The sequence below is a fragment of the Kribbella capetownensis genome (assembly GCF_004331485.1).
Classification (GTDB): domain Bacteria; phylum Actinomycetota; class Actinomycetes; order Propionibacteriales; family Kribbellaceae; genus Kribbella; species Kribbella capetownensis.
Window position 1 is genome coordinate 1462932 of record NZ_SJKD01000001.1, and the last position, 54917, is coordinate 1517848.

The window sequence follows — 54917 nt, forward strand, 5'->3', positions numbered from 1 at the left end:
CCCGCGCCAACGACCCGTCTAGATCCGGAGACCGGCACCGGTCGACAAACCGGCCTTAGGGAGCCACCACAGCGGCTCCCTGAGGCTCTTCCGCGGCCAGGAAACTAACTGGCGTGGGCTTGCTCGACCTGGATCGGCGGCACACCCGACCGGCGCCAGGTCCAGGCCAGAGTCGCGAACACGCCCTCGACGTACCCAGGACGCCCCGGCCACTCCCACCGGCCGACCAGCCGCTCGACGGCTTGGGTCTCTTCATCGATCAGCTCCTCGATCGCGAACACGCTCTTGCGGGTGATCGGGGACCGGGCCAGCTCACTATGCCGGCCATCGATCGGAGCGTCGTACCTGTAGCTGCCATTCGCGATCCAACGACAGGCCCACTGCACACCGGCCAAGTAGCCGTCCTCGAGCCCTTCGACCTTCAGAGCGTCGGCTCGCCGCTCGGCCGCCAGCCACACCCGCGCAAAGTCTGCGACCTGCACACCGCGCAGATGCTCGCGGCGGATGCCGTCGAAGTCGCTGCCCCTGAGCTCCATACCACAGCACGATCCCATGCCCCGGCGACAGTTTCCAGGTGATCAGGGCGTCGTGGGAAGCAACCCGAACCGCTTGAAGGACTCCTCAGTGTCTCGGGCCCGCAGATACATGGCGAGGTGCTCGTGCTGGAACCAGTACCGTCCTTGCGGGCCGGGCTCACAGGGAAGCCGACCCGATCTAGCGAGCCGGTGGACTGTGCGCGTCGGCAGGGTGAGCAGCTCTGCGGCCCTCACGACATTCACCTGACCCGATCGGCCTGCCTGCACGTCCGACCGCGGTGGGTGGGATTCGGCGTACCGCTCGACCTCTCGGCGAAAGACTGGAAACGTGGAGTTGGGGCAGGGGCCAAGTACGCCGGCCGCGACCAGTTCGCGGACGTCGCCGATCGTCCGGCTCAGGATGCGGGCAGCCTCGCTGAGAGCGATCGGTTCGTCGCGGTCGCGCAGGGCTTCGAGCGAAGGTCGGTGGTAGCGGCGGTAGCCGGTGCCACGTTCGATGAGTCCGCGGTGCGCCATTCGTGAACGGTGCTCTCGCTCACCCCGAGAACCAGCGCGGCCCGTTCTGCTGACCGTGGGGGCGAACGCCGCGACAAGTCCCGCCAGCAGACACAGAGCGGTTCCGATGAGGAGGGGTTTGAAGCGACCCACCCGGTCGGACAGCGGCGAAGACGAGTTGGCCCAGCCCGGGGGGATCAGGAGCAGCGTGCGGGGGTCGTCGCTGTTGCGCACGGCGTAGCTGCGGACGAGCTGGTTCAGGGCCGACTTCGAGGCGCGGTAGATCTCGAAGCCACCACGGGTGTTGTTCGCGATGCTTCCTTCGCCGGACGACATGAGCCCGATCGTGCCGTCCGGCTTCACCAGCGCTTTCAGCGCCTCGATGACGCGGAGGGGGCTGAGGGCGTTGGTGATCATGAGGGGGGTGAACTCGTCGGTGTCGACGTCCGCTGGCGTCTCGTCGGGGCCGTTCGTCACGTCGGCACGACGATGGTTCGTCACGAAGATGCACTCGTGTCAACTCTGCGCGTGGCTGGAGCCGTAGCGGTGCCGGAAGAGCAGGTACGCCACGCTTCCGGCGAGCAGCGGGAGCCAGTACGCGACGATGCGGTAGAACAAGGTCGCCGCCAGGGCGTCGCCGCTGGGCACTCCCGCGATGGTGAGCGTCCCGACCAGGCCGGCCTCGACGAATCCGAGCCCGCCGGGAGTGAACGGCAGCAGCGCCAGGAGCTCTCCCGCGACGTACGCGAGGACGACGAGCGACGGTCGCGGGTCGGCTCCGACGGCGTGAAGTGCGGCAAGCAGGGCGAGGTAGTCGAAGACGGTGTTGCCCACGGCCGCCGACAGTGTCGTCTTCCAATGCCGGCCGGCCGTCGAGCGGACGAAGTCGCGATCGACGAGCAACCGCTGCGGAATGTCGGTAACGTGCTTGTGTCGCCTGATGGTCGCGTTGATGAGCCACTGAATCGCGCGGCCTGCCAGTTCGACTGGCGTGTCGCCGACGAAGGCGGCCGTACCCGCTGCCAGGAGTGCCACGAGTACGGCGGCGCCGAGGTAGGCGGCATCCTCCAGGCTGTGGTTGATCGTCGCGCCGCCGAGGATCGCTGGTAGCGCGAGCACGGGCAGGGAGAATGTCGTTGCCATCTGCAGGATGGAGGCTGCGCCGAGCGCGGTGACGATCTGGCCTGTGTCGGCGACGCCGGCCTTGCGCAGCACCGAGGCCGTGACCGCCGTGGAGGTAGCGCCACCGCCGGGCAGGACGTGGGCCGCGGCGAACCCACTGAGCTGCGCAGCAGCGACGGTGAGCCACGCGCGGGTGCCCAGTACGATGCGATCGACCTCCCACAGACACAGGTAGCTTGCGATCTCGCAGGCGAAGGCCAGGATCGCGAAGGGCCAATCCAGATGGGAGAGCGATCGCCACGACCCGAAGACCGAAAGCAGGCTTGGGAGCAGCAGGTACAGCGACACGCCGCCGAGCACGAGGAGGACGGCCGGGCGTGCCCGCCGCCACCACCCGCCCGTGCCTCGTGTCGGCGGCTCCGCCGCCGCGGATCCGTCATGGTCTGCGGGCACGCTCAGCCTTGCGCGACATCCGGTAGTCGGCACGTTTCACGGCGCGGAGTCGTCATGTCGGCATGATCCCATGGCCGACCTGGCTAGCGACGGGTGGCGGAGGTCAGGCATGTGAATTATGGACTTGGTTGTCACGTTCAGTCATCTGTGCAGCCGGGGCGGTCAGTCGGTTGGCCGAGCGCCACTGCTCGCGACGACTTCTTCCGGTGCGGGCACGGTCATGAGCACCAACCTCGCTGTCGCCACGTTGTACGCGGCGTGGGAGATTCCGGTCGCCATCGCGAATCTCGAGGTTGGTGAATCTCAGCTCGGTCACGAGCTGACGTCTAGTGCGGACTGCATGCGGGCTGTGCTCTATGCCCACCACACTGCCTCCGGTCCGACCCGCCCGGCGAGTAGATCCAGAGAGTCCCTCGGGCCGTACGCGAGCTCGCCTACCGAATGTCGGGCGCGCAGCTCGACTCGGTCGAACAACCACGCCGCGGCATCGGCGAGCAACATCGCCTCCCGACGCAACCGATCCTGCTCTGCCGGGCCACATCCGAGGAAGTACTGATCAGCTCTGGTTCGAACCGAACCTCGAGCACGATCGCAATTGCACAGGTGAGTAGTCGGGCCAACTGTCCGCATTTGTTGCCTACTGCAACGCTTCTGTCAACGCAAACGGGAGTCAGAACAGGTTGCGTCCCGCGGAGTGGGGTCGTCGGGTCGTCACGTGGTACTCGGTCAGCTGTGGCGCCAGGCCGCGCCATGCTACGCGCGCTGAGTCGTAGAGCACCAGGCCAGCGGGTTGTGCAGCTTTGGCATCGCATGGATTGCGCGGACCCGGCGTCGTCGACGAGCGAAGCTCCTTGGAGCAGGGAGCCCTGCGGCGTAGCGTAGTTTGGGTCGTGATGGGAGGGGGTTCAGCCGTGTCTACCAACGCCCCATCGTCGAAGCGAATTGCACGGTTCATCGAGCCGTTCCGTATGGCCTCGGGTTCGCAGGTGACGCTCGCTGAGGAATTCGATCCCGCGTTCAAGGCGGGGGTCGAGAAGAAGAAGGACTGCGCCGAGCTGTTGACCGAGGGGATCGAGCTGCTTGCGGGCTCCTACCAGGCCCCGGCTTGCGGCTCAGGCCACCGTCGGCGTCGTCGTCGTTCTTCAGGCGCTGGACGCGGCAGGCAAGGACGGGGCGATCCGCCACGTGATGAGCGGCGTGAATCCCCAGGGCGTGAGAGTCGAGAGCTTCAAGGTTCCCTCGGCGGCCGACCTGAACCACGACTTCCGGCACCGGTACTGGGAGCGCCTGCCGTCCAGGGGCGAGATCGGTATCTTCAACCGCTCCCATTACGAGGAGGTGCTTGTCGTCCGCTTGCACCGGGAGAACCTCGTCCGCCAGAAGCTGCCGCTCGAGACGCGCGGACCACGTCTGGAAGCACAGGTACGAAGCGATCAACAACTGGGAGCGGTATTTCGTCGAGAACGGCTTCAGGATCGTGAAGCTGTTCCTCAACCTCTCGAAGGAGGAGCAGCGCGTCCGTTCCCTGAGGCGCATCGACCTGCCAGAGCACAACTGGAAGTTCTCGGCGCACGATGTGCAGGAGCCCCGGTCCCGGGACGACTACCAGGAGGTGTTTCGCAGATGCTGAGCCACACGAGCACCGAGTGGGCTCCCTGGCATGTGATCCCGGCGGACCGCCAATGGTTTGCCCGAATCGCCGCCGCGGCGGTCATTGCCAACGCACTGATCGAGCTCGACCCGCAGTACCCGACACTCGACGACGATGCGCTCCGAGACCTGCAGGCGACGAAGATCGAGCTCGAATCAGAGGCACCCAAGGGGCGGTCCCGGATCCGTTCGCATGGGCTCTCGCCGAGCAGGAGGCGTGAGCGATGACCGGCAGGTTCGTCGCGGCCATCGACCACGGCACCACCAGCACGCGCTGCTTGCTGTTCGGCGAGGATGGCGCCGCGGTGGCAACCGCGCAGCGCGCACAGACCATGTACTACCCCGGACCTGGCCTGGTCGAGCTCGACATGGCCGAGGTCTGGCAGCGAACCCAGGAGTGCATCCATGAGGCGCTCGCCGCGGCGGATGCCAAGCCGGCCGATGTCGCCGGGATCGGAATCACGAACGAGCGCGAGTCCGTCGTGCTGTGGGATCGTCGTACCGGACGCCCGGCAGCGAACTCGATCACCTGGCAGGACACTCGGACGGCGGCCGCCGCCGACACGCTGGCGGCCGACGGAGGCATCAATCGGTTCCAGCGGGGCACCGGCCTGCCGATCTCGACCTATTCCTCGGCTCTCAAGCTCCGCTGGCTGCTCGATCAGGACCCCGCCAGGCGGGAGGCGGCCGACCGGGGCGACCTGTTGTTCGGCACGCCCGACACCTGGCTGCTGTGGAACCTCACCGGCGGTCCTGATGGCGGCGTGCACGTGACCGAGCCGAGCAACGCCAGTCGAACGCTTCTGATGAACCTGCACACGGTCGAGTGGGATCAGGAACTGCTGGACGTCATGGAGATCCCGCGTGCGCTACTCCCGGAGATCCGTTCCTCGAGCGAGGTCTACGGCACCGCGAGGGGTGATCTGGCCGGCGTCCCCGTTGCCGGCGTACTCGGCGACCAGCAGGCCTCGTTGCTGGGTCACACGTGTTTCGACCACGGTGACATGAAGAGCACCTACGGCACCGGAGCGTTCCTGCTCGTCAACCTCGGGACGGAGCCGGTGATGTCCGAGCATGGCTTGATCACGACGGTCGCCTGGAAGCTGGGCGACGCCGACGCGGTCTACGCGCTCGAGGGGTCGGTCTCGATGGCCGGCGCCCTGGTCCAATGGCTGGGCGAGAACCTCGGAATCATCGTGGACGCTTCCGAGGTCGAGACGCTCGCGCGCTCGGTCGAGGACGCGGGCGGTGTGGTGTTCGTCCCCGCGTTCTCCGGCCTGTTCGCGCCGTACTGGCACGACGATGCGCGCGGGGTGATCGTCGGCCTGACACGGTTCGCCACCAAGGGACACATCGCACGGGCGGCGCTGGAGGCCACGGCGTATCAGACCTACGACCTGGTTGAAGCGATGCTTGCCGACACCGGTCTGGCGGAGCTCGGCGAGCTCCGAGTTGATGGGGGCATGACCAAGAACGACCTGCTGATGCAGTTTCAGGCCGACCTCCTCGGCGCCCATGTGGTCGCCCCGGCCGCGGCTGAGATCACCGCGACCGGCGCTGCCTACGCCGCGGGGCTTGCGACCGGGTTCTGGTCGGGGCTCGACGATCTGCGCGCGAACTACACCATCACGCACGGCTGGGAACCGCACATGAGCGCAAACGAACGGGCGCGCCGTGTCGCCGGCTGGCGCATCGGTGTGGAACGCACGCTGGGCCTGGCCGGGAAAACGGGCTGACGAAGTAACAGGCCGACGAACTGACAGCGAGCGCCTGACATGGCGCCGTCGATCACCCGGACGATGAGCTCGGGGCGGAAGTGCAGCGACTGACCCTGGGTTGGGCCGGAGTCGTCGAGCAGTGCGCGCAGCTGGCTGCACGCGGACGCCGCCATGTCCCGCATCGGCCGCGACCACGACCGGCGGCTCCGCTCCAATTGGCGAGCACGCCAACTTCATCTCGCGACCAGCGGTTGTGCTGACGGTGAAAGCAACCTGCTGTGAAGTGGAGCGGTCCAAGGAACCGCTGCACACGCCAGGAAGCCTTCGTGTCCCGTCAACGCAACTGCGCACCCTCGACACCGAGACCGGCGCAGGTGTCTGCGGTGGCGAGGCGGATGATCCTGTCTAGACGTCGACGTATGAGCCGATGATGACGGTGCGGTCGCCGGGGAGGCCGAAGTGTTCGGCGGCGTCGGCGGTGATGTAGGAGGTGGCGATGAAGAGGCTCTTACGCCACGGAGCCATGGTCGGGGCTTTGCCTCGCCGGAGGTCGATCTTGGACAGGAAGTAGGAGGCCTGATCGAGCTGCAGCCGTCCCTCGGTCTCGTCCGGGTCGAGCAGCGCCACCGTGCTCGGCACGTTGGGAGTTTCCATGTAGCCGAACTGGGCGGTGACGTGGATGATGCCGTCGTCGCGGTACCCGAGGTCGTCCACGACGAGCCGCCGGTCGGGGCCGATGCGCGGCACGGGCTCGGTCTCGATCGCGAGGATGACGACCTGCTCGTGCCGGACGTGGTTGTTCTCGACATTGGCGCGCAGCGCCAGGGGGGTGGTCTGGCCGCCACGATTCAGGAAGACCGCCGTACCAGGGACTCGCCGCGCGGCGAGTTTCCGTTCGCGCAGTTGGTCCACGAAGTCATCGAGTGGGCCTTCGCGCCGCTCGCGTTCGGCGGTGACGATCGCGCGGCCGCGTTGCCAGGTCGTCATGACGGTGAACGCGGTGATAGCGATCAGGAGTGGAAGCCAGGCGCCGTGGACGAGCTTGGTCAGGTTCGCCGCGACGAACAGCAGATCCACTGACAGCAGGATTGTCGCGCCGATGCCGATCAACCAAGGGCTCAGGTGCCATCGGCGCCGAGCGACGTAGAAGAACAGAAGGGTTGTGATGGTGATGGTTCCTGTCACCGCCATGCCGTAGGCATAGGCGAGTGCCGCGGAGCTGCGGAAGGCGAAGATCAGGATCAGCACCGACACCATCAGGATCCAGTTGATCCAGGGCACGTAGATCTGGCCGGCCGTCGACTCCGATGTGTGCGCGATCCGGAGTCGGGGGAGGTAGCCCAGCTGGGCTGCTTGGGATGCTACCGAGTATGCGCCGGTGATGACGGCTTGAGAGGCGATTACGGTTGCGGCGGTGGCCAGTAGGACGAGCGGCAGCTGTCCCCAGCCGGGAGCGAGCATGAAGAAGGGATTGCTGATGTTGGCCGGATCCTCGAGGATCGACGCGCCCTGACCAAGGTAGTTGAGAACCAGGGCTGGGAACACGAGCACGAGCCAAGCACGGGTGATCGACCGGCGGCCGAAATGCCCCATGTCGGCGTACAGAGCTTCGGCCCCGGTCACCGTGAGCACGATCGCTGCCAGGGAAAAGAACGCGATGCTGAAGTGGCCGATAAGGAAGCCCAGCGCGTACGTGGGGGACAGCGCCTTGAGGATACTCGGGTGTTCGGCGATTCCACTGATGCCGTTCGCGCCGATGACCACGAACCAGACGAGCATGATCGGTCCGAACACACGTCCCACGACCGCCGTTCCCCGACGCTGCACGGCGAACAGCAACACGATGATCACCGCGGTGATCGGTACGACGAACTGGTCGAGCGAGGGCTCGACGACCTTGAGGCCCTCGACGGCTGACAGGACGGAGATCGCCGGGGTGATGATGCTGTCGCCGAAGAACAGAGATGCGCCGAAGATTCCCAGTGCCGCCAGCACGACCGCAGTGCGCCCACCCTGTGTGCCCAGCCGGCGCAGGAGCGTGATCAGGGCCATGATGCCGCCCTCGCCGTCGTTGTCGGCACGCATCGCCAGCAGGACGTAGGTGACCGTGACGATAATCATGACCGACCAGAAGATCAGCGAGACCACGCCGTACATGTTCTCCGTGCTGACCGGGACAGGATGCGGATCGCTGGGATTGAACACTGTCTGCAGGGCGTAGATCGGGCTGGTCCCGATGTCGCCGAACACTACGCCGAGTGCACCCACGAGCACCGCGAGCCGCAGCCGATCGCCTCCACTCGTGCCGCCGGTACGGCGAGGACGCGACTTGTGGCTGTCATCTATCCCTGTCGTGCGTCGACGCTCGGTCATCGAGGTCCACCTACTCCGCGGTCGCGTAGGCCGTGTTGGCCCGTGAATCGTCGAGCTCGCCAAGTTCGCAACGGCACAGGTTGATGGCCACCGGAGAGAATCGCTGAGATCGCGATCTATTGCATACTCGCGGTCGACGAGGACAGTGTGGTGGCCCCACGCGGCTGAGACGTCAGGGTCGCATGATGCCGCAGAGGACTGACATTCCAAATGCGGGTTCCGTCTTCGGCTCCGGTCACCAGTGTCTGACCATCCGGAGACCAGGCCAGGGACCGTACTCGACCGGTGTGACCTCTGAGCGCGGTTGGCGTCTCGCTGCTGTGCAACTCCCAGATTCTCAGAGTCCCGTCGGCAGCGCCTATCGCCATCAATTCGCCATCAGGTGACCAGGCGATCGACTGCGCCTCACCTGCACGACCGTTCAGCTGAAACATCGGTGTGCCGTTGCCGATTCTCCACACGCGCACGGTCCCGTCACCGCCACCAGTGGCGAGGAACACACCACTCGGTGACCACGCCACCGAGTACACCTGGCCGGTGTGACCGCTCAACACAGTCGCGATCCGGCCACCGCCCATCCTCGAAATCTGAACTGTCTTATCGAGGGAGCCGGTGGCCAGGTGCGCGCCATCGGGAGACCATGCGATCGATGTGACCGATCGGGTATGTCCTTGCAGCACGATGCGAGGCGTGGGGGCAGTCGGGGGGAGGGAGTTGCCGACCTCCCAGATGCGCACGCTCATGTCCTCGGCCCCGGTAGCCAGCAGCGTGCCATCAGGCGACCACGCAATGGCAGTGACAAGTTCTGTGTGGCCCCTTAGCAGCGCTGGGGGTCTGTCGGCATCGACAGACCAGATCCGTAGTGACCCATTGGTGGAACCGGTTGCGAGTAGCCGCTGGTGTGGCGACCACGCCACTGCTGTGACCCCATCGCCAGGCCCCACTCGCACAGTCGCGGAGGTTGTCATGTTGCTGTTGTGAGAGGCGCTGGTTATGGAGCGATTCCGGCGGCCTGTGCGCGCTCGTCGGCGTATGCGCGGGCGTCTAGGGCGTCAAGGGCCGCGAGGCGCGCGTTCTGAACCATCCAGGCGGCGTAATCGATGGCGTCGAGAGCGTCCGCTTCCGCAAAGTCGGCCTCCCTGGCGGCGGCCTTCGCGTCGCGCTGGTCGTTGCGCTTGTCGATCTTTCCCTTGATGTCGTCCATCTTCGCCGAGGCGTCAGCCTTCATCTGCGCCCATTTGCTCTGCGTCTGCTCGGCGGTCTCATTCGCCTTCTGCCGGACATCCTTGCCGGCCAGATCGAGGTCGACCCGAGCCTGATCGATGCGCTGGCGCAGTTGGTCACGCGACTCGCTGGCCGCGCCCTTCACGGCCGACAACCCTTCAGCAGTGCGTTTCTCGAGGGCTTCGAACTGTGTGGCGAAGTCCATTTTCGTCCTCTCCTTCAACCGATTCTGGTGCGTGTGTCCAACAGATTCAGCCAACGCCTGAGAGCCGCTCGTGGCAATACCCAGCGAGCGATGGCTGACAGGGATCGGCTGTCTCATTCGGCATGCCGCTCGCGACGCCGCTTCCAGGTGTGGATCCAGTTGGTCGGGAGTCCTGGAGAGTCCGCCGGGCGCTTCCACGGCAGCCGCCAGCCTTTGAAGGGCAATCTGGGCGCGGGCGCCGGTGCGGGCACGGGGCGGTCGGCAAAGTCGCGTTCGATCGCCTGCGAGGCTTGGTCGGCGTCCAGGCCCGCGAAGATCAGGATGTCGGCGGCGACAGCGCGCACGGCAACGATCGCGGCCGCCAGTGTGGAGCGGTCCCCGGTTTCGGGGGCCCGCTCATCTGATCGGAGCCGTCGCCCCGCTTGGAGCACCGTCTCCACGGCCTGCTGCCGTACGTCGCGGTCGCCAGGACTGTGTGCCAGGCTGCGCACCTGCGCAGCAAACTCCCGGATTACCGGAGCCAAGAGGCGACGGTTGTGTTCTCCGGCGGCTGTTGTGGTTCTCAGCAGCATTAAGGCGCTGGCGCCGAGCAGGTCGAGTTGACCGGCGTTCTCGTTCTCCCGGACGACTGGTTCTCGCTGAGAGACCCAGACGGCCGAACGGCGTACCACTCGCTGGCTCGCGTCCCTGGCCCGTGCCAACTCCGCGAGCTTTGGGTGAAGATCCCGTAGGCTGTCGATCGCGCTGCCCGCGAGCTTCAGATCGTTGTCGTCGATCGCCCGTGCTGCCTGGTCGAACGCGGTCGCGATGTCGGCCAGCACGGTCGACTCGGCACGTCGCAGTAGGCGCACCGGCTCCGGGGTGAAGAGGATCTGGCTGAAGACCAGAGCGATGCCGCCGCCGATCAGCGCGTCGATCAGCCGATTGGGACCGGCGTGGTTGTCGCCGGTCGCTACGGTCAGGATCGAGGCGGACGCGGCCTGGGCGAGTACCAATGCAGTGCCACCGACCGCTCGAGCTGCGGCGAGGCTCACCAGGGTCCCCAGCAGCAGAGCCCATCCGGTCGTCCCCAGGATAGCAAGAGCGAGCTCACCAGTGATGATCCCGATGATCACGCCCTCCAGGAGTCGCAGCGCGTTGCTGCCGCGTTCGCCCAGCGGGGCGTTGAGCGCGACTACCGCGGCCATCGGAGCGAAGAACGCCTGGCGGTGGTCGATGAGATCGGCAGCGAGCAGCCATGCCACCGTTGCCGCCAGGGACTGCTGCAGAAGCATCCAGGCATCGGCGCGAACCAGGCCGGCGGCACGAGAGAAGGCGCGCTTTACCCCGGCTGCGATTTGCCTCATCGAAGCTTGTCTACGCGTCGTCACGTCTCGCGCTCTGCTACGCCGCCCTTCGGTTGCGGGATCTCGCGGGTCCGCGCGAACACCTGCTGTTCGGTGATCGTCCGCTGTCGACGGCCACGCCCGAGGAAGGCGATGGTCCAGTTGGCCAGCGCCGACACGCGGTTCTTGAATCCGGTCAGGAATGTGAGATGTACAACGAGCCACATCAGCCAGCCGACGAGTCCCGTGATGTGCACGCGTCCGATTGAGACGACCGCTTTGAACCGTGCGATGGTGGCCATCGTTCCCAGGTCGATGTAGCGGAACGGACGCTCGGTGGTGTCGCCGTCGAGCCGACGGGCGATCGTTCGTGCGGCGTGGTGGCCGGACTGCATCGCGACCTCGGCAAGGCCGGGGAGGCGGTTGAGGCTCATTAGATCTCCGACCACGAACACCTCCGGGTGTCCGGGCAGTGTGCAGTCGTGCTGGACTGAGATCCGTCCGGCACGATCGACGGGCGCACCGCTTTGATCGCCGAGGCTCGCGCCGAGCGGTGACGCTTGCACCCCGGCCGCCCAGATCTTCGTATGGGCGTCGATGCGATCGGTCGAGCCGTCCTTGCGTTTGACATGGAGGCCGGTGGCGTCGACCCCGGTGACCATGGCCCCGAGCTGCACCTCGACCCCGAGCGCCTCCAGATCCCTGTGCGCGCGCCGCTGGAGCGGCTTGGCGAACGGCGGCAGCACGGTGTCGGCGGCGTCGAGTACGATGATGCGCGCAGAGCGTGGATCGAAGGCCCGGTAGTTGGCCCTGAGTGCGCGGCGGGACAGCTCGGCGATCTGGCCGGCGAGCTCCACACCGGTCGGACCTGCGCCAACCACGACGAAGGTCAACCACGCATCCCGCTCAGCCGCCTCGCAGTCGAGCTCGGCCATCTCGAACGCGCCGAAGATGCGTCCGCGCAACTCGAGCGCGTCGTCGATGGTCTTCATGCCTGGCGCGTGGACCGCGAACTCGTCATGGCCGAAATACGACTGTGCTGCACCCGCAGCGACGATCAAGCTGTCATACGGAAGTCGCATCGCCCCGCCGAGAGTGTCAAGCTCTACCTCGCGCGTGGCAAGGTCGACGTGCACCACTTCGCCGAAGAGCACGCGCGCGTTGTCCTGCTTGCGCAGCACGTCGCGGATCGGCGGCGCGATGTCACCCTCGGAGAGCACGCCGGTCGCCACCTGGTAAAGCAGCGGCTGGAACAGGTGGTAGTTGACCCGGTCTACGACCGTGACGTCGACCTGGACACGCCGTAATGCACGCACGGCGAACAGCCCTCCGAAGCCGGCGCCGACGATGACCACGCGGTGCCTGAGCGCGTGGGCGTTCGGGGCGTTGCGGCTCATTTCTTCGCGCTCGCCGTCGGCGTTTCGGCGTACTTGTAGAAGCCCTCGCCGGAAGCCTCGCCGAGCCTGCCCTTGTCGAGGTACTCCTCCTTGACGACCTTGGCGATGGCCTGCATCTGCTCGTTGCCGGAGCGGGCGTAGATGTCGTAGACCGTCTTCAGTCCAACCCTGTCGAGGTTCTGGAAGGGACCCTCGGTGGCGCTCTTGTCGATGCGCCAGACGTTGTCGATCATCTGGGGGTCGGCCACGCCGTCGACGTACAGCTTCAAGGCGGCCGTGAACCATGGGATGGAGAGCGTGTTGATGACGTAGCCCGACTGTTCCTTCTTGAGCTCGATCGGCACCATGCCGATGCGTCTCGCAAAGGTGACGATCGTCTGGTAGACCGCCGGGTCGGTGCCGGGATGGCCCATGATCTCCGCGGTGTTGTGGACCCAGATCTCGTTCGCGAAGTGCAGCGAGAGGAATCGGTCCGGCCTGCCCGTGGCGTCAGCCAGGTCGCTTGGGAGCAGTGTCGAGGTGTTGGAGGCGAAGATTGTGCTGTCCGGCGCGACCTTGGCGAGCTTGGTGTACACGTCGCGCTTGAGGTCCAGGAGCTCGGGCACGGACTCGATCACCAGATCTGTGTTCTGCACGGCGTCGCGGAGATCCGAGGAGTAGCGCATGAGCTTCAGCGCAGCCTGGGCGGGGCCGCCGGCTGCTCCGTCGACCTCTTTCTCGTAGCGCGCAGCCAGTCCCTCGAAGCGCGTCTTCGCGGATTCGAGGATCTCGTCACTGATGTCGTACGCGGTGACCGGGAGCCCCGCGTAGGCGATCTGGTAGGCGATCTGTGAGCCGAGGACACCGGTTCCGAGCACGGCCACTGCATTGATGTCGGTCATGTCGTGATTCTCCTTGCGGGGCTGATTCGGGTGGCGATCTCAGGACAGGCCGACACCCCAGGTGGTCGTTGTGGATTCGCCGGGCTCGAGGCGGATCAAGCCGTCGCCACTGCCGAATGCGTTGGGGGCGCCGGTCATCGGTTCGGTGCCCAGTCCGCGGCGTGCTCGGGCGGGAGCCAGGGTGTCGCCGGTGTACGTTTCGACGAAAGGACAGGTCTCGTCGACCCACAGTTCGACACACGCTCCGTCGGGACCCCACAGTCGCGTCCAGGCTCGCCCTGCGGGGTCGCGAACCAAGTCCGTGAAGGCGTAGTCGATCCGGGTGGTGCCGAGCCGGTGCGGCTGCAGAAAGTCGTACTCGGTCCCGTGGACCGGCTCGCGGCCCATGGGTAGCTGGCGTTCGGCGTCGGTAAGGACTCGGGTACGGCCGGCCAGTTGAAGCCCGCACTCATCGATCAGTCCACGCCCCGGAGACAGGTACGGATGCTGACCGTACCCGTAGGGGCACGACCGGTCGCCGATGTTGGCGGCCGTTGCCGTGACCGTGAGCCCGTGCGGCCCGAGTTGGTAGCTGACACGTACGTCGAGCGGGAACGGGAAACCGTCGAGGGGGAACAGGCGTGCGGCCATGATCACGTGCTCGTCGTCTCGTTCCACAGCTGTCCACGGTCGCCAACGGAGAAAGCCGTGGATGGCGTTGCCCTTCTCTGGCTCGGTCAACGGCACCTGGTACTCGATGCCGTCGAAGGTGTAGCGGCCGTCGGCGAGCCGGTTCGGCCACGGGGCAAGCGGCGCTCCGTGAGCACCGTCGCAGATTTGCTCGGCGGGATAGGGGTCGATAACCGGACGTCCGTCGACCTCGTACTCGCGCAACCCACCACCGACCTCGACGATCGTCGCGCGCTGCGAGCCGGATGTGATCTCGTACTGCTCGCCGGACGGCAGGACCGTCGTCGAGTGCATCGTCGTCTTCGCAGACATCAGGTCGTCCCGGGGCCGGGCGCCGGCGCCTTGCCGGGCAGGGGCCAGCCGTCCGGGCCTGAACTGCCGGCTGGGTACTCCTGCAGGGGTACGTCGTTGTTTCGCCAGGCGCTCAGTACCGGTTCGATGATCCGCCAGCAGTCGACGGCCATGTCGCCGCGTACCGAGAGGATCGGGTCGGCGTCGAACGTGCTCTTGAGGACTTCGCCGTATTCGTGCAGCTTGCCCGGCCCGAGGTCGGTTCCGAGTGTCACCGGGTCGATGACCTTGGGGTCGCCGGGGCCGTTGACGTTGAGGTCGATGCTCATTTTCCCAGCGTCGAGGGCAATGCCGATGTGCAGCCGGTCGGGCTGCTCGGCGCCGGTAAAGCCGATCGGAATGTGCCGCGGGTTCTTGAAGGTGATCACGACCTCCTGGCGCGGGTGGCTTAGCGCCTTGCCCGAGCGGAGCCGAAACGGGACGCCGGCCCAGCGCCAGGTGTCGATCGCCAGGACGACCTCGGCCAATGTCTCGGTGGTGCTGTCGGCCGGAATCCCAGCCTCGTCGGCGTACGACGGGAATTGCCGTCCGTCGACCTGGCCCTCGGTGTACCGGGCGCGATAGCTGGAGGCGGCGGGGTTGTCGTTCCAGACCCTGGTGGCGCGGAGTACGGCTGCCCTGGCGTCGCGGACGTCGACAGCCTCGATCGTGCTCGGTGGCTCCATCGCGACCAGCGACATCACCTGCAGTAGGTGGCTTTGGATCATGTCGACCAACGCGCCGGCGCGGTCGTAGAAGCCGGCACGGCCCTCCAGCCCGAGGGTCTCGTCGAACACGATGTCCACGCTCTCTACGTTGTCGCCGCTGAACAACGGCTCGAACATGCGGTTGGCGAACCGCACGCCGGCGATGTTGAGCACCGTCGACATGCCCAGGAAGTGGTCCACCCGATGTACCTGCTCCTCGGGTACCAGCTGGGCCACGAGCCGGTTGAGCGCTTCGGCGCTGGCAGCGTCGGTGCCGAACGGCTTCTCGAACACCAGCCTTGTCCCGGTCGGCAGTTCAACTGCGGTCAGGGCTTGGCATGCACGTTCGGTGATCGCGGGCGGCAGTGCGAAGTAGATGACAACGCGACCGTCGCACGCATCGAGCAGCCGCTTCCAATCGCCGTCGGCGGTGACGTCTGCCTGTACGTACCGGGTGGACTCCGCGATGGCGTCTGCTTTGGCGCCGCTCGCGCCCGCGGCCGCGAACGACTCTGTTACCTGCGCACGCCAGCGTGCGTCGTCCCAGTCCTTCATGTCGCTTCCGACCAGCCCGATGCTCTCGCCGTCCCAACTGGTCAGGAGCGCTCCCAGGCCGGGGAGCAAGAGGCGCGCGGACAGGTCACCGCTCGCGCCGAGGATCAGGAGTGTTTGGTTGAATTGAGATGCCATGACGGCGCTCCCTGATGGGTTGTGGGGTGAAGTCGCGGTACGTGCGCTCAGGCGTGTGCGGCGTCGTGCTTCCAGCGGGCCTGCAGGTCGGCGTCGATGGCGATGAAGTCGCGATCTTTCGTCTCCGGCACGTAGCGAGCGACGAACCACACGCCGATCGCGCAGACGATCGCGAACAGCCAGAACGTCTGGCCCTGCCCGATCGCGCTGACAAGCGGCAGGAACGCCAGCGACACGACGAGATTGGCGGTCCAGTTCACGGTCGAGCCGGCGCCGACACCGGCGGCGCGATCCTGCCTCGGGAAGATCTCGCCGAGCAGAACCCAGAAGACCGGTCCCATGCCGATTGCGAAGGCCACGATGTACAGGAGAATGAAGACCAGGATGAGCACCGGAGGCCACCCGGCGACGAACGCGAATCCGAGCCCGACCAGGGAGACGAGCATCCCGGTGAGCGAGACGAGCAGCAACGGGCGACGCCCGACCCGGTCGACGAGCCGCAAGGAGATGATCGTCGTCACGAGATTGATGACGCCGATGATGACCGAGTAGAGGATCGAGTTGGATGCGGACAGCCCGGACTTCTGCATGATCGTGGGGGCGTAGTAGACGATCGTGTTGATGCCGGCGAACTGCTGCAGTACCGCCAGAGTCAAACCCACGACGACAGCGGCCCGCAGCCGAGGTGCCGTCAGAACGCGCGCGCCCTTGCGGTCGGATGTCTGCTCGGCCTCTGCGTGCTCGCGCTCTTTCCCCTCGCGCTTGTAGCGGTCGATCGTCTGGTTCGCCGCGTCGTCGCCCGCCACCGAGGCGATCAACGATCTCGTCTGCTCCACCTTCCCGTGGTTCATCAGCCAGGCCGGCGACTCCGGTAGCCACAGCGAGCCCAGCGCGAGCCCGACGGCTGGAATCAGACCTACGGCGAACATCGCCCGCCAGTTTTCTGAGCTCGCGAAGGCCAGATCCACCAGGTACGAGACCAGCAGGCCGACCGTGATCAGCAGTTGGTTGAGGGTCAGGACGCGGCCACGGATCTGTGCAGGCGAGATCTCGGACAGGTAGGTGGGGACGAGGGCGGACACGCCGCCGACTCCGAGGCCCATGATCACCCGGCCGATCAGCAACATCGGGTAACTGCCTGCCAGCGCTGCGATCGCGATCCCGGCGGCGAAGACGAGAGCGACCAGGCACAGTGTCTTCTTCCGCCCGAGGCGATCCGCGACGCGGCCGACGAGCGGCGCTCCGACGATCGCGCCGAACAGCAGCACACTGACCACGGCGCCCTGCTCGAAGGCGTTCAGCGAGAAGTCTTCCTTGATGAAGAGCAACGCGCCCGAGACGACTCCCGTGTCGTACCCGAACAAGAAGCTGCCGATCGCGATGACCAATCCAAAGCGTCCGACCTTGCGGAGCGCCTGGTGGGAGAATTCGGCCAGCGGAGTGTCCGCGGTCGGTGTCGCCGGAATTCCTGTGGGCATGTCCAGCTCCTCGTGGAGACCCGGTGCCCAGCAGGTCAGGCGACGACGCTCGAACCGAATCCCCCTGGCCGCTGTTGCGGCGCTGGCCAACCCGGATGCACCCTGCCGGACGTTGGAAGTAAGCCCGCGCCACCTACGCAGCGGATCCCGGGGCGTTTGGGGTCGTGGGCATGAAGAGCAACTAGCTCGTCAACCTAGCACCAGCCGCGGGAGTGGCGAAAGAACTCGGCCCGAGGATCCCCGCGTCAACCACGACGGCTGGACATATTCTGCGGTGATGGAGCGCAATGATGAGTCAGGGTTCAGCCGCGCGGACGCCGAGCGGTTGCTTGCCAGTGGCAGCTTCTTCTGGATCGACCTTCACCAGCCGACGCCCGAGGACTTCGGGGTGCTGCGCGACGTCTTCCGTTTCCACCCTCTTGCGATCGAGGATTCCGAGCAGTTCGGCCAGCGCCCGAAGATCGAGGAGTACGACGACTTCGTCTTTCTCGTTCTGTACGGCGCGTTGCCGGACGACGATCGCCTGGCCGAGGTGCACTGCTTCTACTCCGAGCGCTTCCTGATCACCGCGCACCGGGACGCGGTCCCAGCGTTGACCGACGTACGCCGCCACTACGAGGCTCGCACGAAGTCGATCGAGGACCCCGTCTGGCTCGCCCATCGGCTTGTCGACGCTCTGGTCGACAGTTTCTTCACCATCCTCGTGGGCCTCGATGACCGCATCGACGACCTCGAGGACGAAGTCTTCCTCGAGGTCAGCGAGGCACAGCTCCACGAAATCTCCGCGACGAAGCACACCCTCGTCAGGATACGCAAGGTTGTAGCGTCGCAGCGGGACGTGTTCGCGAGCCTGATGAGCGGTGTTGTCGTATTGCCCGGGATGACGCACGAAGCCGAACGGTACTTCCGTGACACTTACGATCACTTGATCCGGATCGGTGACCTGATCGACACGTATCGCGAGCTGCTCACAGCGTCGATGGACGTCTTCCTTTCGACCGTTTCGAACCGGCAGAACGCCGTGATGAAACAGCTCACGATCATCTCGACGGTCTTCCTGCCGCTCACCTTCATCAGCGGCTTCTTCGGTCAGAACTTCGGGTGGATGGTCGATCACATCGGCGGCATGCCGGCCTTCGCCGCCCTGGGGATCGGTCTGGAACTCGCCGCCGTCGCGCTGCTGGTCGCCTTCTTCAAGCGGCGCAGCTGGTTTTGAGCCTGGTCGGTTTCAGCCGTACTTCACCACCGAGTGACCGATTCACGCCGCTGCGGTGACGGCCGCCGGGCGTTGTACGCCGAATTCTCCTGGGTACTCGCCTTCTCTCGTGGAGAGGAGTAGGCACGGTGAGAGGGGGGTTCGTGGACCGGGTGAGCGCGAAGGGCCAGCAGGACGACGGGCGCAGTCAGGCGACCGGCCGCCTCGTCGTCGTGCTGGTCGCGGGCGCTGCCAACCTTCTTGTCGGCGCGGCCAAGGCTGTCGTCGGAGTGATCAGTGGCTCGGCCGCGTTGCAGGCCGAAGCTGCACACTCGGTCGCCGACACGGTGACTGAGGTCTTCCTGTTTATCGCGGCGCGCCGGGGGGCCCGCGGCCCGGACTCGAGACATCCGTTCGGGTACGGCCGGGAGACTTATCTGTGGGCGTTCCTGGCCGCCCTAGCGACGTTCGTCGCCGGCGCCGGCTTCTCCATCGCTCGGGGTATCGAGACACTGTTCCGCGGCGAGCCGCCCGACGACACCAGCATGTGGGTTGTCTATGGGGTGCTGGCCTTCGCGTTCGTGGTGGAGGGGGGCTCCCTGGCCCGCGGGGTGCGCGAGGCGCGGCACACCGCGGCGGCACTCAGTTTGCCGCCGCTGGACTACCTCGAAGACACTACCGATACTCCGGTCAAAGCGGTGATCTTCGAGGACACTGCCGCCTTGATCGGTCTCGTCCTCGCTGCTGTCGGCGTCAGTCTGCGGCACCTGACCGGGCAAACCGCGTGGGACGGGCTGGCATCGATCGCCATCGGCGCGCTGCTCGTCGTCACGGCCGCCACCCTGGCGCGTGCCAACCTGTCCCTGCTTGTCGGCCAGACCGTTCGCCCGGAATTGCAGGCGGCCTTGCGGGGCAGTCTGGAATCCCTGCCTGGCGTGGTCAGTGTTCCGGTCTTCGTCGCCGTGGTGATCGGGCCCGGAAGTCTCATGATTGCGGCCAAGGTCCACTTCGAGAGTGCTAGTACGGCGACCGACATCGAGCGAGCCGCGGACGAAGCGGAACGCCGCTTGCGGGCGCTGTCACCGGGCGTTCGCTACGTCTTCCTCGATCCCACGCCGTCGGTGCCGGAGCAGGCCGGGCCACCGGGGCGTACGCTCGCCACTGACGACGAGGAGGCGTGATGACTTCAGACCCGGGATCTGAGCACCTCACCAGCCACCACCGCGCGACGCTGCGCAAAATCTTCCAGCACCCTGTGAGCCACAACATCGAGTGGCACGACGTGGTGTCGTTGCTCGAGGCCGTGGGCACAGTGGAGCGCCATCAGGACGGCAAGGTCGAGGTCACGGTCGGTACCGAGACCGGTTTCTTCGACCTCCCCTCAGACAAGGACACGGACATCGATGCGGTGGTCGGGCTGCGCCGCTTGCTGGCGGCCGCCGGCTACTCGGAAGGCACAGCGTCGAACTGATCCCAGTCGCGGCCGGGCAGAAGGCGCTGGCGGTCAGACGAATGCGGAGAGGCCGGTGATCGAGCGGCCGACGATGAGCGTGTTCATCTCACGGGTACCTTCGTAGGAGTAGATCGCTTCGGCGTCGGCGACGTAGCGGCCGACGTTGTGTTCGAGGAGGATGCCGTTGCCGCCGAGAAGTTCGCGGGCGTAGCCGACGGTTTCGCGCATGCGGACGGTGCAGAACGCCTTGGCGAGTGACGCGTGTTCGTCGTACGCGAGGCCGGCGTCCTGGAGCTGGGAGAGGCGCGCGCACAAGGTGGCGGATGCGGTGGTGTTGGCGAGCATGCGGACCAGCAGGTCCTGGACCAGCTGGAAGCCGGCGATCGGCCGGCCGAACTGTTCGCGCTCCTTGGCGTACGCGAGCGCGTGCCGGTAGGCACCCCGGGCGCATCCGACCGCCATCCACGCCACCCCTGCCCGCGTCATCAGCAGCACCTTCGCGGTGTCGCGGAACGAGTTCGCGCCAGCCAGTTTGTTCTTCGCCGGAATCTTCACATCGTCCAGGGTGATCAGCGCGTTCTGGACGACGCGCAGCGCCATCTTGTCTTCGAGTTTGCTGGTCGTGAACCCCGGTGTGTCCTTCTCGACCACGAAGCCTTTGACCTGTTCGTCCTCGACGTCGCGGGCCCAGATCACGGTGAGGTCGGCGAAGGTCGCGTTGCCGATCCACTTCTTCTGGCCGTCGAGGATCCACTCGTCACCGACCCGGCGGGCCGTCGTCTGTAGACCCCGGGAGGCGCCGGAGCCGACGCGGGGCTCGGTGAGGCCGAAGGCGCCGATCGTCTCGAGCCGGGCCATCTGCGGCAACCAGCGTTGCTTTTGTTCCTCGGAGCCGCAGAGATAGATCGAACCCATCGCCAGTCCGCCGTGCACCCCGTTGAAAGTGGCGATGGACGGGTCGGCCGTGGCCAGTTCCATCGCGACCATGCCGTCGGTCAGGAAGCTGCGACCTGGGCAACCGTAGCCGGTGTACGGCATACCAGTGATGCCGAGGTCGCGTAGTCCTGGGAGCAGCTCGAACGGGAACGTGGCCCGGGTCCAGTGCTCGTTGATGATCGGTGCCACCTGCTTGTCGCCGAAGTCGCGGACGGCGTGCAGCAGCTCACGGTCGCGGTCTTCGAGCAGCGTCTCCAAGCCATAGAAGTCGATCGGGTCAGTGGTCATGGCGGGTTCCTCAACGCGACAGGTATTCAGTGATGACCGGCACCAGGTTTGGTGCCTCGGTGACGAGCTCGACGTGCCCGCCGTGGTAGAGGTGCAGCTCGGCGTGCCGGATCAGGGTGGCCAGGATGCGGGCGTTCGCGATCGGGATGATCGGGTCGTCATCCCCGCTCAGCACCAGTGTCGGCTGCTGGATGAGGCCGAGGAAGGGCAGGCTTGTCCAGGCGGCTCCGGCCATGAGTTGGAAGAGGTATCCGCGCCGTGACCCGGCGTACGCCTGGTTCTTGAACATCGTGCGGATGTCGGTCGCGTGCCGGCGGGCGCTGCCGCCGTACAGGAATCCCGCCACGCCTGCGGCGTACTCCGGGTCGCGGAAGCGTCGTGGCGTCACCATCCTGACCAGGGTGGCCGGGCGGCCGGGCACCATCAGCATGCCGGTGGCGGTGCTGACCAGGACGAGCCGCCGTACCCGCCGCCGGTGCTGTACGGCGAGCTGCTGAGCCAAGGCACCGCCCCAGGACAGGCCGAGCACGTCGACCTCGTCGTACCCGAGCTGCCGGAGCATCCGTTCGACGATCCAGGCCAGTATCGGGAAGGGGTACGGCAGCAGCCCGACCGGTGACCCGCCCACCCCGGGAACGTCGAAGCGGATCACTTCCCGGTCGGGATCCATTGCGTCGATCACGGTTTGCAACACCTCGAACGCGGCGCCGATGCCACAGCACAGCAGCAACGGCGTCTTGCGACGGTTGCCTGGCCGGATGTCGTACCGGATGCGTTGGCCGGCAACGGTCAGGCTGTGCAGGTGCTCGGTGCGCACATCGGCTCCTCTCGCGGCGTGTGTCGGATGCAGTCAGGTGTGCAGGACATAGCTGCCGGGGGCGGGTTCCAGAGGTTCCATTCCGGCACCGCCCAGCGTTGCCGGCGCGGCTTTGAGCTTTCCACCGCGCGCTTTTAACCATGCGACGTAGTCCGGCCACCAGGAACCCTCCATTGTGCTTGCCGTCAGCAACCATTCGTCGGGATCCGGCGGGTTGTCGGTGTTGACCTGGAAGGTTGCCTTGGGATTGCCGGGTGGGTTGACCATCGACGCGATGTGGCCGCTCGTGGACAGCACGAACCGGCTGTCACCGCCGAGCAGTTGGGTGCTGCGGTAGCAGGCCTGCCAGGGGCAGATGTGGTCGGAGATCCCGGCGATCACGTATGACGGAGTGGTGACCTTGCCGAGATCGATCACCGTACCCAGCATGGTGACCGAGCCTGGTCGGGTGAGACCGTTCGACATTCCCAGCTCGACGAAGCCGCGGTGCAGGGCAGCGGTCATCCGGGTGGTGTCGGCGTTCCAGAACAACACGTCGAACGGGGCCGGCGACCGGCCCTGGAGGTAGTTGTTGACCCAGTAATTCCAGATCAGGTCGACCGGCCGCAGCCAGGCGAACACCTCAGCCAGGGCGCGACCGTCGAGGTAACCCCTGGATGCGGACGAGGCGATCGCCGCGGCGGCGACGCGCTCGTCGATCACCGCGGAGACGAGGCCGGCCCGGCTCTGGTCCAGCACGCTCACCGCCAGGGTCAGACCCGCGACCCGGTCCAGGTCTCCGCGATCGGCCAGGTGCGACATCACCATCGAGGCGAGGACGCCGCCGGAACAGGTGGCGAACAGGTTCGTGGTGTCGCTGCGGCAGATCCGCTGCACGGCATCCATCGCGTCGATGATCGCCTGGCCGTAGGTGTCCATCCCCCAGTCGCGGTGGCGGGCGTCAGGGTTGCGCCAGGAGATCGTGAATACCTGCTGGCCTTGCTGGAGGAAGTACTCGACCAGGCTGCGCCCGGGGGCGATGTCGACCACGTAGTACTTGTTGATCACGGGCGGCACGATCAGCAACGGCACGGTGTGGACCTGCGCTGACTGCGGTGTGTACTGGATCAGTTCGAACACCTCGGTCCGGTACACGACCGCGCCCGGCGTCGCGGCTACTGTCTCGCCGACAGTGAACGCTGTCGGCTCGATCATCCTCGGCACCCGCGGCGGCGTGGAGAGGTCCCGCACCAGGTTGCGGATGCCCGCGACAGAACTCAGGCCGGCGCTGTCGATCAGGGCCTTCCACGCCACCGGGCTGATCAGGGCGTTGTTGCTCGGGGCAAGCGCTCCGATCAGGTTGTCGACCACGAACGTCATCCGCTCGGTGTCGCGCCAGTCGAGTCGCGCGTCCCGGGGCAGTGCGCCGGCGATCTCCTCGGCGGCCAGATAGGCCTGCACCAGCCGCCGTAAGAGAGGGTTCTGAGTCCAGGCCGGGTCCGCGAACCGGCGGTCCCGCTTGGACGGCGATCGCCCGGAGTGCCCGGTCACGATCCGGGCGAGCTCGGTGGTCAGGTCGACGCTGCGCCGTGCGACGGTTCCCGGCCGGGCGGCCAGCCCTGTCGCCATCCGAGTCCACGAACTGGTAGGCAGGAACCGGCGCAGCGACCCGGTCGCGGCGGTGGTGAGCAGGAAGTCGAGTGGCTCGGCGAGCAGGTCGGCCCGCTCTGGGTGGGTGGTCATGACACATTCCTTCCGGTACGTTGGCCGATCACAATCTCGCCAGCGCGGTCTGCGCCGCGTTGTATCCGCACATCCCGTGTGCTCCCGCGCCGGGCGGGGTTGCCGCAGAGCACAGGTACACCGCGGGTATGCCGACGGCGTAGGGGTTGAAGGCCGGTCGGGGCCGGAATACCAGTTGGCGGGCAGAGTTGGCGCCGGTGACGACGTCGCCAGCAACGTAGTTCGGGTTGTACTGCTGCAGTTGCTGCGTGGTCCGGACATGCCGAGCCAGGATCCGGTCGCGGAAGCCAGGTGCGAAGCGCTCGATCTGTGCCTCGATCTGTGCCGTTGCGTCCCCGGTGAACCCGGCCGGAACGTGCGCGTAGGCGTACAAGGGTCGATGGCTACCGGTCGCGCGGGTCGGATCGGCAAGGTATTGCTGCCCGACCAGGACGAACGGACGCGCCGGGAGATGGCCGCGCGCCACCTCGCGTTCCGCGTGCGCAAGCTCGTCGTAGTCGCCGATGACATGGACCGTTCCGGCGCGACGTGAGGGTTCATGGCGCCACGGCACCTCGCCGTCGATGGCGAAGTCGATCTTGAAGACGCCTGGACCGTGCCGGTACCGGGTCAGTGCCCGCCGGACCGCGTGCGGCATCGCGTCCCCGGCGATCTGTACGGCGGCGCGCGGGGCGACGTCGAGCATCACCACGTCCGCCTCGTCGAGCTGGGCGAGCGACTCGACGCGAACGCCGGTCACCACCTTGCCGCCCAGGGTCTCCAGGCCGCGAATCATGGCACGGCTGATGGCCGCCGACCCGCCCTCGGCGACGGGCCAGCCATACGCGTGGGCCGCCGTGGCGAGGGCTACTCCGATGGCCGAGGACATCAGGGTGGTCAGCGGCCGCAGCGCGTGAGCCGCTACGCCGCCGTACAGCGCCCGTGCCTCCGGTGTCGACCAGGCTCGGACCAGCACCGAGGCGGGCAGCGCGGCGAATACGCCGAACCGGGCGAGCGCGAACGGATGGGAGGGCACCCGTACCATCGGCCGGAGGAAGTCGGCGGTGATCGAGCCGAACCTCTCGGTCAGTGGGCCGAACACCAGGCTCCAGGCGCGGCGATCCGGCCCGAGCAGTGCTGCGGTGTCCTCGACTGACCGGAGTGCGGCGGCGCCACGTCCGTCGTCCAGCGGGTGCGCGTACTGGATCTCGGGCCACCGCCAGGTCAGCCCGTACGCCGCCAGATCGAACTCGCGGGAGAACGGCGTATCGACTGCGAGAGGATGGAAACCCGAGCACTCGTCGTGGACGAGTCCTGGCAGGGTGAGCTCGCTGCTGCGGGTCCCGCCACCTGGTGTGTCGGCGGCTTCGAGGACCTCGACGTCGACACCGGCCTTGGCGAGCGTCAGGGCGGCAGCGAGCCCGTTCGGCCCGCTGCCGACCACCACGGCCCTGGTCATCGTCCGGTGCCCGTCAGATCCGGCGCTGCGTGGCTGACCCGCTGGTAGCCGGGGAGCCGCCACTCGACGTCGAGGCGGATCGGGCCGTTCGGCAGCCAGGGCTGCTCGGCGACGGCGTCGGCGACCTGGTAGCTGCCGCGCTCCACGATCCCGATCGCGGCGTCGATCACCTGGTAACGCTGGTGCTTCTCGTGCACCGCTTGCGACTCGATCCAGGCGACGATGAACTCACCGGGCTCGAAGTCGCAGCGCTTCTGGATCGAGGCGATGAACTTGTGGTCGTGCAGGTGCCCGTCGCCGAAGTTGAAACCGACGATGCAGTTCGTCATGAACTCACCTTCCCGCAGCGAGTAGCGGTCGATGTCGCCGCCGAGCTGATTGATCAGGATCGAGTTGAGCGCGCGGCCCTGACTGTGCAGTGCCCGCCATCCCTGCACCTGGTGCAGTGCCACCTCGGCCGCATCCCGGCTCCCCACCAGCTCTGCGACTTGGTCGACGACCATCGGCGCCGGCTTGACCAAACGCTCGTTGAGCCGCTGCTCGGCTCCCGGTGCGAAGGCCCAGGTGGCTGACGCCCAGTTGCCGGCGTACTGCCGCATCGACGGCAAGAAGGACACTAGGTCGGGCCGCAAGTTGCCGAGCACGGGAAAGGCCAGCAGCGCGGCGGCGGTGAGCCCGAGCAGCCACGGCGTCATGTCGCCGAGGCCGTACCCGTCCCAGCTGGGGTGACCGAGGAACAGGAACGCGGTGCCGAAGGCGAAGAGGATGTTCCACTCCAGAGGCACGGCCAGCGGGAACGTCGAGGTGATGAACAGGTGGAAGCAGATCATCAGGACCGCCGCCAAGATCGTGACGGTCCGGTTCGTCGAGAACAGCAGGGTCAGTGGGGCCAGAATCTCCACCAGCGTCCCGCCGACGTGTGCGAGCAACTTGCCGTTGTGCGACGGCCTGAGGTCCTCGGGGAAATTCTTGTAGTTGGCTCGCTTCATCGCCTTCGACGGCAGCCAGGGAGTGTTGCTGACCATCGGAGGCACGACCATGGCGAAGTGCTTACCGAACTTCGAGAAGCCGGCGCCAACCCAGACCGCGACGATCAGCAGCTTCAGCGCGACGATCATGTCCGCCGCGCCGTATGCCGCGAAGAACACGATCGCCGGCAGGTACTGCTCGCCGCGCGCCTGCAGGAAGGCCACTTTGTCGCGCAACCCGAGCACAACCAGCAGGACACCGAGAACTGCCATCAGCGCGGGTGCGACCCGCCCGCCGTCGAACCCGAGGCGGGCGATCCCGGCGTCGTCGGAGCCGGGCATGGCCAGCGCGGTCACGAGGGTGATCAAGACCGCGACGTACAACCCCACATCCAGCCCGGTTCGACGATCGCCGCGGGTCATCGGTACGACGCCAGGCCACGGTGGCTCACGAATGGTGCCCACCCGGCTGTAGGTGCGCCAGCCGCCGGTGAACGGCTTGAAGTGGCCGGCCAGCGGGCCCCAGGATCCGGCGACGCCGAGCACCTCGAGCAGCACTGTCCAGAGGATGAGCTTCTGGTAGAAGATCGGCTCGGTCCAGAACACGGCGGAATGCAGGGGATTGAAGCCCGACGTGAGTGACGCGACCAGATAGCCACCGAGAGCGTAGAGGAATACCAGCTTGACGACGTAGATGAGGTGGAAGATCTTCGGCGACCCGAAGCCGTGCTCGGCCCAGAACCGGGACATGATCTTGATCCGCTCGAGGTAGGGGATGGAGTACAGGTTCTCCGGGTCCACCGGTGGCGCAGTGCCGGTCTTGAATCCCATGGTGAGGCTCCTTCGTCGGGCTCAGGGCTGTTGGAGAGCCTGCCGCAGGGCAGGCTTGTCGGTCTTGCCGACCGGGTTCTTGGGGATGGCGTCCACGACGATGATGGCGACTGGGACCTTGATCTTGGTCAGTTGCGCGCGGCACCTGGCGTACAGTTCGTCGACGTCGAGCGTCGTGCCCGGATACGGCGTCACGTAGGCGACCGGAACCTCGCCGTACACGGTGTGCGGGCCGCCGACGACCGCGGCCTCGAGCACCGCGGGATGGCCGTGAAGGACCGTCTCGATCTCTTTGGGGTAGATGTTCTCGCCGCCGCGGATGATCATGTCCTTGATCCGGTCGACGATGCGCAGGTAACCGTCGTCGTCGAGGATGCCGACGTCACCGGTGTGCAGCCATCCGTCGCCGAGTGCGTCGGCGGACGCTTCGGGTCGGTTGAGGTAGCCCCGCATGACGTTGGCGCCCTGGATGACGACCTCGCCGCGCTCGCCGGTCGGTTGGAAGGTGCCGTCCGGTGCCATGATCGCGACCCGCTGGCCGGGGAGGGCGACGCCGACGGTGCCGACCTTGCGCGGGCCGTCGAGGGGATTCGCGGTGGAGGCGCACGTAGCCTCGGTCAGGCCGTAGCCCTCGATCAGGCCGATCCCGAGGCGCTGCTCGGTCGCGGTGAGCAGCTGCTTCGAGGCCGGTGCGGCACCACAGATCGCGAACCGAACGGACGACGTATCGGTGATCACCTCAGCCGGCTGCGAGACCAGGTGCGAGTAGATCGTCGGTACGGCGGAGAAATACGTCGGGCGATGCTCCTCGACCGCCGCGAGGAACTCGAGTGGCCGGAATCGCCGCAGCACGGTTAGGCGGCCACCCACCGACATCGGGGTCAGGAAGCTGATACAGATCGCGTTCACGTGGAAGAGCGGGAGGACCAGCAGGCAGTGGTCGTCCCGAGTGATTTGCAGATGGGATGCCATCATCGTCGCCATCGCGCTCAGGTTGGCGTGGCTCAGCATGACACCCTTCGGCCGACCGGTCGATCCGCTGGTGTAGATCAGCAGGGCGAGATCATCCGGCGAGGTGATCGCCACGGGAAGGACGTCCGGATCCGGCCGGCTGCGCCACAGGTCGTCGACGGCGATGGCCGGCCGGCCGCCGTTCGGCGCGTCGGGACCGTCGTTGACGACCACGGTCGCGTCCGCGTCGGTGATCTGGTAGTCGGCCTCGTTCACGGTGAAGGCCGGGTTGATCGGGGTCGCGGCGGCGCCGAGCCGCCAGGCGCCGAGCATCGCGACCAGCAACTCGATCCGGTTCGGCAGCATGATCGCCACCACGGATCCGTGGCCGACTCCGTAGAGCGCCAGCTGGGCTGCGGTCGCGTCTACCCACCCGGCGAGTTGGGCGTAGGTCAGATCGTGGCGATCGTCGCGGACGCTCGGGCGCTCGTCGTAGGCCGGCGGCCAACGCCAGGGGAGGTAATCGAGTTCTGTCACTGTCATCTCTACTCCGGGCAGGTCTGGAGGCGTGGGGTCGCGGGGCGGACTCTGTCACTGACGGTAGGGACCGCAGCCGGCCAGCGCCTTGTGCCGGGAAGACGAACCTTCAGCCAGGGTTGGTGCTCCCGGGCTGACAACGGGTTCCACCGGGTGCAGAATCGGACCATGGGACGGGAGGTTCCCGTGGTTCCTGACGAGCTGGGCGGCGAAGCCCTGGCGCGGGTCGCCAAGGTGGCCGGCGTGATGGGCGCGGAACTGCCGAAACTGACCGAGACGCTGCACAAGGTGCTGGCGGCGTCGATCCCGGAGCTCCAGGGGGACGCGCTGCTGCTCGAGTTGCTGGCGGCAAGCATTGAGAGCAATCTCGAGACGATCGCCCACATCATGCGCTACGAGATCGCGATCGACGAGGTCTCCACTCCGTCCGCGGCACAGGAGTACGCGCGCCGGCTCGCGCAACGAGGAGTGTCACCGAGCGCCCTCGTCCGCGCCTACCGGCTCGGTCAGCAGCAGGTGCTGGAATGGGCCTTCGACGAGATCGCGGCCACTGAGCGCGACGGGCGAATCGCCTTCGCTGCCGGAAGGTTGATAGTGGATCAGACCTTCCGTTACATCGACCGGATATCGGAGCAAGTCGTCACGGCGTACGAGTCGGAACGCGTCCGCTGGCTCGCCAACCGCAACACGGTGCGGGCCGCGATGCTGGATGAGTTGCTGCGCGGCGAGCGCGCCGACCTCGTGTCGGCGGAAAGCGCTCTCGGCTACCGGTTACGGCAGAATCATCTGGGCGTGGTGCTGTGGAGCACGGCGCAGTCGCCCGCAGCCGCAGAACTGCGTCGCCTCGAGCGTCTGTTGCAGCAGCTGACAAAAACGGTGGGAGGCGCCGGGCAGCCGCTGTTCGTACCGAGGGACCGGACGACCGGCTGGGGGTGGGTGCCGTTGGGACGGGCCGCCGAGGTACGCGGTCTGGACATGCTGCATTACGACGACGCGGATGGCGAACTGAGGGTCGCCACCGGCTCCCCGGCAGCCGGCGCGGCCGGCTTCCGGGTGACCCACCTGCAGGCGATTCGTGCGCAGCAGGTTGCGGTGACTGCTCAGGGTTGCGCGGTGCGGGTGACGTCGTTCGTCGATCCCGAGGTGCGGACGGCCGCGATGCTGGCCGCCGACCTCGACGGCACCCGGCGGCTGGTCGCAAACGCCCTCGGAGGGCTCGCGGCCGACACTGACAATGCCGTCCGGCTGCGTGAGACGTTGCAGGTCTTCCTGGCCGAGAAGGGAAGTTATATCGCGACTGCGGACCGCGTCCACCTGCACAAGAACACGGTCAAGTACCGGATCGACCGTGCCGTGGATGAACGCGGACGATCGCTGGACGACGAGCGCCTGGAGCTGGAACTCGCACTCGTTGCTTGCCGGTGGCTCGGACGCAGCGTCCTCACCACCCCTCAGTGAGGTCAGCGGTACTTGTACGCCAGCAGTCGTAGGCCGACCAACGGGACGCCGAGCGACAACAGTCCCGCGAAGGGAAGGAGATAGGCGATCATGGCAGATCCTCTCGAGTTCGACTCGACCTCGTGGAGAGGCCGGGTCCGGCTGGTACGTCGAGAGTCGCACCGGCAAGCATCTGGCGGACTGGCCGCGGGAACCGAAGCTCGGGCGCGTAGTTGGTCGGCGAGCACAGCCGGCCTCACTGCCGCCGGACGACGACACCGACTGTGAGAAGGCGCTGATGGCCGGCACGGTAGCCGACGCGATGGTGTCGATGCTGAAGATGTCCGGGGTTCGTCGGATGTACGGAATCCCGGGGGACTCGCTGAACGGTCTGACCGATGCGCTGCGCCGCGACGGCGAGATCGCGTGGGAGCATGTCCGGCACGAGGAGTCTGCCGGCTTCGCGGCATCTGCGGAGGCAGCGCTGACCGGGGAGCTGGCGGTGTGCGCCGGCAGTTGCGGGCCGGGCAATCTGCACCTGATCAACGGCCTGTTCGACGCCAACCGCAGCGGCGTTCCTGTCCTGGCGATCGCCGCGCAGATCCCCGCCGAGGAGATCGGTGGGGCCTACTTCCAAGAGACTCATCCACAGGACCTGTTCCGCGAGTGCAGCGTGTACTGCGAGCTCGCCAGCGTGCCCGAGCAGGTTCCGCGGCTGCTCGAGATGGCGCTGCGCGCAGCCTTGCAGCGCGGTGGTGTCGGAGTCGTCGTCGTGCCCGGCGAGATCTTCCTCGCCGAAGGCGCGGACGCGGCGCGGCTGCAGCCTGTGCGGCCTGTCCATGCAGTCATTCACCCGGATCCCGATTCACTGAGCGTCGCGGCACAGGTGCTCAACCAGGCGGAACGGGTCACCATTCTGGCTGGGGCAGGCTGTGCGAACGCTCATGATCAGTTGATCCGCCTGGCGGAGACCCTGAAGGCGCCGGTCGTGCACGCTTTCCGCGGCAAGGAGTTCGTGGAGTACGACAACCCGTACGACGTCGGCATGACCGGACTGATCGGGTTCAGCTCCGGATACCGGGCGATGGAGCACTGCGATGCGCTGGTGATGCTAGGCACCGATTTTCCCTACCGGCCGTTCTATCCCGAGGGCGTGCCGGTGATCCAGGTGGATGTGCGGGGTGAGCGAATCGGCCGGAGGGTGCCGGTCCAGGTGCCACTCGTGGGCACGGTCAGGGACACGGTCGACGCGTTGCTGCCTCTGCTCGAGGTGAAGGCCGATTCGGATCACCTGAACCGGATGACCGCGCACTACCGGCGAGCCCGGGCTCATCTCGACCGCCTCGCCAAGCCGGGCGGTGAGGGCTCCCCACTGCACCCGCAGTTCGTCGCCGCCACCATCGACCGCCTCGCTGCCGACGATGCGGTGTTCACGGCCGATGTGGGTACGCCGTGCATCTGGGCCGCACGCTACCTGCGGATGAACGGGTCGCGTCGACTGATCGGGTCGTTCAACCACGGCAGCATGGCGAACGCGCTGCCGCAGGCGATCGGGGCACAGGCCGACGATCGGGCGCGGCAGGTTGTTGCGTTGTCGGGAGACGGCGGCCTGGCGATGTTGCTCGGCGAACTGCTCACGCTGCGCCAGCAGCGACTACCGGTCAAGGTCGTGGTGTTCACCAACGATGCCTTGTCGTTCGTCGAATTGGAGATGAAGGCGGGCGGCATCGTCACCTACGGTACCGATCTGGTCAATCCCGACTTCGCCGGGATTGCCCGCGCAGCCGGGCTCTTCGGCGCCCGGGTCGAGTCGGCGGACGCACTCGAGGGAGCGCTCCAGGCCGCGTTCGAGTACGACGGGCCGGCGCTGGTGGACGTTCGCACCGCCCGCCACGAGATCTCGCTGCCGCCCAAGATCACTTTCGGCCAGATCAAGGGCTTCACCCTCTACGCGACCAGAACCATTCTGTCCGGGGGAGCGAACGAACTCGTCGAGCTCGCCAAGACCAACCTGCATGATGTCGAACTGGAATGACCGCCCGTCAGGTACGCAGCTACGGCATCGTTCGACCGGTGATATTGGTCGGTCGAACAGAGGAGTCGCGAGAATGAAACGCTTCCAGTGAACGTCGCCCCGGAGCCGGAGCAACGCTCGAGGAGCCCGGGTATCGTCGGTGGCTCGAGCAGGATCGCGGTGTGGTCGCGGGCCTCGTGGACGACGGCGATGCGACATGCCACATTGGCACGCGCTGACTTCGTGTATTACCCAGCAACCCGGAACCATCAGCCGTGAGGAGCGCCGTCGAATCCGGCGGGAGGATCTGCCCTGGCGACTACAGTGCTTTTGCATGGATGAGGTGACGATTCGGTCAGCCAGGCTGCCGGAGGACCTTGACCAGATCTGCGACCTGTATGCCGAGACGGTCGACTGGCACGCCGAGAATTGGCCGGCCGACTTCAGGAAGGTCGACACTCGAGGGTCGGTACGCGAAGGCCTATCTCACGCCGACGGAAAGAGCGGGCTGCACGTCCTCGTCGCCGAGGCTGATAGGGGCAGGCTGGCTGGACTTGTGGCCGGGTCCATTCGGCCGCGGTCCACACAGGCCATCGCTCCCTATGACGGTCCCCTGATGCAGGTCCGTGACTTTGTCGTCGTCAGTGCGTCGTATCGTCGACGAGGGATCGGCGCCATGCTCATCGGACGGCTGGAACAGCTAGCCCATCAAGATGGGGCCGTTGCGATCACGTTGCACGTGCACAGCCAGAACGAAACGGCTGGAAGCTTCTGCCAGCAACAGGGCTTCCGGCCGGTCCAAGTCGAGACGCGCAAAGACATCACGCCATGATGAGGCCCACGTGATTGGCGAGCTTCCACACGAACCAGCGCACGAGTCAACCGACGCTGCAGCGGCACAGCGTCACCTGCTGAGGACGACCTTCCGAAGGCCTGCTGAACACGAACCATTACCAGTAGTCAACGCCGGACTCGCAGATGTCGAGGCGCCTCCCGGCTGGTCGCGTTCGTGGTGCGGTTCGTGGTGCGACGTCGTGTCAACTCATGCGGGACATGTGGCCGTGGGACGAAGCAAGCGATAGCAAAGTTGCTGGTAGAGGCCAGATGCGGCGCCGTCGTTCCTTCTCGTAATGAGAAGGTCGTCGGTTCGATTCCGACAGGCGGCTCCACACCAGAGCACCAAGAAACCCCAGGTCAGACCACACACGACCTGGGGTTCTGTCTGTCTCGGCTGCCTCGTGATGCGTCTCATGGGGCCCGTTTGATAACGCGCTTGCTAACTAGGCACCAGGGCGGACGCCTCCGGTCCCTCGTCCTCGTCTGTCTCATCCTCCGCGGCGTTAGCAGACTCCGACTCGGCAGCCGCAGCGGCGAAGATGCCGGCGACACCGGCCGCGTGGGTCCGGATCACGTGCGCATAGATCCGAAGTGTGATCGCCGGGTCAGCGTGGCCCAGTCGCTCAGCCACCACGTGCACCGGCACTCCAGCGATGAGGAGCAACGTCGCATGCACATGCCGCAGGTCGTCGAGACGCGCGTGGGGGAGTGGTTTGGCCGGAGCCTTCTCCGAGTCAGGTGCGTTGTATGCCCGGATGACCTTGCCCGTGAGCTGAGTGACCGTGTCGGGGTAGATCGGCTCTCCAAGGCCCGTCGTGAACACGTACCTGGAGTCAGGCCACGCCTCGCCGACCTTCGCTTGGTCAGCCATCTGGCGTCGTCTAGGAGCCTGGGCGACCACCTGGCGCCGGCCAACGCACAGCCGACTTCCGGACGTTTGGAGCCGCCGACGATTCATGGAAGCGACCGCGCGACGTCGACGGGTCGCTGTGCGGCAGAATCGCCGGGTGGGGTTCAATCTCGCCGCACTGCTCTACACGCACGATGCCGAGTCAGCTGTGCCGTCAGCCACGGACGTCGTGTCGATCCTGTTTCCTCGCTCGAGGTACAAGAACCTTGGTCGAGGCACTTTGGAACAGAACGGGTTCCCGAACCGAGGTGACATCAACGTCGGAACAGTCGGGCGAGGAACCGTGGTCGCCACCCGCGACGCAATGCTCTTCAACCCAACCAAGCTGCATCCGCGCTACCTCAAGGTGCCACTGAGCCGCGATGTTGTCCTTGTGGCCCAACAGTCGGTCTACGACATGTTCGCCTTCGGACACTGGACCGACGGCCAGTTACGAAGGTCGATAAGTGTCAACCCGGTCGGCAAAGTCTGGGAGTCGATCGGAGACCCCGAAGCGTTCGAGGCCCCGTTCTGGGCGGGCGAGTGTCCAGTTGGATCGGATTATCCGCTTCCGTTCCACCCACTCGATATGGCGGAGGCGGCTGTCCGAACCTACTTGGGCATCTACGCAGAAGGACAGCCGACACAGGGGCTCATCGGGCCAGACCGAATCCAGCTTGAACTGTTCGGACGTCGATCCTCGTAGGCGCGATCATGCCGCGATTCAATGCTCCCGCACCGTCGCAGAGCACCTGGCGGACGAGTGTCGCGCATCTGTCGACGGAGGACACCCAGCTAGGTCACGTTCGCGCCGTTCTTGCCGTTCGTGCCGTGTGCCACCTGATGCCTGACGATTTCGTGCCGTCTGATGGTTGACACCTCGCCTAGGAAACTGAGAGACCGCCGTGGTCGGTCCGTTGCCATAGGTTAGTCGCCTGGCGCGTGGGATTGGGGTTTGTGATGGATGGTCTGCAGCCGAGTCCGTGGGGTTCGCCCGAGGTGTTTCGCACCCTTGTGCGTCAGGCGGGCCTGACGGTGGGGTCGTTGACCGCGGCGAGCGCGTGGTCGGTGTTCGGGTCGTTCAGCTGGATCGAGTTCGATGTGCCGCGGGAGGCGGACTCCGATGGGCTTTTGTATCAGTTCGGGGTCTATGACTTCTCCGGCGAGCCGCGCTTTCACTTCGATCTCACCAGGCAGTTCGGCTTGCGTGACTCCGATGAGTATCTGCAGTTCCACTGCGACGTGCAGTACCTGCCAACGCCTCGGCTCGAGGCGTTGGGATCGCACTCGGAGTGGTGGTTCCGCGGCGACGGGAGACGGCTGCCGGAGTGGGTCGACGCGGTGAACCTGCGTCCGGAATGGCCCGTCTTGGAGTCGGTGCTGCCGACGGCGGTCGAGGTCTACTGCGACGAGACGTGACGTGGTCGTTCGGCCTTGATGTTACGGATCGGCAGGGTGGTGGTCCGGCGCACGACGCGGGTTTCTTCGTCGTCGAGCTCGATCGCCCGGGTGGTTTCGGAGACCCAGATGGTCAGGGTCTGATGCTTGTGGGCGCGGCCGAGGGAGACCTTTTGGCCGCAGACCATGATCACGCCGGAGTTGGAGGCGCGGCGCTGCACCCGGACTGGTTCGACCGATGGGCGTGGGGGTGGTCCGGCGGGTCGGCCGCCGCGCAGCTGGCGGGCCTGGTCCATGGTCTGCGGGTTCGGGCGGACCCGGAGCAGTTCGCGGGTGTCGAGGTCGTAGAACATCAACGTGGCGGGTTCGATGCGGATCCCGACCCGGCGCCCGCCGAGGATCTCCGCGGCCACGAGTACCTGTCCGGCCAAGGCCACGGTGCCACCGCGGGCGACGATCCGTTCCACCTCGATCGCGTCGCTGCGCTCGATCTGTGGCAGCGGTGAGGGCCCGGCGTTGGTTGCGCCGTCGGCGACGAGCCGTGCGATGTCGTTGACGGTCAGGTGTGAGCGGACGGTCTTGATCCGGGCACCTGCCACGAGCAGGTGGATCAGGTTCACGTCGACCCAGAACCGCAGTACTTGGCCTGCCCGCTGTGGGCCGAGCCAGAACTGTTTCCCGGCGACCTGCAGGTTCCCGCTCGGTGGCACGATCCGGTCGAACTCGATCGGGCCACCGGACCACGACTGCCGGACCGGCAGCACATCGGCGTCGTCGGTGACGGCCTCGTGATCGGTGGGCTCTGCCGGTGCGAGATGCGGTGGGAGCCACAGCTCCAGAAGCTCTTGTTCGTCTTGCGGAGCCGGGCGGAATCGATCGGCCGGCATTACCGGTGCTCGCTCGTCGAGCCGCTGGTGCGGGCGGTCGGTGTTGTATTGGGCAACGAACCCATCCACCGCGGCCTGCGCGGCCGCGACCGACAGGTAGGGCTGGTGGTCGTCGAGCAGCTCGCGGCGCAGCGTCAGATGGAACCTCTCCACCTTGCCGTTCTGATTCGGCGAGGCCGGCGCGGTCAGTCGATGCGTGATCGCGTTCTTGCGGCAGATCTTGTCGAACAACACCTCACCGCCCTTGCCGAACCGGCCGGTGAACTGCCTGCCGTTATCGGTTAGCACCTCCTCGGGAACACCGAACCGCTGCAGTGCCCGAGCAAACGGCAGACACACCGCCCGACCGGTTGCCCGCTCCACCACCGCCGCGAGCACACAAACCGGGAATGGTCGTCCACGCCGGTCACCACCTTGGCCACACATGGAGGTCCTCCCCGAGCCCGAAGCGCTCGCGGCTCTCGGCCTGACGACGTGGACAACCTGTGGCTACGGCATGGCGCCGGCGTCTCACCACGGGATCGATTTCGACCTCGAGGGACCCTGGCTCGTGACTTAGTACTCGCGGCAGCGACCACCGGCCGCGGTCGTCGACCCGGGGGACGAGCGGGATCGCCAGGCACCCAGGGCGGTCACCACCATCCGTACCAGGAAGACTAGAGAGCTGCGAGAGCGTGCTGCCGACCCGGGCATGATCTGGCCGGATCGCGGCCGGGGCAACCGAGCCGACCAAGGTCGGCGCTGCGCAACCGCGGCGCCCGTCCACCCCAGCGTGCTACGCCGCCACTCCTCCGGCGCGCCCGTAACGCGCGCTCCCACGACCCGACCTTCCCGTGCCTGCGCGGCTTGAGGGTTTCAGCCGAGGGAGAGTAGGCGTTCCTCCAGGAGTGGGGCGACCTGGTCGATGGTTTCGCCTAGATCGAGCCAGGACTGCTCATGCGGCGCAGGCTCGTCCATCCTGGCCACGGCCAGGCTGAACACACCCGTCAGGGCGTCCCGTCCCCCATCGGGCCGCACCACTGACAGGCCGAACTCCACGGCAAGAGCGGTCCGCACCACCTGCGCCTTGCCCGGGTCATCCGCGAGCGGCTTGCCACCGGTGAGGAACTTCGGTTCCTCGGTGATCTTCAACCACTCGACCTTGGCCCCTTCGACCTGCTGCGCCAGCAACTCCTCGATCCTGTCGCGCACCGCTCGCCCGGGCTGATCTCCCAGCCAGTCGAGCCAATGATCTGCTTTGGTGAGCAACTCGAAGTCGTCCCGAGGGCGCCTATGCTGCTTGTTGGGTACGAACTCACCGGTGATCTGCCCGGCCTCGTCGACTCGCCAACCCCCACGAATCGCCTCCGGCGGCACATAACCGTTCGGATCGTCGACCCACTCCCCATCGATCTCGTAAACCCACCCACCTGGATTCCGAGCTGCATCAGCCACCAGCCCGTCAGACGGTCGACGCCGCCGCTTGAACATGCTCACCCACCCCAGTCTGCCGCACGGCGATCGCCTCACTCTCCAGAGCGGGGCGTCCCGTAGGCGCATGAATAGCACAGAGCCAGGGCCACTGTGAAGCCTCGCGCCGACCAACAGCGCGAGGGCAGGCTCTGTGGCTGATAGTCGCCGGCGATGGTCGGTCGCAGCAACATGCAATCGACCCGGAACCCACTGGTGCCGTCCGCCTCCGCCCGACGAATGAACGGTGCCCAGAGCAACGACCGTCGCCTGCGGCGCAGCCGACGCCTTCCCAGAATGCGCCCGAACGACGTTCGGCTCAGCTCCCGAGCCTATGCCCAGGCCGGACGAGTCACGGCCGCCGACCGGCAGCACGCCCAGGCCGATGCGATGATCACCGAGCTGACACACGACTCGCCAACGCCGGCGGTTAGCCCGTCCACTGTCGTTCGGACCGGCCTGGGGCCGCGCGTCAATGGCGTGTACGGCGTCCCTCCGGGGATCAGGGAGACGGGGCACGTGTGCCTTCAAGGCGGGCGATGACCTCGGGCACCGTGAAGTCGTAACCCACTGCACGTGCGCCGGTCCAGTTCAGGCCGATAAGAAGGCCGTTCTGCCGCAAGCCCGGGAGCCAGCGCTCAGTCCAGGTTGCAAGGTCAAGCTCCTCCGGATCGAACCCGGAATAGGCAGGCACTCGTTTGATAATTCGCCGCACGCGAGCCTCGCTCGACCAGAAGGGTTGAGCTCGCTGACCCTGTGAGTTCATGGGGGCTGGGTAGCCGCCGGAGTCACGCACGGTCCAGAGGCGTCCGGTAGGACTGATCTCGGTGAAGAAGGCCGCTGCTTGTGCGGCACTCTGACTCATGCGGTCCATCTTCGCGGCTCGTCCAAGCTCGCGACCACCGGGCCGCCAGGTCGTGGGTGTGCCGAAGTCGGCGGCGCCGGCGGCTGGGGCTGTGGGCAACTTTCGCAGCGAGGTGGCCGGAGCGGGGAACGTGGTGCGGTGGGGGAGGGGTGGTCGTATTGTCTTGGGGATGTCGGAGGAGGCTGCGTCAGGCGTTGTCGGTGACAACCAGCGGTACTGGGAGGCGTTGGCGCCGTACCGTCAGGGGGAGTCGGTCGAGTCCTTGCGGTCCGGCGGGAGTGTGCTCAACGAGGATGAGTGGGCCGCGGTTGGGGATGTTCGTGGGCGTCGGGTTTTGCAGTTGGCTTGCTCGGTGGGGGATGAGGCGCTGACGTTTGCTCAGGTGGGTGCACAGGTCACCGCTGTTGACCTTGCGCCTAGCCATCTGGCCACGGGACGTGCGAAGGCCGAGGCGTTGGGGTTGGTCGTGGACTTTCAAGAGCAGGACATGATGAACCTCGACCCGGACGTGGCTGGGTTCGACCTGGTGTTCATCTCCTGGGGTGGCTTGTGCTGGGTTCCGGACATCGACGCTTGGGCTCGGCTGGTTGCTGAACGGCTCAATCCCGGCGGGTCGGTGGTCATCAGTGAGCATCATCCGTTGTGGGAGGTGCTGACCGTCGCGGAGCAGGGTCGGCTGAGTGTCAGCGGCGACTACTTGAACTCGGGTCGCGATGGGTACGTCGACCCACTCAAGGCGCCGGAGATCACGAGAACGCTGGGAGTTCCGGATCTTCCGCATCGGAGCTTTGTCTGGAGCATCGGCAGCGTCGTCAGCGCGGTACTGGCGGCAGGCTTGACGGTTCGGTCGTTGCAGGAGTTCGCCGAAGCGGACATGTACGCCGGTCTCGGCGACGGGGATCGTTGTATCCCGGCGACCTATCTCCTCACCGCCGTACGCTGACTTCCGGGACGCCGGGTACAGGCGGCCATGCTGACTGATCCGGCATCCGAGCGGTAGGGAGCAGAACGTGTCTGACAACAAGCCCGTGGTCTCGGAACCGAACCCAAAGCTCATCGAGTTGACTGACCGCTTGAGTGGACAGTGGCGCGTCAGCGGACCGGGAATCGAGGGCAAGGCAGAGTACAAGTCTCTGCGCGATGGTCTTCTTCTGGTCATGAACGTCGATTTTGTTGTCAACGGCACCGAAGTGAAGGTCATCCAGCACATCACTCACGATCCACACACCGACATGCTGCGAGCTCGCTACATGGACACCATGGGCGATGACTCCACCTACGAGTGGGTGCTGGACGGACAGAGTCTCCGCGTCAGCCTGAGTGACAAGGCCTCGGATACGTTCTTCGAGGCCAGGTTCAACGACGACAACTCCGAGTACGTCGGTACCTGGCACTACCCCGACGACGACGTACCCGAAGAGCGGATTGCCTACAGCCGAATCGAGTGAAGAGGGGTCAGCGCAGGTGCTGGGTCTCGTTCAGGGAGACGACCTGGTGGCTGAAGTGGGTGTCGTTGCGGACGAGGGTGGTGATGCTGCCTGACGTCAGCGGAAAGAATCCCCGGTCTGTCGACGTCATCGGCATGCCGATCCAGGCAGCGATCAGATAGCTCGATGCGGACCCGTGCGACACCACGATCTGGTTCGCGACAGGTCGACGGAGGATGTCGTCGAGGGCCGGGTACAGGCGTTCGACCAGCGCCATGCGTGTCTCCGCACCCGCTGGGCCGTCGTGATGGCCGAGGCGATCCCCGTACTCCGGAAGTGGGATGCGGCGCTCGGCGAGCCACGCTTGGGGACGCCCATCGGCCTCACCATTACCGCTCGCGAAGCCGCGCGTCAGTCCGAACCTCGACGGAGAACCTCCGAGCAATCTGCTCCGCCGCCTGACTGGCTCGACGCAGATCAGAGGAGTAGACCTCGACCGGCCGCGATCCGATTCTGCTCGCCAGGACCTCGGCGATGCTTTCGGCCTGGTGGTGCCCGCGGGCCGTCAGCTCTGAGTCGTGCCAGCCGCCAACAATCCCGTCAACGTGATGCTGCGCCTCGGGATGCGTGACGAGGTAGATGTGTCTCATCACCGTCCTTCAATCGACCTCTGCAGGCTCAGAGCCTCTCACGCGTACGACCTTGGGCTGATGTGAGCTCAGGGGATGTCTGGGCGGAAACCCTGATGCCGTGGTTGTCCGAGCGGGGATAGCTTGCTCGAGTGGAGACTTTCGAGGTGAGAATCGCGGGGTTCGCCAACGTGGACGAGGCGTTGGCGATGCAGGAGACGATCGCGCGTGTGCTGTGCCCGGAGCCGGAGCACAGCGGGCCGTGCGAGGTCCCGTGGGGCTTCTCGGTGGACGGAGCGGATCAGCTGGTACTCGGAATCTACGCAACCGCCGAGAAGGCGGCCTCAGTCGTCGAGGACGTACGGCGCGCAGTGGACCCACGAGAGGTCACGCTGACGGACGGTACGCCGGGCCGCTTCGACGACCTGGCCGACCAGTACCGCATCGAACACACCGCCCGGTAGTCGACTCGTGAGGTACTACTACCGCGAGCATGAGGCGGCTTATCGGCGGCTCCGACAGCAGGGTATGACGCAGTGGAGCGACCTGTTTGGGGAGACGGAGGACTTCGAGGAGTTTCCGAATCGGGGGTTTCTCGAAGGGGTGCTTGGTCGGCTTGTGTTGCCCTCGGCGTCTGAGGTTGAGGTGCTGGAGTATGGGTGTGGGACTGGGCCGGCGGCTTGTCTTCTGGCGGCGCGGGGCTTTCGGGTGGACGCGGTTGACCTGATTCCTGAGGCGATCGAGTTGGCTCGGCGGTTTGCGCAGGAGCGGGGTGCGGAGGTCAGCTTCGGCGTACAGGACATTTGTGCCTTGGCAGCTGAGCCGGTCGGGAAGCGGTACGACCTCATCGTTGACAGCTACTGTCTTCAATCGATCGTCACCGATGCTGACAGAGCTCGCGTCTTCGCCGCCGTGCGTGGGCGGCTGAAGGACAAGGGCTACTACCTTATTTCGACAGCCATGTATGAGCCGGACCGCAGCTACGACGGCGGCTTCCGGTACGACGAGGCCACTGGCATCTGTTATCAGCAGGGCGGAGCGGGACCAGATGCGGTCGAGATCGACGGCGTTTGGTACGTCCCGCACCGGCGTCACCTGTCAGCCGCAGCCTTGCGAGCTGAACTCAAGGGCGCAGAGCTGCACGTCGTATCGCAGGAAGCGGGCAACCTCGTCTGCACACGGAACAGTTGACGGGGGTGGGTTGCGGCCTCAGGCTCAAAGGCGGGGAACGTTGTTTGCCAGGGGGAGAGGCGCGGGATGAAGGTCTGCATCGTGGGGGCGTCGGGAAAGCTCGGGCGGTACATGGTTCAGCATGCGCTGGATCGTGGTTATGAGGTGGTCGGCGTGTGCCGGCCGGAGAGCGTGGAGAAGCTCGCGGCGTTCAGCGGGCGGATGACAGTGTTCCCAGGGCGGACGGACGACGCCGCGGTGATCGAGCAGGCGGTCGCCGGCTGCGACGGGGTCCTGGTCGTACTGGTCCCCCGAGGCGTCCACGGTTACTCCACCGGAACGGTCCAGGCAGTGCTCGATCACGCGCAGCCGGGCGCTCGGCTCGTTTTCTCGTCCGGATGGCACATCACGCTCGACGGCCAGGACAAGTACTCCCTGAAGCTCAAGGTGATCGTGAAGGTGTTCGGTCCGGTCGCGCGCCTGTTCCGATTCGCCGACCTCGACGATCAGGTCGAGGCGTGCCGGCGAGTGTTCGCAAGCGACACCCGATGGACCGTTGTGCGCGGCAGCGACCTCGAGGAGGGCGACAGCCAGGGCCTGCCGGTCTGGAGCCGGCACGTCGGCGACCCCGTGCTGGAGAGCAACCTGACGCGCCGCGTGGACTTCGCCCTGTTCATGGTCGACGCACTCAAGCGAGACGAACTCATCCACGAGGCCCCGGCCATCGTCGGCCAGCAGACCCCTTCCGCCCTCGCCCAGGCTAGCCGCAGTACGCCTTGAGGAGGACGGCACGCATCGCTTGGGTGATGGGGTGGTCGTGGGCGAGGTTGTCCATGTTGACGACTACGACGACTTGGCGGTAGCCGTCTTTGCTGTTCCAGGCCGCGGTCATGTAGCCGGGGATCTCCGAGTCGTGGCCCCAGGCGTCACCGCAGGGGAAGGTTTCTCGGAGCAGGCCCAGGCCCCAGCCGCCGCCGGGGATGCCCGAGTCGATGGACCCTGGCGGATCCGTGGCGACCGCGTCGATTGTTTGCATCGCCCGCAGTTGGGCGGGTTTGAGCAAGCGGCCGCGCAGCAGCGCGCGATAGAACCGGGTGACGTCTGCAGGGGTGGACAGGATTGCTCCGGCCGCGCCGAGCAGCGTGGGACTGAGCGATGTGAAGTCGACCGGGTCCGGTCCGCCGATGATCCAGTAGCCGTGGATGTACGAGCCAGGGATCGCCGAGGTGGTCGGGTAGCTGGTGTGGTCGAGGCCGAGAGGCTTGAAGATGCGGCGACGTAGTTCGGTGCCGAACGAGTTGCCGGTCGCCGCCTCGACGATCATCGCGAGCAGGAGCGTGTTGGTGTTCGAGTAGTTCCAGCCGGTTCCCGGTGCGTAGAGCGGGCCGTGTTCGGCCGCGATCCGGACCCCCTCGCGAGGATCGAAGATCAGGGTCAGGTCGCCACCTTCGAAGTACGGCGCGAAGACCCGTTCGTCCTGTGCGTAGTCGAAGATCCCGCTGGTGTGGTTGAGCAGTTGGCGGATGGTGATGCCCGCCCCGTTGGGGAAGACGCCCGGGAGCCACATCTCGACGGAGTCGTTGAGTTTGAGCACCCGATCGCCGACCAGTTGCAGAACCACGGTGGCGGTGAAGGTCTTCGTCACGCCACCGATCCGCGATCGGTCGGCGACCCGGATCGGCGTCAGCGGCGCGAGGTTGCCGTACCCACTGGAGTAGCGGTACGTGCGATCACCCACCCGCACGTACGCGACCGCGCCCGGCGCGCCGGCCGCGACCACCTGATCGAGCGCGGCTTGAACTCCGCGGGGCTGGCTGGTCGAGGACCGTGCCGGTGCTGAGGACGATGCCGAGGCGACCGGTGCTGTGGGCAGGCTCGCGGCGGTGGCGAGTGCGATGACCGCCACCCACCGGCCACGGCGCGGCCGGGCAGACTTGTCCGCTGAGAACGACATGAACGGGCTCCTTACGGTGCCGGGATCTGGCCTGGTGCGGGCTGCACCGGCGTGCGGACGGTACGTCGGGTTGCGACGGTGACCGTGATGAGCACGATTCCGAGAATGAGCAGGACGCCGCCCACAACGAGCGCGGCGATGGCGATGGGCAGGACGATCGGCAGGGTGCCGCCGACGCTGACGTCGGCGTCGACACCCGGTGACCCGTCGGCGTTCATCACGAGGACGGACCAGTTGCCGTCGGCAACGTCCCAGCTGAGAGTGCGCGGACCGGTGCCGGTGTCGGAGGCGACCCAGAAGGTCTGTGCGGCGGGATCGGCTGTGGGCGCGTCGCCCGGATGCGGAATATAGCTGACCTTGAACGGGTCGACGTCGAAGTCCGAGACCTCCGAGTGGCCGACGCCGTCGAGGTACTTGGCGACCTCGCCGGCCGGGCCGATGCCGATGAACAGCGGTGTCTGCGCGTTCCTCGACTCGATCCTGATCCGTACGTCGCCGAGCAGGTCGTTGGCGTAGAGCGCGTCGGGACCGGTGATGCCGACATCGAGTGACGGCGCGGTCAACGCATAGGCATCGGTGCTCACGCGTTCGGGACCGGCGGTGTGATAGCCGTTGGCATCGCGTTGACTGTGCGCCCACAGTCCGATCCCGCCGCCGACCAGCAGGCCGCCGCCGAGCAGGATGAGCAGGCTGCCGAGGATCACCCACACAGTGCGCCAGGCGCTCCAGGAACGACGTACCGGTGCTGGAGAACTCGGGACAGGAGTGGCTGGGGTCGTGGTCATGAGACGACCTCGCTCGCGCCGGGCGTCCTGATCATCCAGATGCCGAGCCAGATCATGGCCAGCCCGAGCACGATCCCGAACGGCGGCAGCAGTGACTGGAAGCCGACCAGCCCGCCGATCACGATGGCGATGCAGATGGCGCGCGGGAAGACACCGGCGCGGAAACTCGAGAGGCCGAACAGAGCCCAGCCGATCGCGAACAGTAGATAGCTCGAAACCGCTCCGATCACGAGCAGCCCGGCCGGATCGGCGTCGAGAACCTGAGGTGCGGTGTCGGCCAGGTAGGTCACGTAGAACGTCTCGAACCACAGGTCGCCGCCGAGGAACATCGTGCCCACCAAGGCACCGAACAGCCCCACGACACCGAAGCGGCCGGCCGTGCGCGCCTGCCAGCTGTACGCCGCGACCGCGGCGAGCACGAGCAGACAGAAGGCCACGAAGTACACGACACCGCTGACCCGGTAGACCGAGTTGGTCGACGTACCGACGCGATCGTCGCGATCGACGATCGGGAAGATCACCACCTCGACCACGACCATCAACGCTCCGGCGGCCACCGCGAGCGGACCTGCCAGGCGGGTGAGTGGTGCGCGGGATGCCCTGCTTGATTGTTGCGTCTGCGATGCGTCCAGTTTCGGCATGCTGGACTGCCCCCTCAGCGAGCGGGACCGGCGTTTCCCCCACCAGGTCCCCAGAACGAATGGACCTCCGGTGGTCCTGCCCCGTCCCCGACTGCCAAAGGTGAGACCCGGTGACCGGGCCTTTTTGTACTCTGTCCATAATATGGACGGCGTACAGAAAGAAGTCAACAGCGGAGGTTCGATGGCGACACCGATGGGCCGGCGGACCGGCCGGCCGCGGGCGGTCACGGAACAGGCGATCCTCGATGCGGCCCTGTGGCAGTTGGACGGCGGGGGCGCGGACGCGGTCTCGATCCGGGGCATCGCTGCTCAGGTGGGCATCGCGCCGAACGCCGTGTATACGTATTTCCCCAGCAAGGCGGCGGTACTACGGGCTCTGGTCGAGCGGTTCCTGGGCGACGTCAACCACGACCGGTTCATCGACCGGGAGCTGCCCTGGCGAGAGCGTGTCGAGGCGCTCGCGCTCGAGCTTCGGACCCACCTCGTCGCACACCGGGGCGCCGTTCAGCTTCTCCTCGGTGGACCGATGGACGGCCCGAACGCTCTGACCTTGCGCGAGTCCCTCAGCGAGGCCCTCGCTGACGGTGGTTCGACCCCCGATGACGCCGCCCGTGCGTCGTACGTGCTGCTGGTCTACATCTTCGGCGCCATCGCTCTCGAGGTCGCCGAACTCGACCAGCGTCGGATCGCTCCGACCGAACGCGACCGCGTCTCCACCCGGCGCGCCGTACTCGACACCATCTCCGCCGAGGACTATCCACGGACCACCGAAACGGCCGGCACCATCTCGAAGGACTTCACCACCGAACAGTTCCTCTGGGGCCTGACGCGCATCCTCAACGGCCTTCAGGCGTGAGGGGTTTCACGAACTGGCGGCAGGAGTAGACGCGGGCGAACTCCTGGCGCAGGGCGTCCTCGTGGTCGGTCCAGGCATGGAAGAAGCCCGATCGCGGCATGAGGTCCGTGCGTGATCCGAAGGATCCGCGGGCCTCCTCTGGACCGGATGCGTAGACGTGGAGATAGCGCATCTGTTGCTCGAAACCCTGCGAGCGGTACCAGGTCAGGGTGCCCTCGTCGTCGCGAGTCCAGGCGTCGACCTGGGTTGCTCCACGGGCTTGCAGCCGGCCGCAGATCTCGTCGAGAAGTCCTTGCGCCACGCCCATCCGACGGTGGTCGGGATGCACCGCGATCGTCTCGATGGTCGCGTCGTTGCCGGTCACGCTCGCGTCCAGCAGTCCGATGAGCTCGTCACCGGCGACAGCCACCAGTTCGAGACCGGCGTCGCGCTGCGGTTTGGCTGTCGCGACGTCGTCGTAGTACGTCGTGTCGAGGAAAGCCAGAACGCGGCAGCGCAACCACGGCGTCTCGTCGGTGGGCGTGTAGTCCCGGACGGTCCAGTTCGTCATGCCTGTGATTGTCAGGGAGTGGCGTCCAAGACGGCTTGCATGGTGTCGAGGGCTACGGGGAGGGAGATGTGTTCGTGGGTGATCAGCCACTCGGTGTCCGTGCGTTCGAGGCAGACGGTGGAGCGGAGCCAGAGGCTGCGGCTCGGCGATCCGTCGGCCTGCATTGCGCCGGTGTCCAGGTGGAGCATGTGGGCGATCGCCACGTTGTCGCTCGCCGCGATCTTGAGCTGGTGCGTCTCCAGGCCGATCGGGCCGTCGTACTCGTCGAACCAGCGGACGAAGTTCTTCCGTACGGCGTCAGAGCCGGAGAAGTGCAGCGGCGGGACGACGTCGAAGTAGATGATGTCAGGCGAGTAGAGCGACATCAGCCGCTCGATGTCCTTGTCCCGGCAAGCCTGCTCCCGATCCTCCAACAGAGCCCCAACCTCGTGCTCAGCCTCACTCATATCCAGTGCGTTCCTCTCGTCCGGCTTTCGTCGTCCCTACTACGACGAGACGAACCCCCGGAGTGTGAGGGTGGTGCGCATGACTGATCTCAGGACGAGAGCAGACGCGCGCCTGCGTACGGCGTACGAACTCGTGCGTGAGTTGGATCTGCTCGGACGGTGGAGCCAGTACGGCGACGTGGAGATCGTCGGCTCGGTCGGGATCGGGGTCGTGGTGGCACCCGACATCGACCTGGAGATCCACTCGGACGACCCACAGGTGGCCGATGGGTTCGCGGTGATGCAGCCACTGGCCGAGCTGCCGAAGTCGCGGCGGATCACGTACCTCGACGCCCGGGATCGGCACGAACGGGGGCAGTACTGGAAGCTCGAGTACGAGCTCACATCGGACGAGACGTGGACGATCGACATGTGGGTGATGAAGCACGGTGCCTCGAGCGGTGCGCCGCTAACCGCGGCTGTCCGGGATGCGCTGACCCCGGACCTGCGTGATCGCGTGCTCGCTATCAAGGAAGAGGCTGTTGCGATCGGTGAGCGGGCGTACGGTTACTGGCTCTACCAGGCGGTGCTGGACGCCGGGGTACGGAGCTTTGCCGAGTACCGGACCTGGCTCGGCGACCGGAACATCTACGAGCGCACCGGCTGGATGCCGGGCTGACTCATGGGTTCTTCGAAGTGCCGCCCCAGGACTCGGGGGGTGGGTCGGTGAGGGTTTGGTAGATGGTCCAGCGGTGGCCGGCGAGGTCCTCGGCGGTGTACTGGCGGGCGCCGTAGGCATAGTCGGCCGGCTCGCTCAGGATGGTGGCGCCGACCTGGCGGGCGTGGGCGTGGTGGGCGTCGGCGTCCTCGACGTTCAGCATGACGCCGTGGCATTGCGTTGCCGCACTACGATCCGGCGCGCGCCGGCCGTACTGCTCGTCCGCGTCGCACACCGCGACGATGCCGTTCCCGTACCGGATCCGCGCCCGATGGTTGCCGACTCGCCACATCTGCGTGAAGCCGAACGCCTCACACAACCAGTCGACGGCCTTCCCCACATCTGGATACACCAGCTCCGGTACGACGCTCGCCGTACCCATCGTCACGTTGTCGCTCATGACTCCATGCTGGCGCAGGCCGGGGCACTCAGGCTTGAACAATTGGGAAGTGGGACCAGCCCCACTGGCCGTCGTCGGCGGGCGTGAAGTTCCAGACCAGCCGTTCGGCGGTCTGCAGGAAGTGGCTCGATGGTACGGCGAGTGGTGGGTAAGGGATCTGCCGGAGCAGCCGTACGGCGTCCTCGACCGGGAACCACCGCGCGTCGGTGATGTACCCGTCGGGATCGTCGATGGAGAACGTTGGATCGCCCGCCGAAACCACGTAGTTCCACGACTTCGTCGCCGCCTCGCCGTTGACCGTCGAGATCGTCCGCCACACCAACTCGAGTGCATCCTCGTCCACCCGGAGCCCCGTCTCCTCCCGCAACTCCCGCACTGCACCACCCGCCGGCGTCTCCCCGTCCTCCACAGCCCCACTCGGCAGATTCCAGTACTCCGCATCCCAAGCGTCGTACTGCTCCCGCACCAACGCCACCTGCCCGTCGTACGTCGCGATCACCCCGCAGTACCGCGCAGTCACGACAACACCCCGTCGTACTCCGGCTCGCGCTCCGGTAGGTCCCGGATCGGTGTCGGCAGCTCGAACCGAACATGCCGATCGTGCTCGTCCACGGCCCGTCCGCATCTGCAGGTCTCTTCACTGATCGCCACCTGGAAGAGAGTAGTTGTTCCGGAAGGAGAGTGTCCGGAATGGGGCCTACGGTGGCGGAATGAGCTTGATTCCGTGGGAACCGCCACTGGCGGGTGATGAGTTTGCGCACTTGGTTGGGGCGCTCGAGCGGTTGCGTACGACGTTCCGGTTCAAGGCGGACGAGTTGGATGCGGCCGGGATGCAGGCTCGGATCGGTGCGTCGACGATGTCGATCGGCGGATTGCTGAAGCACCTGGCCGCGAACGAGGACTACATGTTCAAGGTCAAGTTCCGGGGCGAACCGATGGGGGACCCGTGGACCGTGAACGGATGGCACGACGACAACGACTGGGAGTTCAACTCAGCCGTCGACGACACACCGGAGGAGCTGTACGCGTGGTGGGACGGCGCGGTCGAGCGGTCCCGGGCGACCCTGCAGGCGGCGATCGCCGACGGTGGGCTCGACCAGCCTGCGCACATCACCTGGCCGGACGGGCAGCACGCCAGCCTGCGCCGCCTGGTCTGCGACCTGATCGAGGAGTACGGGCGTCACACCGGCCACGCCGACCTCATCCGCGAATCCATCGACGGGCGGGTCGGCGAAGACCCGCCCGACGGCTGGCACCCCGTCGGCGCCAAGACCTCCCAACCTGCCTGACACTCACTTGATCCGCTGCAGAGTCCCGTCCGGAGCGACCGCGACTGTGGTCGTGACCTGGTCGACCTTGAGGTTGATCAGCATCCGTGACCCCTGCCACGACGTGGTGTAGCTGACCGGTGCGTTGGAGCGCGTCGGCACGATGACCGACAGGATCGACGCGCTCCGCCCGGACCGCGTGAACTTCACCACCGGCGCCGGCTTGCGCTTGTCGATGGTCAGGAAGTGCCAGCCCTGGATCGGGTCGGTCTCGCCGGTCGCGACCTTGATCGGCGTCGCGTCCTGCTGGAACGGGATCTGCAGCAGCGTGGTCTTGGTCCGGTCGCCCGGCGCCAGCGCGACGGCCTGCGTGCCATGGACCGTCACCTTCTGGTCCGACGCCAGATGCCACAGCGTCTGGTAGTCCTCGTTCGACGACGACGTACCGCGGTCGAGCACGACCATCAGGTCCGGGTCCTTGAGCACCAGCACGCTTCGCTGCCGATCGATGCCCTCGCCCAGCGAGTCGCTCAGTTCGTAGAACTCCGAGGTCTTCGCGATCGACGACCGCTCCAGCTTCGTCGTGGGGCGCGCCGAGTCCGTCCCCAGCACCGTCATCTCGTTGTGGGCGAACTCGCTCTTCGCCCACACGCGCCAGTCGTCGTTCTTGTAGCCGGCGTGCCCACCGTCGACGAGGATGTCGCGGCCGCGCGCGGTGTACGTGATCGACGTGTGGTCGTCGTGCCCATGCACCGCCCGCGCCGGTCCGAACCGGATACTGTACGACGACTCCTGCGTGAACGGCCTGGTCTCACCCCATCCGGTCCGGCCGAAGATGTACCCGGCGTCGAAGATCCCGACCCGCTGGGTCGGCCGGATCCCGCGGGTCCCGAGGCTGCCGGCGTACTCGAGGGCCCCGGTCCCTGGGAACGGGTAGGTCTTGACCACCTCGGTGTCGCCGATCTGGTGGAGTCGGCCGAGTGAGTTGGTGCCGAGCGCGAGCCACTTCGCGAGTTCGAGCCGGCGCGCCTTGATCGTCGTACCCGGGTCGACGCCACATTGCTGCAGTACGTCGACGGCCCGGCCCCAGAGCGAATAGTTGAACTGCGCGTACGAGGTGGACTGCTCGTTGGTCGAACCCTGCGCGTCGATCGAGGTGGTGATCGCGCTGGTCAACCGGCTGACGGCGAGCTTCTTCAGATCACTGCGACTGAGCGTGCAGCCGACGCCGAACAGCGCGATGCTCTCGTCCGTGCCGTGGTTCCAGGCGCCGCTCCAGTTCTTCTGCAGGAACCAGGCGTGGTCGAGCAACGCCTTGTCCAGCCAGGAATAGGTCAGCGGCAGCCGGGACACGTGCAGTGCGGACAAAGTTGCCTGCCGCAAGCAGATCAGTACGTTCGTCCGGTGCATGGTCGACTCGTACGCGCCGGCGTCACCCTTCCACGAGTACGGATTGTCGTTCACCCAGTCGTGTGCGATCGCGGTGACCCGGGCCAGTGCCTTCCGATCGCCCTTGCCGGCCGCGGTGATCCCCTGCCCGAGCCAGCGCAGCGAGTGCAGCCACATGTACCAACTGGGGTTGTTGTCCGGGTTCACGCGCCAGTTGATGTTTCCCTTGCCGTCGCCGACCTTGTACGGCGCTGTGGTTCCCCAGGTGAAGGTGTCGCGGTAGAGGTTGGCCAGCGGATTCGGCCGATCGATCCCGGAGTACGTCGGGCATGCGTAGCCGTCGCGATGCGGCGGCGCCGGTTTCGTCGACGGGACCGGCGGCGGTTCGGGGGTCCGGAGCACGGTCGGGTCCGGTGCGGCCTCCGGGGTGGAGTCGTTCGAGGGGATCACCAGGGTGACCACGACGACGACCGCGCTCAGCAGCAGGGCGAGGCTGAGTCGCAAGGTCGTGCCGGCCAGGCGAAGGCGGTGCGCGGGCATGGTCGTTCCTCACTGCACGCTCCCGAGGGCATGCGTGTTTACGGTCTAGACCTGTATAAGGACAGGCGTGTCCCGTGAACTGGTCCGGTGATGGTGTCGCCACGGCCGGCGGCTTGGCCACGGCCGTGGGTGTGGGTGTTTTGCGCCTACCTGAACACCGGGAAACGTTGCGTGGCCGCGGGCGTGCGGTGCCTACTCGAGCTTCGCCGTCATCTGTCCCCCAAGGTGAATGCCTCGTCTGTGTGTTTGATGGTTCGACCCACACAAAAGGTTGTCCGGGTCCCCTACTTCGGTTCCCGGAGTGCCCGGAAGGGCAACGCTCAGCGGCCCTGGATCGCCTTCAGGATCAGGGAGTTGCGGGCGTCCTGGCCGACCGGCTCAGTCGTGTGTACGCCGTCGCGCAGGTACGTCGCCGGCCCGCTCGGCTGCGTGGCGAGATACTCGGCCCACCGCACGATCTTCAGATTCGGGTGGCGCGCCGCGACCTGGTCGAGCTGCTGGTTGATCCAGGCGCTGTTCCGCTCGTCGGCGGCACGAACCGCGGCCGACTTCTTGAAGCGGCCGGCGTGCACGTTCACCCAGTACACGGTCCGCACCGGGCCCACGATCGCCATCGTGCGCTCGACCTGCGCCGCGAACGCCGGCGGGTCGAAAATGTCGTTGGTGCCGACCGCCATCACGATCCGGCCGGGCAGGCCGTAGCGGTGTGACCACTCCGCCAGCGCGTCGACCGCGGCCGAGGCCGGCTCACCGGACCAGTCGTGGCTGGCGATCGAGTCGCCCGTCTGCGCCGTCACCAGGTGCTCGAGGGCCGCACCGTCCTGGACGGAGATGCTGTCGCCGAACATGAAGATCCCGTTGAACATCAGCGCGTCCCGGATCTGGTCCTCGGACGCGATCCGGCGGGACAGGTTCTGCCAGGAGCCCAGCTTCCCCGACCCATAGTCTTCCTGGGCCGGCGCAGGATCGGCCGGCTCCGGCGCGCCGCCGATGGACGGCTCAGACGGTTGGCCGGCGGAGGGATCGGGGGCGATGACGTTGCTGATCGCGGTGCTCGGACGCGGGGGCTCCAGCAGAACCAGCAGGCCGCCGATAAGGGTCAGGACCGCAAGCGTCACCGTGATGGCGACGATCGGGTCGATGACATGCTCACGCAGCCGCCGTCGCTGACTCAACAGCCGTCACTCCCCCCAGATTCACGCTTTACCGAACCCTCTACATCCTTCACGCCGCCAACCGTGCAAAAGGTTGCACGATCCGCGGGCGCCCTGCCCGAAGAGAGACTAGACAGGCCGGACAAGCAAACACCCAGCGGCGCCAACGCCTCTACATCATTTGATGTCTGGGCGGCGCAGAAAGTTGCACACCCCCAACAACCTCACAGCGTGCCAGCCCGCTGGCGCTTGGTAATCCGACGGGTGTAGGAGTCTGTCCCACGCATCCGCTACGCGCGGTCCTGGCGTCGCGTGCTCGCGGACGCTCCCGCCCGCCTTGAGGGCGGGCTGTCGCCCGTGGTCGACTGCAACGGCTTCCTCGCAGAGACGGAGGTGGTCGGTGTGCCGGTGTGTGCGGTCTGGGCGGATGTGGTCGTGGTGCCGGTCTGTGCGCCGTGGGGCGGCTGTGGACGAGCCTGCTCGGTCAGCTCGTGGTCAGCTGGTTGCTGGGTGGGTGGCTGACCCGGTCTGAGGGTTTGAGGGAAGGCTCAGTGCTTGAGGGTGAAGCCGTCGCTGGTCAGGCGGGCTCGGAGGTCTTTGACCTCGGCGGGGGGAGGCTGGCGGGGCGTGGTGTCGCGGTCTTTCGGGTCCTTCTTCTTTCGCCTGAACCACTTCATGGGTCGAGCATGACGGACGAACTGGGCGAACGGTAGGTTTTCGAGGGTGGAAGCTGACAGGTTGCGAACCATCGAGCGGGACCGGCTGACTTGGCTCGTGGACCGCAAGATCGCCGAGGCCGAGGCAGTTCACGCGGACGACTTCGTCATCGTGACGCCTAGCGGGCTCGCTTGGACCAAGGCGGAGTACCTGGGCGGGATCGAGTCCGGCGAGATCGACTACCGCCGTTTCGAACCGATCACCGAGATCGACGTGATGCTCGACGGTGACGTCGCCGTACTGCGGTACCGGTCCGCGATCGAGATCTCCGTCGGTGGCCGCGAACCCGGGGATCTCGAGGCCTGGCATCTCGACTGCTATCGCCGTACGCCCGACGGCTGGCAGATCCGCTGGTCGCAGGCCACGGCGATCACGTGAGGGAGCGGTACACCCCATCCGGCGTGTTCCGTCGTACGCCGGAGGAGCGGGCGGACCAGGAGGTGTCGTGGAACCGCTCCGACCAGGCGTTCTTCGCGGCGGGCGCGTGCCACATCCTGGCCTGGGAGTTCGTCGCGCGGCACCCGGCGTACCGGCTCGCAGGGATGTGGAAGGCCGGCGACGAGAGCCCGTCGCACGTGATCGCGACCGACGGGACCTGGGCGTTCGACCACGACGGCTGGACGCGCGAGGTGGACGTCCTCGCCGAGACCGCCGCCTTCGAGTCGGGGCGCTGGGAACTCCGGCCGATCCCGACCGACCTCGCCACTTTCTGCGCCGACCATTGGCACCGGATGCCCCACCAGTACCACCAAGATCCCCGACCGCGTGCCCGCGCCTACCTCGACCGCTTCCCGCCGAGCCCTGAGGTCTGAGACGCCGCCGGGGAGCCCGCTGCTGACGAACTCACCGAAATCCACGCGCGGACCTGTCGGCTGAGGTCAGGAGGCCCGTTCGGCCTCGCTGCGTTCGATGCAGAACTCGTTGCGCTCGGGGTCGAGCATGGTGACCCAGCCGCGGCCGTCGGGCAGGCGGTGGTCCTCGTGGATGCTGGCGCCGAGGCCGAGCAGGCGTTCGACCTCCTCGTCGCGGGTCCGCTCGGTCGGCACCCAGTCGATGTGGACGCGGTTCTTGACCGACTTCGCCTCCGGAACGGCGATGAACAGCATCCCGGGGATCGGCGCGGGCGCGTCGACCAGGACCTCGTCGTCGCCCGGCTCGTCGCCCTCGCCGAGCGGCCAGCCGGTGACGGTGCCCCAGAACTGCGCGAGCTCGTACGGGTTCGCGGCATCGATGGTGATGTGTCGCAGGATCATGCGCAGACCCTAACCGCTCGCGGACTGTCGGCGGCGGGGTCTACTGTGCGGAAAAAGAGCGGTTTTCGTAGGGGGAAGGGGAGATTTCCAATGGCGTCTCGACTCAATCCGTATATCCAGTTCGAGAGCAGCGCACGGGAGGCGATGGAGTTCTACCAGAGCGTGTTCGGGGGCGAGGTGCAGTCGAACACGTTCGCGGAGTTCGGCGCGAGCCACGGTCCTGACGACGACAACAAGCTCATGCACAGCCAACTGGAGACGCCGAGCGGGTTCACCCTGATGGCGGCCGACACCCCGCAGGGGATGCCGTACAACCCGGGCGAGAACATGGCGATCAGCCTGAGCGGTGACGACGGCGAGGAGCTGCGTGGGTACTACGCGAAGCTGTCCGACGGCGGCAAGGTGACGGTCCCGCTGGAGAAGCAGATGTGGGGCGACGAGTTCGGCATGGTCACGGACAAGTTCGGCGTCAGCTGGATGGTGAACGTCGCCAACAGCTGATCCGCAGGCTGACGCAGGAGTGTGGCTGGGGGACGGTCGCTGGGTCCAGGTGTGGGCCGGCGGCTCTCCCGGCGGCACGCCGGTGCTGTTCCTGCCAGGCTGCCCGGATACCCGGCATGCCGCGTATCCGGGCGAGCAAGCCGCGCTGCGTGCCGACGTGCGCCTCGTCGCGGTGAACCGTCCGGGCTACGGGCGGTCGGATTCGCACGCGTCGACGCACCTGTCGGTGGCGGACGATGTCGTGGCGGTCGCGGATGCGCTCGCGATCGGCCGATTCGCCGTGCTCGGCATGTCGATCGGCGGGCCATACGCGCTGGCCTGCGCCGCGCGGCATCCCGACCGCGTGACCGCAGTCGGCGTACTCGCGAGCCCAGC

The 54917-nt window shown here is 66.6% G+C and carries 58 protein-coding genes (1 of these 58 only partly in view); 22 read left to right on the forward strand and 36 right to left on the reverse strand.

Annotated features, from left to right (window positions below; genetic code table 11):
• Positions 1 to 104: 104 nt before the first annotated feature.
• Genes E0H75_RS07235 through E0H75_RS07245 form a run of 3 tightly spaced genes read right to left on the reverse strand, consistent with a single transcriptional unit; the run spans position 105 to position 2606 of the window.
• On the reverse strand, positions 105 to 536 hold the full coding sequence (locus E0H75_RS07235; protein WP_131512398.1) for a hypothetical protein: 432 nt from the start codon (positions 534 to 536) through the stop codon (positions 105 to 107).
• A 42-nt stretch (positions 537 to 578) separates the two neighbouring features.
• Complete coding sequence (locus tag E0H75_RS43960; protein ID WP_238162877.1) at positions 579 to 1532, reverse strand: SDR family oxidoreductase; 954 nt, start codon at positions 1530 to 1532, stop codon at positions 579 to 581.
• Between the two features lie 15 nt (positions 1533 to 1547).
• On the reverse strand, positions 1548 to 2606 hold the full coding sequence (locus E0H75_RS07245; protein WP_165553496.1) for a lysylphosphatidylglycerol synthase transmembrane domain-containing protein: 1059 nt from the start codon (positions 2604 to 2606) through the stop codon (positions 1548 to 1550).
• A gap of 1080 nt (positions 2607 to 3686) precedes the next feature.
• Here E0H75_RS07245 and E0H75_RS45215 point away from each other — a divergent pair.
• The gene (locus E0H75_RS45215; protein WP_202872848.1) at positions 3687 to 4484 is read left to right on the forward strand and encodes a polyphosphate kinase 2 family protein; all 798 of its coding nucleotides are present in this window, start codon (positions 3687 to 3689) and stop codon (positions 4482 to 4484) included.
• Positions 4481 to 5992 carry a glycerol kinase GlpK gene (glpK, locus tag E0H75_RS07255; RefSeq protein WP_131512400.1) on the forward strand — a complete coding sequence of 504 codons (1512 nt, stop codon included), beginning with the start codon at positions 4481 to 4483 and terminating at the stop codon, positions 5990 to 5992. The genes E0H75_RS45215 and glpK overlap by 4 nt, the downstream gene beginning before the upstream one ends.
• A 387-nt stretch (positions 5993 to 6379) precedes the next feature.
• Here glpK and E0H75_RS07260 read toward each other — a convergent pair whose 3' ends face one another.
• The 9 genes from E0H75_RS07260 to E0H75_RS07300 all read right to left on the reverse strand — a co-directional run bounded on the left by E0H75_RS07260 (position 6380) and on the right by E0H75_RS07300 (position 17253).
• Positions 6380 to 8347 (reverse strand): potassium transporter Kup, encoded by a 1968-nt coding sequence (locus tag E0H75_RS07260; protein WP_131512401.1) that lies wholly within the window; start codon positions 8345 to 8347, stop codon positions 6380 to 6382.
• Positions 8348 to 8463: 116 nt separating this feature from the next.
• Positions 8464 to 9315, reverse strand: a complete 852-nt coding sequence (locus E0H75_RS44940; RefSeq protein WP_131512402.1) for a WD40 repeat domain-containing protein — start codon at positions 9313 to 9315, stop codon at positions 8464 to 8466.
• Positions 9316 to 9338: 23 nt separating this feature from the next.
• The gene (locus E0H75_RS07270; protein ID WP_131512403.1) at positions 9339 to 9776 is read right to left on the reverse strand and encodes a hypothetical protein; all 438 of its coding nucleotides are present in this window, start codon (positions 9774 to 9776) and stop codon (positions 9339 to 9341) included.
• A 113-nt stretch (positions 9777 to 9889) separates the two neighbouring features.
• Complete coding sequence (locus E0H75_RS07275) at positions 9890 to 11122, reverse strand: FUSC family protein (RefSeq protein ID WP_131512404.1); 1233 nt, start codon at positions 11120 to 11122, stop codon at positions 9890 to 9892.
• Positions 11123 to 11142: 20 nt separating this feature from the next.
• Positions 11143 to 12498 (reverse strand): NAD(P)/FAD-dependent oxidoreductase, encoded by a 1356-nt coding sequence (locus E0H75_RS07280; protein WP_131512405.1) that lies wholly within the window; start codon positions 12496 to 12498, stop codon positions 11143 to 11145.
• Positions 12495 to 13379, reverse strand: a complete 885-nt coding sequence (locus E0H75_RS07285) for a 3-hydroxyacyl-CoA dehydrogenase (protein ID WP_131512406.1) — start codon at positions 13377 to 13379, stop codon at positions 12495 to 12497. The genes E0H75_RS07280 and E0H75_RS07285 overlap by 4 nt, the downstream gene beginning before the upstream one ends.
• A 39-nt stretch (positions 13380 to 13418) precedes the next feature.
• Entirely contained in the window at positions 13419 to 14360 is a 942-nt protein-coding gene (locus tag E0H75_RS07290; protein ID WP_202872849.1) for an aldose 1-epimerase family protein, read from the reverse strand.
• Positions 14360 to 15775 (reverse strand): glucose-6-phosphate dehydrogenase, encoded by a 1416-nt coding sequence (locus tag E0H75_RS07295; protein ID WP_131512407.1) that lies wholly within the window; start codon positions 15773 to 15775, stop codon positions 14360 to 14362. Before E0H75_RS07295 ends, E0H75_RS07290 begins: the two co-directional genes overlap by 1 nt.
• Before the next feature lie 47 nt (positions 15776 to 15822).
• The gene (locus tag E0H75_RS07300; protein ID WP_131512408.1) at positions 15823 to 17253 is read right to left on the reverse strand and encodes a sugar porter family MFS transporter; all 1431 of its coding nucleotides are present in this window, start codon (positions 17251 to 17253) and stop codon (positions 15823 to 15825) included.
• A gap of 277 nt (positions 17254 to 17530) precedes the next feature.
• On the opposite strand from E0H75_RS07300, the gene corA reads away from it, so the two are divergent.
• The 3 genes from corA to E0H75_RS07315 all read left to right on the forward strand — a co-directional run bounded on the left by corA (position 17531) and on the right by E0H75_RS07315 (position 19919).
• The gene (gene corA, locus E0H75_RS07305; RefSeq protein WP_165553499.1) at positions 17531 to 18469 is read left to right on the forward strand and encodes a magnesium/cobalt transporter CorA; all 939 of its coding nucleotides are present in this window, start codon (positions 17531 to 17533) and stop codon (positions 18467 to 18469) included.
• 128 nt (positions 18470 to 18597) lie between these two features.
• Entirely contained in the window at positions 18598 to 19629 is a 1032-nt protein-coding gene (locus E0H75_RS07310) for a cation diffusion facilitator family transporter (protein WP_202872850.1), read from the forward strand.
• Positions 19629 to 19919 (forward strand): hypothetical protein, encoded by a 291-nt coding sequence (locus E0H75_RS07315; RefSeq protein ID WP_131512410.1) that lies wholly within the window; start codon positions 19629 to 19631, stop codon positions 19917 to 19919. Before E0H75_RS07310 ends, E0H75_RS07315 begins: the two co-directional genes overlap by 1 nt.
• A gap of 33 nt (positions 19920 to 19952) precedes the next feature.
• Here E0H75_RS07315 and E0H75_RS07320 read toward each other — a convergent pair whose 3' ends face one another.
• The 6 genes from E0H75_RS07320 to E0H75_RS07345 are packed head-to-tail and all read right to left on the reverse strand — an operon-like array spanning position 19953 to position 28395.
• Positions 19953 to 21125 carry an acyl-CoA dehydrogenase family protein gene (locus E0H75_RS07320; RefSeq protein WP_131512411.1) on the reverse strand — a complete coding sequence of 391 codons (1173 nt, stop codon included), beginning with the start codon at positions 21123 to 21125 and terminating at the stop codon, positions 19953 to 19955.
• 10 nt (positions 21126 to 21135) lie between these two features.
• Positions 21136 to 21942, reverse strand: coding sequence for a poly(3-hydroxyalkanoate) depolymerase (phaZ, locus tag E0H75_RS07325; RefSeq protein WP_202872851.1), 807 nt, complete (start codon positions 21940 to 21942; stop codon positions 21136 to 21138).
• Between the two features lie 33 nt (positions 21943 to 21975).
• Complete coding sequence (locus E0H75_RS07330; RefSeq protein WP_131512412.1) at positions 21976 to 23664, reverse strand: PHA/PHB synthase family protein; 1689 nt, start codon at positions 23662 to 23664, stop codon at positions 21976 to 21978.
• Positions 23665 to 23692: 28 nt separating this feature from the next.
• Complete coding sequence (locus E0H75_RS07335) at positions 23693 to 25102, reverse strand: phytoene desaturase family protein (protein ID WP_131512413.1); 1410 nt, start codon at positions 25100 to 25102, stop codon at positions 23693 to 23695.
• On the reverse strand, positions 25099 to 26901 hold the full coding sequence (locus tag E0H75_RS07340; protein WP_131512414.1) for a DUF3556 domain-containing protein: 1803 nt from the start codon (positions 26899 to 26901) through the stop codon (positions 25099 to 25101). The genes E0H75_RS07335 and E0H75_RS07340 overlap by 4 nt, the downstream gene beginning before the upstream one ends.
• Positions 26902 to 26922: 21 nt before the next feature.
• Positions 26923 to 28395 (reverse strand): class I adenylate-forming enzyme family protein, encoded by a 1473-nt coding sequence (locus E0H75_RS07345; protein WP_131512415.1) that lies wholly within the window; start codon positions 28393 to 28395, stop codon positions 26923 to 26925.
• A gap of 162 nt (positions 28396 to 28557) precedes the next feature.
• Here E0H75_RS07345 and E0H75_RS07350 point away from each other — a divergent pair, with 162 nt between their 5' ends.
• From E0H75_RS07350 to E0H75_RS07360, 3 genes are all read left to right on the forward strand, one after another.
• Positions 28558 to 29847 (forward strand): PucR family transcriptional regulator, encoded by a 1290-nt coding sequence (locus E0H75_RS07350; RefSeq protein WP_238162878.1) that lies wholly within the window; start codon positions 28558 to 28560, stop codon positions 29845 to 29847.
• 277 nt (positions 29848 to 30124) lie between these two features.
• The gene (gene poxB / locus E0H75_RS07355) at positions 30125 to 31861 is read left to right on the forward strand and encodes a ubiquinone-dependent pyruvate dehydrogenase (RefSeq protein WP_131512416.1); all 1737 of its coding nucleotides are present in this window, start codon (positions 30125 to 30127) and stop codon (positions 31859 to 31861) included.
• Positions 31862 to 32174: 313 nt separating this feature from the next.
• Positions 32175 to 32672, forward strand: coding sequence for a GNAT family N-acetyltransferase (locus E0H75_RS07360; protein WP_165553501.1), 498 nt, complete (start codon positions 32175 to 32177; stop codon positions 32670 to 32672).
• 444 nt (positions 32673 to 33116) lie between these two features.
• Here E0H75_RS07360 and E0H75_RS07365 read toward each other — a convergent pair whose 3' ends face one another.
• The gene (locus E0H75_RS07365; RefSeq protein ID WP_202872852.1) at positions 33117 to 33548 is read right to left on the reverse strand and encodes a site-specific integrase; all 432 of its coding nucleotides are present in this window, start codon (positions 33546 to 33548) and stop codon (positions 33117 to 33119) included.
• Between the two features lie 136 nt (positions 33549 to 33684).
• Between E0H75_RS07365 and E0H75_RS07370 the strand changes: the two genes are divergently transcribed.
• Both E0H75_RS07370 and E0H75_RS07375 read left to right on the forward strand, forming a co-directional pair.
• Positions 33685 to 34272, forward strand: coding sequence for a DUF6928 family protein (locus tag E0H75_RS07370; RefSeq protein ID WP_131512419.1), 588 nt, complete (start codon positions 33685 to 33687; stop codon positions 34270 to 34272).
• Between the two features lie 254 nt (positions 34273 to 34526).
• The gene (locus tag E0H75_RS07375; protein WP_131512420.1) at positions 34527 to 34985 is read left to right on the forward strand and encodes a hypothetical protein; all 459 of its coding nucleotides are present in this window, start codon (positions 34527 to 34529) and stop codon (positions 34983 to 34985) included.
• On the opposite strand, the gene E0H75_RS07380 is transcribed toward E0H75_RS07375, so the two are convergent.
• The 3 genes from E0H75_RS07380 to E0H75_RS07390 all read right to left on the reverse strand — a co-directional run bounded on the left by E0H75_RS07380 (position 34967) and on the right by E0H75_RS07390 (position 38165).
• The gene (locus tag E0H75_RS07380) at positions 34967 to 36139 is read right to left on the reverse strand and encodes an integrase core domain-containing protein (protein WP_238162879.1); all 1173 of its coding nucleotides are present in this window, start codon (positions 36137 to 36139) and stop codon (positions 34967 to 34969) included. The genes E0H75_RS07375 and E0H75_RS07380 overlap by 19 nt on opposite strands.
• Positions 36140 to 36706: 567 nt before the next feature.
• Positions 36707 to 37327, reverse strand: a complete 621-nt coding sequence (locus E0H75_RS43530; protein WP_202872853.1) for a hypothetical protein — start codon at positions 37325 to 37327, stop codon at positions 36707 to 36709.
• Positions 37328 to 37802: 475 nt separating this feature from the next.
• Positions 37803 to 38165: a DUF2750 domain-containing protein gene (locus E0H75_RS07390; RefSeq protein ID WP_131512422.1), complete on the reverse strand. Its 363-nt coding sequence runs from the start codon at positions 38163 to 38165 to the stop codon at positions 37803 to 37805.
• Positions 38166 to 38334: 169 nt separating this feature from the next.
• Between E0H75_RS07390 and E0H75_RS07395 the strand changes: the two genes are divergently transcribed.
• On the forward strand, positions 38335 to 39108 hold the full coding sequence (locus tag E0H75_RS07395) for a class I SAM-dependent methyltransferase (RefSeq protein WP_165553505.1): 774 nt from the start codon (positions 38335 to 38337) through the stop codon (positions 39106 to 39108).
• A gap of 67 nt (positions 39109 to 39175) precedes the next feature.
• Complete coding sequence (locus E0H75_RS07400) at positions 39176 to 39613, forward strand: hypothetical protein (protein WP_131512424.1); 438 nt, start codon at positions 39176 to 39178, stop codon at positions 39611 to 39613.
• 7 nt (positions 39614 to 39620) lie between these two features.
• On the opposite strand, the gene E0H75_RS07405 is transcribed toward E0H75_RS07400, so the two are convergent.
• Positions 39621 to 40037 (reverse strand): histidine phosphatase family protein, encoded by a 417-nt coding sequence (locus E0H75_RS07405; RefSeq protein WP_272948882.1) that lies wholly within the window; start codon positions 40035 to 40037, stop codon positions 39621 to 39623.
• Positions 39982 to 40242 carry a histidine phosphatase family protein gene (locus E0H75_RS44550; RefSeq protein WP_272948883.1) on the reverse strand — a complete coding sequence of 87 codons (261 nt, stop codon included), beginning with the start codon at positions 40240 to 40242 and terminating at the stop codon, positions 39982 to 39984. Before E0H75_RS44550 ends, E0H75_RS07405 begins: the two co-directional genes overlap by 56 nt.
• Before the next feature lie 146 nt (positions 40243 to 40388).
• Here E0H75_RS44550 and E0H75_RS07410 point away from each other — a divergent pair, with 146 nt between their 5' ends.
• From E0H75_RS07410 to E0H75_RS07420, 3 genes are all read left to right on the forward strand, one after another.
• Positions 40389 to 40685 (forward strand): hypothetical protein, encoded by a 297-nt coding sequence (locus tag E0H75_RS07410; RefSeq protein WP_131512425.1) that lies wholly within the window; start codon positions 40389 to 40391, stop codon positions 40683 to 40685.
• Positions 40686 to 40692: 7 nt separating this feature from the next.
• Positions 40693 to 41412, forward strand: a complete 720-nt coding sequence (locus E0H75_RS07415; protein ID WP_131512426.1) for a class I SAM-dependent methyltransferase — start codon at positions 40693 to 40695, stop codon at positions 41410 to 41412.
• Between the two features lie 81 nt (positions 41413 to 41493).
• A complete protein-coding gene (locus E0H75_RS07420) occupies positions 41494 to 42171 on the forward strand; it encodes an NAD(P)-dependent oxidoreductase (protein ID WP_238162880.1) in 678 nt (225 codons plus the stop codon).
• Here the strand turns inward: E0H75_RS07420 and E0H75_RS07425 are convergent.
• From E0H75_RS07425 to E0H75_RS07435, 3 genes are read right to left on the reverse strand one after another with little or no spacing between them, the layout of a single operon-like run.
• The gene (locus tag E0H75_RS07425; RefSeq protein WP_131512428.1) at positions 42152 to 43345 is read right to left on the reverse strand and encodes a serine hydrolase domain-containing protein; all 1194 of its coding nucleotides are present in this window, start codon (positions 43343 to 43345) and stop codon (positions 42152 to 42154) included. The genes E0H75_RS07420 and E0H75_RS07425 overlap by 20 nt on opposite strands.
• Before the next feature lie 11 nt (positions 43346 to 43356).
• The gene (locus tag E0H75_RS07430) at positions 43357 to 44130 is read right to left on the reverse strand and encodes a hypothetical protein (protein ID WP_131512429.1); all 774 of its coding nucleotides are present in this window, start codon (positions 44128 to 44130) and stop codon (positions 43357 to 43359) included.
• A complete protein-coding gene (locus E0H75_RS07435) occupies positions 44127 to 44771 on the reverse strand; it encodes a hypothetical protein (protein WP_131512430.1) in 645 nt (214 codons plus the stop codon). Before E0H75_RS07435 ends, E0H75_RS07430 begins: the two co-directional genes overlap by 4 nt.
• 181 nt (positions 44772 to 44952) lie before the next feature.
• Between E0H75_RS07435 and E0H75_RS07440 the strand changes: the two genes are divergently transcribed.
• On the forward strand, positions 44953 to 45627 hold the full coding sequence (locus tag E0H75_RS07440) for a TetR/AcrR family transcriptional regulator (protein WP_131512431.1): 675 nt from the start codon (positions 44953 to 44955) through the stop codon (positions 45625 to 45627).
• On the opposite strand, the gene E0H75_RS07445 is transcribed toward E0H75_RS07440, so the two are convergent.
• Together E0H75_RS07445 and E0H75_RS07450 are read right to left on the reverse strand one after the other, a co-directional pair.
• The gene (locus tag E0H75_RS07445) at positions 45608 to 46177 is read right to left on the reverse strand and encodes a GNAT family N-acetyltransferase (protein ID WP_131512432.1); all 570 of its coding nucleotides are present in this window, start codon (positions 46175 to 46177) and stop codon (positions 45608 to 45610) included. The genes E0H75_RS07440 and E0H75_RS07445 overlap by 20 nt on opposite strands.
• A gap of 11 nt (positions 46178 to 46188) precedes the next feature.
• On the reverse strand, positions 46189 to 46623 hold the full coding sequence (locus E0H75_RS07450) for a YybH family protein (protein WP_131512433.1): 435 nt from the start codon (positions 46621 to 46623) through the stop codon (positions 46189 to 46191).
• Between the two features lie 79 nt (positions 46624 to 46702).
• Between E0H75_RS07450 and E0H75_RS07455 the strand changes: the two genes are divergently transcribed.
• On the forward strand, positions 46703 to 47281 hold the full coding sequence (locus E0H75_RS07455; RefSeq protein ID WP_131512434.1) for a hypothetical protein: 579 nt from the start codon (positions 46703 to 46705) through the stop codon (positions 47279 to 47281).
• Position 47282: 1 nt separating this feature from the next.
• On the opposite strand, the gene E0H75_RS07460 is transcribed toward E0H75_RS07455, so the two are convergent.
• Genes E0H75_RS07460 through E0H75_RS44555 form a run of 3 tightly spaced genes read right to left on the reverse strand, consistent with a single transcriptional unit; the run spans position 47283 to position 48371 of the window.
• Positions 47283 to 47720, reverse strand: coding sequence for a VOC family protein (locus tag E0H75_RS07460; RefSeq protein ID WP_131512435.1), 438 nt, complete (start codon positions 47718 to 47720; stop codon positions 47283 to 47285).
• A 28-nt stretch (positions 47721 to 47748) separates the two neighbouring features.
• Positions 47749 to 48240 carry an NUDIX hydrolase gene (locus tag E0H75_RS07465; RefSeq protein ID WP_238162881.1) on the reverse strand — a complete coding sequence of 164 codons (492 nt, stop codon included), beginning with the start codon at positions 48238 to 48240 and terminating at the stop codon, positions 47749 to 47751.
• Positions 48237 to 48371, reverse strand: coding sequence for a hypothetical protein (locus tag E0H75_RS44555; RefSeq protein ID WP_272948884.1), 135 nt, complete (start codon positions 48369 to 48371; stop codon positions 48237 to 48239). The genes E0H75_RS07465 and E0H75_RS44555 overlap by 4 nt, the downstream gene beginning before the upstream one ends.
• A gap of 59 nt (positions 48372 to 48430) precedes the next feature.
• On the opposite strand from E0H75_RS44555, the gene E0H75_RS07470 reads away from it, so the two are divergent.
• The gene (locus E0H75_RS07470) at positions 48431 to 49009 is read left to right on the forward strand and encodes a mycothiol transferase (protein WP_131512437.1); all 579 of its coding nucleotides are present in this window, start codon (positions 48431 to 48433) and stop codon (positions 49007 to 49009) included.
• A gap of 3 nt (positions 49010 to 49012) precedes the next feature.
• Here E0H75_RS07470 and E0H75_RS07475 read toward each other — a convergent pair whose 3' ends face one another.
• The 3 genes from E0H75_RS07475 to E0H75_RS44560 all read right to left on the reverse strand — a co-directional run bounded on the left by E0H75_RS07475 (position 49013) and on the right by E0H75_RS44560 (position 52748).
• Complete coding sequence (locus tag E0H75_RS07475; RefSeq protein ID WP_131512438.1) at positions 49013 to 50917, reverse strand: heparinase II/III domain-containing protein; 1905 nt, start codon at positions 50915 to 50917, stop codon at positions 49013 to 49015.
• Positions 50918 to 51237: 320 nt separating this feature from the next.
• Positions 51238 to 52092: an SGNH/GDSL hydrolase family protein gene (locus E0H75_RS07480; protein WP_238162882.1), complete on the reverse strand. Its 855-nt coding sequence runs from the start codon at positions 52090 to 52092 to the stop codon at positions 51238 to 51240.
• Between the two features lie 527 nt (positions 52093 to 52619).
• On the reverse strand, positions 52620 to 52748 hold the full coding sequence (locus E0H75_RS44560; RefSeq protein ID WP_272948885.1) for a hypothetical protein: 129 nt from the start codon (positions 52746 to 52748) through the stop codon (positions 52620 to 52622).
• Between the two features lie 46 nt (positions 52749 to 52794).
• On the opposite strand from E0H75_RS44560, the gene E0H75_RS07485 reads away from it, so the two are divergent.
• Together E0H75_RS07485 and E0H75_RS07490 are read left to right on the forward strand one after the other, a co-directional pair.
• Positions 52795 to 53166, forward strand: coding sequence for a nuclear transport factor 2 family protein (locus E0H75_RS07485; protein ID WP_131512439.1), 372 nt, complete (start codon positions 52795 to 52797; stop codon positions 53164 to 53166).
• Positions 53163 to 53600 carry a hypothetical protein gene (locus tag E0H75_RS07490; RefSeq protein WP_131512440.1) on the forward strand — a complete coding sequence of 146 codons (438 nt, stop codon included), beginning with the start codon at positions 53163 to 53165 and terminating at the stop codon, positions 53598 to 53600. Before E0H75_RS07485 ends, E0H75_RS07490 begins: the two co-directional genes overlap by 4 nt.
• Positions 53601 to 53666: 66 nt before the next feature.
• On the opposite strand, the gene E0H75_RS07495 is transcribed toward E0H75_RS07490, so the two are convergent.
• On the reverse strand, positions 53667 to 54041 hold the full coding sequence (locus E0H75_RS07495) for a VOC family protein (RefSeq protein ID WP_131512441.1): 375 nt from the start codon (positions 54039 to 54041) through the stop codon (positions 53667 to 53669).
• A 90-nt stretch (positions 54042 to 54131) separates the two neighbouring features.
• Between E0H75_RS07495 and E0H75_RS07500 the strand changes: the two genes are divergently transcribed.
• The gene (locus tag E0H75_RS07500) at positions 54132 to 54542 is read left to right on the forward strand and encodes a VOC family protein (RefSeq protein ID WP_131512442.1); all 411 of its coding nucleotides are present in this window, start codon (positions 54132 to 54134) and stop codon (positions 54540 to 54542) included.
• 19 nt (positions 54543 to 54561) lie between these two features.
• On the forward strand, positions 54562 to 54917 hold the beginning of the coding sequence (locus E0H75_RS07505; RefSeq protein ID WP_131512443.1) for an alpha/beta fold hydrolase. The gene runs 523 nt beyond the window's last position; 356 of the gene's 879 nt are visible here — the first part of the coding sequence; it begins with the start codon at positions 54562 to 54564; its stop codon lies beyond the right edge, outside the window.

Bases quoted from the DNA above. Each gene is read 5' to 3' on its own strand.
- E0H75_RS07295 (WP_131512407.1), bottom strand. From the start codon at position 15,775: ATGGCATCTCAATTCAACCAAACACTCCTGATCCTCGGCGCGAGCGGT.
- E0H75_RS07350 (WP_238162878.1), top strand. From the start codon at position 28,558: ATGGGACGGGAGGTTCCCGTGGTTCCTGACGAGCTGGGCGGCGAAGCC.
- E0H75_RS44940 (WP_131512402.1), bottom strand. From the start codon at position 9,315: ATGACAACCTCCGCGACTGTGCGAGTGGGGCCTGGCGATGGGGTCACA.
- E0H75_RS07280 (WP_131512405.1), bottom strand. From the start codon at position 12,498: ATGAGCCGCAACGCCCCGAACGCCCACGCGCTCAGGCACCGCGTGGTC.
- E0H75_RS07450 (WP_131512433.1), bottom strand. From the start codon at position 46,623: ATGAGTGAGGCTGAGCACGAGGTTGGGGCTCTGTTGGAGGATCGGGAG.
- E0H75_RS07460 (WP_131512435.1), bottom strand. From the start codon at position 47,720: ATGAGCGACAACGTGACGATGGGTACGGCGAGCGTCGTACCGGAGCTG.
- E0H75_RS44550 (WP_272948883.1), bottom strand. From the start codon at position 40,242: ATGAGACACATCTACCTCGTCACGCATCCCGAGGCGCAGCATCACGTT.
- E0H75_RS07475 (WP_131512438.1), bottom strand. From the start codon at position 50,917: ATGCCCGCGCACCGCCTTCGCCTGGCCGGCACGACCTTGCGACTCAGC.
- E0H75_RS07375 (WP_131512420.1), top strand. From the start codon at position 34,527: ATGGATGGTCTGCAGCCGAGTCCGTGGGGTTCGCCCGAGGTGTTTCGC.
- E0H75_RS07470 (WP_131512437.1), top strand. From the start codon at position 48,431: ATGAGCTTGATTCCGTGGGAACCGCCACTGGCGGGTGATGAGTTTGCG.
- E0H75_RS07445 (WP_131512432.1), bottom strand. From the start codon at position 46,177: ATGACGAACTGGACCGTCCGGGACTACACGCCCACCGACGAGACGCCG.
- E0H75_RS07290 (WP_202872849.1), bottom strand. From the start codon at position 14,360: ATGTCTGCGAAGACGACGATGCACTCGACGACGGTCCTGCCGTCCGGC.
- E0H75_RS07390 (WP_131512422.1), bottom strand. From the start codon at position 38,165: ATGAGTCAGAGTGCCGCACAAGCAGCGGCCTTCTTCACCGAGATCAGT.
- poxB (WP_131512416.1), top strand. From the start codon at position 30,125: ATGGCCGGCACGGTAGCCGACGCGATGGTGTCGATGCTGAAGATGTCC.
- E0H75_RS07320 (WP_131512411.1), bottom strand. From the start codon at position 21,125: ATGACCACTGACCCGATCGACTTCTATGGCTTGGAGACGCTGCTCGAA.
- corA (WP_165553499.1), top strand. From the start codon at position 17,531: ATGGAGCGCAATGATGAGTCAGGGTTCAGCCGCGCGGACGCCGAGCGG.
- E0H75_RS07330 (WP_131512412.1), bottom strand. From the start codon at position 23,664: ATGACCACCCACCCAGAGCGGGCCGACCTGCTCGCCGAGCCACTCGAC.
- E0H75_RS44560 (WP_272948885.1), bottom strand. From the start codon at position 52,748: ATGAAGTGGTTCAGGCGAAAGAAGAAGGACCCGAAAGACCGCGACACC.
- E0H75_RS07340 (WP_131512414.1), bottom strand. From the start codon at position 26,901: ATGGGATTCAAGACCGGCACTGCGCCACCGGTGGACCCGGAGAACCTG.
- E0H75_RS07495 (WP_131512441.1), bottom strand. From the start codon at position 54,041: ATGATCCTGCGACACATCACCATCGATGCCGCGAACCCGTACGAGCTC.
- E0H75_RS07315 (WP_131512410.1), top strand. From the start codon at position 19,629: ATGACTTCAGACCCGGGATCTGAGCACCTCACCAGCCACCACCGCGCG.
- E0H75_RS07440 (WP_131512431.1), top strand. From the start codon at position 44,953: ATGGCGACACCGATGGGCCGGCGGACCGGCCGGCCGCGGGCGGTCACG.
- E0H75_RS07430 (WP_131512429.1), bottom strand. From the start codon at position 44,130: ATGACCACGACCCCAGCCACTCCTGTCCCGAGTTCTCCAGCACCGGTA.
- E0H75_RS07360 (WP_165553501.1), top strand. From the start codon at position 32,175: ATGGATGAGGTGACGATTCGGTCAGCCAGGCTGCCGGAGGACCTTGAC.
- E0H75_RS07455 (WP_131512434.1), top strand. From the start codon at position 46,703: ATGACTGATCTCAGGACGAGAGCAGACGCGCGCCTGCGTACGGCGTAC.
- E0H75_RS07335 (WP_131512413.1), bottom strand. From the start codon at position 25,102: ATGACCAGGGCCGTGGTGGTCGGCAGCGGGCCGAACGGGCTCGCTGCC.
- E0H75_RS07235 (WP_131512398.1), bottom strand. From the start codon at position 536: ATGGAGCTCAGGGGCAGCGACTTCGACGGCATCCGCCGCGAGCATCTG.
- E0H75_RS07260 (WP_131512401.1), bottom strand. From the start codon at position 8,347: ATGACCGAGCGTCGACGCACGACAGGGATAGATGACAGCCACAAGTCG.
- E0H75_RS07285 (WP_131512406.1), bottom strand. From the start codon at position 13,379: ATGACCGACATCAATGCAGTGGCCGTGCTCGGAACCGGTGTCCTCGGC.
- E0H75_RS07270 (WP_131512403.1), bottom strand. From the start codon at position 9,776: ATGGACTTCGCCACACAGTTCGAAGCCCTCGAGAAACGCACTGCTGAA.
- E0H75_RS07395 (WP_165553505.1), top strand. From the start codon at position 38,335: ATGTCGGAGGAGGCTGCGTCAGGCGTTGTCGGTGACAACCAGCGGTAC.
- E0H75_RS07365 (WP_202872852.1), bottom strand. From the start codon at position 33,548: ATGGCTGACCAAGCGAAGGTCGGCGAGGCGTGGCCTGACTCCAGGTAC.
- E0H75_RS07345 (WP_131512415.1), bottom strand. From the start codon at position 28,395: ATGACAGTGACAGAACTCGATTACCTCCCCTGGCGTTGGCCGCCGGCC.
- E0H75_RS07500 (WP_131512442.1), top strand. From the start codon at position 54,132: ATGGCGTCTCGACTCAATCCGTATATCCAGTTCGAGAGCAGCGCACGG.
- E0H75_RS07435 (WP_131512430.1), bottom strand. From the start codon at position 44,771: ATGCCGAAACTGGACGCATCGCAGACGCAACAATCAAGCAGGGCATCC.
- E0H75_RS07275 (WP_131512404.1), bottom strand. From the start codon at position 11,122: ATGAGGCAAATCGCAGCCGGGGTAAAGCGCGCCTTCTCTCGTGCCGCC.
- glpK (WP_131512400.1), top strand. From the start codon at position 4,481: ATGACCGGCAGGTTCGTCGCGGCCATCGACCACGGCACCACCAGCACG.
- E0H75_RS07300 (WP_131512408.1), bottom strand. From the start codon at position 17,253: ATGCCCACAGGAATTCCGGCGACACCGACCGCGGACACTCCGCTGGCC.
- E0H75_RS07425 (WP_131512428.1), bottom strand. From the start codon at position 43,345: ATGTCGTTCTCAGCGGACAAGTCTGCCCGGCCGCGCCGTGGCCGGTGG.